The 55,624-nt window shown below is 60.5% G+C and carries 53 protein-coding genes and 1 pseudogene (2 of these 54 only partly in view); 26 read left to right on the forward strand and 28 right to left on the reverse strand.

Annotation, left to right across the window (positions count from 1 at the left end):
• The 3 genes in view from AOA62_RS21745 to AOA62_RS21755 are tightly spaced (at most 2 nt apart) and all read left to right on the forward strand, a layout consistent with a single transcriptional unit that may run on beyond the window.
• Positions 1 to 274, forward strand: partial view of a xanthine dehydrogenase family protein molybdopterin-binding subunit gene (locus AOA62_RS21745; protein ID WP_099549711.1) — the 3' end only. It extends 2,558 nt beyond the left edge of the window; 274 of the gene's 2,832 nt are visible here — the last part of the coding sequence; its start codon lies off the left edge, out of view; it ends in the stop codon at positions 272 to 274.
• Entirely contained in the window at positions 267 to 806 is a 540-nt protein-coding gene (locus AOA62_RS21750) for a (2Fe-2S)-binding protein (RefSeq protein WP_017138848.1), read from the forward strand. Before AOA62_RS21745 ends, AOA62_RS21750 begins: the two co-directional genes overlap by 8 nt.
• Before the next feature lie 2 nt (positions 807 to 808).
• The gene (locus AOA62_RS21755; protein ID WP_099549712.1) at positions 809 to 2,044 is read left to right on the forward strand and encodes a cytochrome c; all 1,236 of its coding nucleotides are present in this window, start codon (positions 809 to 811) and stop codon (positions 2,042 to 2,044) included.
• Between the two features lie 65 nt (positions 2,045 to 2,109).
• Here AOA62_RS21755 and AOA62_RS21760 read toward each other — a convergent pair whose 3' ends face one another.
• Complete coding sequence (locus AOA62_RS21760; RefSeq protein ID WP_099549713.1) at positions 2,110 to 2,391, reverse strand: hypothetical protein; 282 nt, start codon at positions 2,389 to 2,391, stop codon at positions 2,110 to 2,112.
• Between the two features lie 184 nt (positions 2,392 to 2,575).
• Between AOA62_RS21760 and AOA62_RS21765 the strand changes: the two genes are divergently transcribed.
• Complete coding sequence (locus AOA62_RS21765; protein ID WP_017138845.1) at positions 2,576 to 3,034, forward strand: GFA family protein; 459 nt, start codon at positions 2,576 to 2,578, stop codon at positions 3,032 to 3,034.
• A 2-nt stretch (positions 3,035 to 3,036) separates the two neighbouring features.
• On the opposite strand, the gene AOA62_RS21770 is transcribed toward AOA62_RS21765, so the two are convergent.
• On the reverse strand, positions 3,037 to 3,564 hold the full coding sequence (locus tag AOA62_RS21770) for a DinB family protein (protein ID WP_099549714.1): 528 nt from the start codon (positions 3,562 to 3,564) through the stop codon (positions 3,037 to 3,039).
• A 122-nt stretch (positions 3,565 to 3,686) separates the two neighbouring features.
• Here AOA62_RS21770 and AOA62_RS21775 point away from each other — a divergent pair, with 122 nt between their 5' ends.
• Positions 3,687 to 4,403: a tellurite resistance TerB family protein gene (locus tag AOA62_RS21775; RefSeq protein ID WP_099549715.1), complete on the forward strand. Its 717-nt coding sequence runs from the start codon at positions 3,687 to 3,689 to the stop codon at positions 4,401 to 4,403.
• Here the strand turns inward: AOA62_RS21775 and AOA62_RS21780 are convergent.
• The 10 genes from AOA62_RS21780 to AOA62_RS21825 all read right to left on the reverse strand — a co-directional run bounded on the left by AOA62_RS21780 (position 4,400) and on the right by AOA62_RS21825 (position 13,598).
• Positions 4,400 to 5,221 carry a hypothetical protein gene (locus tag AOA62_RS21780; RefSeq protein WP_099549716.1) on the reverse strand — a complete coding sequence of 274 codons (822 nt, stop codon included), beginning with the start codon at positions 5,219 to 5,221 and terminating at the stop codon, positions 4,400 to 4,402. The two genes, AOA62_RS21775 and AOA62_RS21780, sit on opposite strands and share 4 nt — an antisense overlap.
• Positions 5,222 to 5,239: 18 nt before the next feature.
• Complete coding sequence (locus AOA62_RS21785; protein WP_026013827.1) at positions 5,240 to 5,587, reverse strand: DUF2493 domain-containing protein; 348 nt, start codon at positions 5,585 to 5,587, stop codon at positions 5,240 to 5,242.
• A gap of 65 nt (positions 5,588 to 5,652) precedes the next feature.
• Complete coding sequence (gene mgtA / locus AOA62_RS21790) at positions 5,653 to 8,367, reverse strand: magnesium-translocating P-type ATPase (protein WP_099549717.1); 2,715 nt, start codon at positions 8,365 to 8,367, stop codon at positions 5,653 to 5,655.
• Between the two features lie 235 nt (positions 8,368 to 8,602).
• A complete protein-coding gene (locus tag AOA62_RS21795; protein ID WP_099549718.1) occupies positions 8,603 to 8,911 on the reverse strand; it encodes a hypothetical protein in 309 nt (102 codons plus the stop codon).
• Between the two features lie 318 nt (positions 8,912 to 9,229).
• The gene (locus AOA62_RS21800) at positions 9,230 to 9,841 is read right to left on the reverse strand and encodes a LysE family transporter (protein WP_017138838.1); all 612 of its coding nucleotides are present in this window, start codon (positions 9,839 to 9,841) and stop codon (positions 9,230 to 9,232) included.
• Between the two features lie 74 nt (positions 9,842 to 9,915).
• Complete coding sequence (locus tag AOA62_RS21805) at positions 9,916 to 10,707, reverse strand: AraC family transcriptional regulator (RefSeq protein ID WP_017138837.1); 792 nt, start codon at positions 10,705 to 10,707, stop codon at positions 9,916 to 9,918.
• A gap of 48 nt (positions 10,708 to 10,755) precedes the next feature.
• Positions 10,756 to 11,442 carry an arsenical resistance protein ArsH gene (gene arsH, locus AOA62_RS21810; protein WP_099549719.1) on the reverse strand — a complete coding sequence of 229 codons (687 nt, stop codon included), beginning with the start codon at positions 11,440 to 11,442 and terminating at the stop codon, positions 10,756 to 10,758.
• Between the two features lie 12 nt (positions 11,443 to 11,454).
• Entirely contained in the window at positions 11,455 to 11,925 is a 471-nt protein-coding gene (locus AOA62_RS21815) for an arsenate reductase ArsC (RefSeq protein WP_099549720.1), read from the reverse strand.
• 13 nt (positions 11,926 to 11,938) lie between these two features.
• Complete coding sequence (locus tag AOA62_RS21820; protein WP_099549721.1) at positions 11,939 to 13,222, reverse strand: arsenic transporter; 1,284 nt, start codon at positions 13,220 to 13,222, stop codon at positions 11,939 to 11,941.
• A 19-nt stretch (positions 13,223 to 13,241) separates the two neighbouring features.
• The gene (locus AOA62_RS21825) at positions 13,242 to 13,598 is read right to left on the reverse strand and encodes a metalloregulator ArsR/SmtB family transcription factor (RefSeq protein WP_099549722.1); all 357 of its coding nucleotides are present in this window, start codon (positions 13,596 to 13,598) and stop codon (positions 13,242 to 13,244) included.
• Positions 13,599 to 13,777: 179 nt separating this feature from the next.
• Here AOA62_RS21825 and AOA62_RS21830 point away from each other — a divergent pair, with 179 nt between their 5' ends.
• From AOA62_RS21830 to AOA62_RS21840, 3 genes are all read left to right on the forward strand, one after another.
• Complete coding sequence (locus AOA62_RS21830) at positions 13,778 to 13,993, forward strand: hypothetical protein (protein WP_017138831.1); 216 nt, start codon at positions 13,778 to 13,780, stop codon at positions 13,991 to 13,993.
• A gap of 75 nt (positions 13,994 to 14,068) precedes the next feature.
• Positions 14,069 to 14,764, forward strand: coding sequence for an AzlC family ABC transporter permease (locus tag AOA62_RS21835; RefSeq protein WP_017138830.1), 696 nt, complete (start codon positions 14,069 to 14,071; stop codon positions 14,762 to 14,764).
• Complete coding sequence (locus AOA62_RS21840; RefSeq protein WP_017138829.1) at positions 14,761 to 15,072, forward strand: AzlD domain-containing protein; 312 nt, start codon at positions 14,761 to 14,763, stop codon at positions 15,070 to 15,072. Before AOA62_RS21835 ends, AOA62_RS21840 begins: the two co-directional genes overlap by 4 nt.
• A gap of 98 nt (positions 15,073 to 15,170) precedes the next feature.
• Here the strand turns inward: AOA62_RS21840 and AOA62_RS21845 are convergent, their stop codons facing one another.
• The gene (locus AOA62_RS21845; RefSeq protein WP_017138828.1) at positions 15,171 to 15,818 is read right to left on the reverse strand and encodes a TetR/AcrR family transcriptional regulator; all 648 of its coding nucleotides are present in this window, start codon (positions 15,816 to 15,818) and stop codon (positions 15,171 to 15,173) included.
• A gap of 159 nt (positions 15,819 to 15,977) precedes the next feature.
• Here AOA62_RS21845 and ggt point away from each other — a divergent pair, with 159 nt between their 5' ends.
• Positions 15,978 to 17,702, forward strand: coding sequence for a gamma-glutamyltransferase (gene ggt / locus AOA62_RS21850; protein ID WP_099549723.1), 1,725 nt, complete (start codon positions 15,978 to 15,980; stop codon positions 17,700 to 17,702).
• Here the strand turns inward: ggt and AOA62_RS21855 are convergent.
• The 4 genes from AOA62_RS21855 to AOA62_RS21870 all read right to left on the reverse strand — a co-directional run bounded on the left by AOA62_RS21855 (position 17,696) and on the right by AOA62_RS21870 (position 21,729).
• The gene (locus tag AOA62_RS21855) at positions 17,696 to 18,817 is read right to left on the reverse strand and encodes an NAD(P)/FAD-dependent oxidoreductase (protein WP_099549724.1); all 1,122 of its coding nucleotides are present in this window, start codon (positions 18,815 to 18,817) and stop codon (positions 17,696 to 17,698) included. The two genes, ggt and AOA62_RS21855, sit on opposite strands and share 7 nt — an antisense overlap.
• Complete coding sequence (locus AOA62_RS21860; protein WP_099549725.1) at positions 18,814 to 19,359, reverse strand: AAA family ATPase; 546 nt, start codon at positions 19,357 to 19,359, stop codon at positions 18,814 to 18,816. The genes AOA62_RS21855 and AOA62_RS21860 overlap by 4 nt, the downstream gene beginning before the upstream one ends.
• Positions 19,356 to 19,919 (reverse strand): nicotinamide riboside transporter PnuC, encoded by a 564-nt coding sequence (pnuC, locus tag AOA62_RS21865; protein ID WP_017138825.1) that lies wholly within the window; start codon positions 19,917 to 19,919, stop codon positions 19,356 to 19,358. The genes AOA62_RS21860 and pnuC overlap by 4 nt, the downstream gene beginning before the upstream one ends.
• A gap of 175 nt (positions 19,920 to 20,094) precedes the next feature.
• Positions 20,095 to 21,729: a methyl-accepting chemotaxis protein gene (locus tag AOA62_RS21870; protein ID WP_099549726.1), complete on the reverse strand. Its 1,635-nt coding sequence runs from the start codon at positions 21,727 to 21,729 to the stop codon at positions 20,095 to 20,097.
• A gap of 224 nt (positions 21,730 to 21,953) precedes the next feature.
• Between AOA62_RS21870 and AOA62_RS21875 the strand changes: the two genes are divergently transcribed.
• The 3 genes from AOA62_RS21875 (at position 21,954) to AOA62_RS21885 (ending at position 24,572) form a co-directional block, all read left to right on the forward strand.
• Positions 21,954 to 22,784, forward strand: a complete 831-nt coding sequence (locus AOA62_RS21875; RefSeq protein ID WP_099549899.1) for an undecaprenyl-diphosphate phosphatase — start codon at positions 21,954 to 21,956, stop codon at positions 22,782 to 22,784.
• A complete protein-coding gene (locus tag AOA62_RS21880; RefSeq protein ID WP_017138822.1) occupies positions 22,781 to 23,164 on the forward strand; it encodes a DUF1294 domain-containing protein in 384 nt (127 codons plus the stop codon). Before AOA62_RS21875 ends, AOA62_RS21880 begins: the two co-directional genes overlap by 4 nt.
• A gap of 121 nt (positions 23,165 to 23,285) precedes the next feature.
• Entirely contained in the window at positions 23,286 to 24,572 is a 1,287-nt protein-coding gene (locus AOA62_RS21885; protein ID WP_017138821.1) for an amidase, read from the forward strand.
• 4 nt (positions 24,573 to 24,576) lie between these two features.
• Here AOA62_RS21885 and AOA62_RS21890 read toward each other — a convergent pair whose 3' ends face one another.
• The 3 genes from AOA62_RS21890 to AOA62_RS21900 form a co-directional block, all read right to left on the reverse strand.
• A complete protein-coding gene (locus AOA62_RS21890; protein WP_017138820.1) occupies positions 24,577 to 24,930 on the reverse strand; it encodes an MmcQ/YjbR family DNA-binding protein in 354 nt (117 codons plus the stop codon).
• A complete protein-coding gene (locus tag AOA62_RS21895) occupies positions 24,927 to 25,835 on the reverse strand; it encodes a LysR substrate-binding domain-containing protein (RefSeq protein ID WP_017138819.1) in 909 nt (302 codons plus the stop codon). The genes AOA62_RS21890 and AOA62_RS21895 overlap by 4 nt, the downstream gene beginning before the upstream one ends.
• A gap of 113 nt (positions 25,836 to 25,948) precedes the next feature.
• Positions 25,949 to 27,328, reverse strand: a complete 1,380-nt coding sequence (locus AOA62_RS21900; RefSeq protein ID WP_099549727.1) for an NAD-dependent succinate-semialdehyde dehydrogenase — start codon at positions 27,326 to 27,328, stop codon at positions 25,949 to 25,951.
• A 157-nt stretch (positions 27,329 to 27,485) separates the two neighbouring features.
• Between AOA62_RS21900 and AOA62_RS21905 the strand changes: the two genes are divergently transcribed.
• From AOA62_RS21905 to AOA62_RS21915, 3 genes are all read left to right on the forward strand, one after another.
• Entirely contained in the window at positions 27,486 to 28,412 is a 927-nt protein-coding gene (locus AOA62_RS21905) for an AraC family transcriptional regulator (RefSeq protein WP_099549728.1), read from the forward strand.
• Between the two features lie 129 nt (positions 28,413 to 28,541).
• The gene (locus AOA62_RS21910; protein ID WP_017138816.1) at positions 28,542 to 29,153 is read left to right on the forward strand and encodes an FMN-dependent NADH-azoreductase; all 612 of its coding nucleotides are present in this window, start codon (positions 28,542 to 28,544) and stop codon (positions 29,151 to 29,153) included.
• 241 nt (positions 29,154 to 29,394) lie between these two features.
• Entirely contained in the window at positions 29,395 to 30,432 is a 1,038-nt protein-coding gene (locus AOA62_RS21915) for a dienelactone hydrolase (protein ID WP_099549729.1), read from the forward strand.
• Here the strand turns inward: AOA62_RS21915 and AOA62_RS21920 are convergent.
• From AOA62_RS21920 to AOA62_RS21930, 3 genes are all read right to left on the reverse strand, one after another.
• Entirely contained in the window at positions 30,426 to 31,601 is a 1,176-nt protein-coding gene (locus AOA62_RS21920) for an MFS transporter (RefSeq protein ID WP_099549730.1), read from the reverse strand. The two genes, AOA62_RS21915 and AOA62_RS21920, sit on opposite strands and share 7 nt — an antisense overlap.
• A gap of 304 nt (positions 31,602 to 31,905) precedes the next feature.
• On the reverse strand, positions 31,906 to 33,492 hold the full coding sequence (locus AOA62_RS21925; protein WP_074854431.1) for an ABC-F family ATPase: 1,587 nt from the start codon (positions 33,490 to 33,492) through the stop codon (positions 31,906 to 31,908).
• Positions 33,493 to 33,634: 142 nt separating this feature from the next.
• Positions 33,635 to 34,873 (reverse strand): MFS transporter, encoded by a 1,239-nt coding sequence (locus AOA62_RS21930; RefSeq protein WP_099549900.1) that lies wholly within the window; start codon positions 34,871 to 34,873, stop codon positions 33,635 to 33,637.
• A gap of 154 nt (positions 34,874 to 35,027) precedes the next feature.
• Between AOA62_RS21930 and AOA62_RS21935 the strand changes: the two genes are divergently transcribed.
• Positions 35,028 to 35,840 (forward strand): bifunctional 2-polyprenyl-6-hydroxyphenol methylase/3-demethylubiquinol 3-O-methyltransferase UbiG, encoded by an 813-nt coding sequence (locus AOA62_RS21935; protein WP_099549731.1) that lies wholly within the window; start codon positions 35,028 to 35,030, stop codon positions 35,838 to 35,840.
• A gap of 141 nt (positions 35,841 to 35,981) precedes the next feature.
• Here the strand turns inward: AOA62_RS21935 and AOA62_RS21940 are convergent, their stop codons facing one another.
• Positions 35,982 to 36,368, reverse strand: a complete 387-nt coding sequence (locus AOA62_RS21940) for a TIGR03067 domain-containing protein (protein ID WP_017138810.1) — start codon at positions 36,366 to 36,368, stop codon at positions 35,982 to 35,984.
• 363 nt (positions 36,369 to 36,731) lie between these two features.
• On the opposite strand from AOA62_RS21940, the gene lpxO reads away from it, so the two are divergent.
• The 6 genes from lpxO to AOA62_RS21970 all read left to right on the forward strand — a co-directional run bounded on the left by lpxO (position 36,732) and on the right by AOA62_RS21970 (position 43,238).
• Positions 36,732 to 37,631, forward strand: a complete 900-nt coding sequence (gene lpxO, locus AOA62_RS21945) for a lipid A hydroxylase LpxO (RefSeq protein WP_017138809.1) — start codon at positions 36,732 to 36,734, stop codon at positions 37,629 to 37,631.
• A gap of 328 nt (positions 37,632 to 37,959) precedes the next feature.
• Positions 37,960 to 39,954, forward strand: a complete 1,995-nt coding sequence (locus tag AOA62_RS32605; RefSeq protein ID WP_099549732.1) for an aminotransferase class I/II-fold pyridoxal phosphate-dependent enzyme — start codon at positions 37,960 to 37,962, stop codon at positions 39,952 to 39,954.
• A 24-nt stretch (positions 39,955 to 39,978) separates the two neighbouring features.
• On the forward strand, positions 39,979 to 40,833 hold the full coding sequence (locus AOA62_RS21955; RefSeq protein WP_026013821.1) for a transporter substrate-binding domain-containing protein: 855 nt from the start codon (positions 39,979 to 39,981) through the stop codon (positions 40,831 to 40,833).
• Positions 40,833 to 41,537, forward strand: coding sequence for an ABC transporter permease (locus tag AOA62_RS21960; protein WP_099549733.1), 705 nt, complete (start codon positions 40,833 to 40,835; stop codon positions 41,535 to 41,537). Before AOA62_RS21955 ends, AOA62_RS21960 begins: the two co-directional genes overlap by 1 nt.
• 7 nt (positions 41,538 to 41,544) lie before the next feature.
• Positions 41,545 to 42,243 carry an ABC transporter permease gene (locus AOA62_RS21965; protein WP_017138806.1) on the forward strand — a complete coding sequence of 233 codons (699 nt, stop codon included), beginning with the start codon at positions 41,545 to 41,547 and terminating at the stop codon, positions 42,241 to 42,243.
• Positions 42,240 to 43,238, forward strand: coding sequence for a DMT family transporter (locus AOA62_RS21970; RefSeq protein ID WP_099549734.1), 999 nt, complete (start codon positions 42,240 to 42,242; stop codon positions 43,236 to 43,238). Before AOA62_RS21965 ends, AOA62_RS21970 begins: the two co-directional genes overlap by 4 nt.
• Here the strand turns inward: AOA62_RS21970 and AOA62_RS32530 are convergent.
• Positions 43,194 to 43,739 (reverse strand): annotated as a pseudogene (locus AOA62_RS32530) (TetR/AcrR family transcriptional regulator); the annotation flags it as partial. The gene AOA62_RS21970 and the pseudogene AOA62_RS32530 overlap by 45 nt on opposite strands.
• Before the next feature lie 84 nt (positions 43,740 to 43,823).
• On the opposite strand from AOA62_RS32530, the gene AOA62_RS21980 reads away from it, so the two are divergent.
• Both AOA62_RS21980 and AOA62_RS21985 read left to right on the forward strand, forming a co-directional pair.
• Positions 43,824 to 44,822 (forward strand): succinylglutamate desuccinylase/aspartoacylase family protein, encoded by a 999-nt coding sequence (locus AOA62_RS21980; protein ID WP_099549736.1) that lies wholly within the window; start codon positions 43,824 to 43,826, stop codon positions 44,820 to 44,822.
• A 216-nt stretch (positions 44,823 to 45,038) separates the two neighbouring features.
• Entirely contained in the window at positions 45,039 to 45,707 is a 669-nt protein-coding gene (locus tag AOA62_RS21985; protein WP_099549737.1) for a DUF3313 domain-containing protein, read from the forward strand.
• Positions 45,708 to 45,804: 97 nt separating this feature from the next.
• On the opposite strand, the gene AOA62_RS21990 is transcribed toward AOA62_RS21985, so the two are convergent.
• The 3 genes from AOA62_RS21990 to AOA62_RS22000 form a co-directional block, all read right to left on the reverse strand.
• Positions 45,805 to 47,205 carry a DUF1254 domain-containing protein gene (locus tag AOA62_RS21990; protein WP_099549738.1) on the reverse strand — a complete coding sequence of 467 codons (1,401 nt, stop codon included), beginning with the start codon at positions 47,203 to 47,205 and terminating at the stop codon, positions 45,805 to 45,807.
• A gap of 284 nt (positions 47,206 to 47,489) precedes the next feature.
• Positions 47,490 to 47,855: a response regulator gene (locus tag AOA62_RS21995; protein WP_017138798.1), complete on the reverse strand. Its 366-nt coding sequence runs from the start codon at positions 47,853 to 47,855 to the stop codon at positions 47,490 to 47,492.
• Positions 47,856 to 48,067: 212 nt separating this feature from the next.
• Positions 48,068 to 51,583: a hypothetical protein gene (locus AOA62_RS22000; protein ID WP_099549739.1), complete on the reverse strand. Its 3,516-nt coding sequence runs from the start codon at positions 51,581 to 51,583 to the stop codon at positions 48,068 to 48,070.
• 265 nt (positions 51,584 to 51,848) lie between these two features.
• On the opposite strand from AOA62_RS22000, the gene AOA62_RS22005 reads away from it, so the two are divergent.
• Both AOA62_RS22005 and AOA62_RS22010 read left to right on the forward strand, forming a co-directional pair.
• A complete protein-coding gene (locus AOA62_RS22005) occupies positions 51,849 to 55,346 on the forward strand; it encodes a response regulator (RefSeq protein WP_099549740.1) in 3,498 nt (1,165 codons plus the stop codon).
• Positions 55,347 to 55,361: 15 nt separating this feature from the next.
• Positions 55,362 to 55,624, forward strand: the 5' portion of a protein-coding gene (locus tag AOA62_RS22010) for a protein-glutamate O-methyltransferase CheR (RefSeq protein ID WP_026013819.1). The gene runs 553 nt beyond the window's last position; only the first 263 of its 816 coding nucleotides appear in the window; the start codon lies at positions 55,362 to 55,364; the stop codon falls past the right edge of the window.

Genomic DNA, 55,624 nt, shown 5'->3' on the forward strand with positions numbered 1-55,624 from the left:
GGAAGAGATGCCGCTGTACGAAGGCGGGCCGGGCGAGGGGGACTGGAATTTCAACCGTTACCGTTTGCCGATGGCCCGCCACGTTGCGGTGTGGAACCAGACGGCCGAAATCCTGGCGCCGCTGTCGCCGAGCGACCCGTCCAAGGGCATTGCCGAAGTGGTGATGATCCCGATTGTCGGCGCCATCGGTAACGCCGTGGCCCACGCCATCGGCAAACGTGTCCGCGACCTGCCCATCACTTCTGCGCGCATCAAGGAGGCCCTCAATGGCTAACCGTCCGTTTCAACTGACCCTCAACGGTCAATCCGTCGGCCCGGTGGACATCCCTGATGACCTGCCGATGATCGATTACCTGCACGAATACAAAAACCTCACTGGCTCGCGCCTCGGCTGCGGCCAGGGCATTTGCCACGCCTGTGTGGTGATCGTCGACAACCCGGACGGCACCAGCGAAGAAGTGCGCACCTGCATCACGGGGGCACACTATTTCGAAGGCAAAAAAGTCCGCACCATCGAAGGCCACGCAACCCGCGACGATCAGGGTAAAGTCACTGAGCTGAACCCGATCCAGCAGCGTTTTGTCGATGAATTCGCCTTCCAGTGCAGCTACTGCGCGCCGGGTTTCGTCAATGCCGCGACCGTGCTGGTCGAGAAGCTGCAGCGTCAGCCCATCGTCAAAAGCCAGCTGGAAAAAGTCATTGAGGACAGCCTCGGCCACCACATATGCCGCTGCACCGGCTACGTGCGTTACTACAACGCGACCCGCAACGTGCTGACCGATCTCGGCCTGGTCAAGGAGGGTTAAGCATGAAGCAACTACTTTCCCGTCTTGCGCTGGCGGTTGGCCTGGCTACGCCGGTGTTGTTGGCGCACGCGGATGATCAAGTCAAACGCGGCGAATACCTCGCCCGCGCCGCTGACTGCATGGCCTGCCACACCGCACCGGGTGGCGCACCGTTTGCAGGCGGTCTGCCGATCATTTCGCCGTTCGGCACCATCTATGGCACCAACATCACCCCGAGCAAAGAGCACGGCATTGGCCTGTACACCGATGACGAATTCTTCGCCGCGCTCACTGAAGGCAAACGCCGGGACGGCGCGAATCTGTACCCGGCGATGCCGTACACCTCGTACCACTTGATGCCCCGTGCAGATTCGGACGCGATCCATGCGTACCTGAAAACCATCGAGCCTATCGAGCGTGCGGCGCCGGTTACCCGCCTGAGCTTTCCATTCAACGTTCGTCTGGGCCTGATGGGCTGGAACATGCTCTACGGCAAGGATGTAAAACTTGCCCCGACCGAGGGCAAAAGTGAAGCATTCCAGCGTGGCCAATACATGGTCGAGGTGCTCGGCCACTGCGGCGAATGCCACACGCCTCGGGGCTTGCCCGGCGCAATGCAGCAGGATAAACGCCTGACCGGCGGCCTGCTCAATGGCTATCTGGCACCCAGCCTGTTGGCCAATGACCTGGCCGCTCGCGGCTGGAATCATCAGGACCTGAGCACCTTTCTCAAGCACGGCATGAGTGCCCAGGGCACGATGTTCAATGAGATGTTCCCGGTGTTCCACAACAGCACCCAGGGCCTGAGCGATCCGGACCTGGCCGCCATGGCGACTTTCCTGCTGGGCGATCAACCGCCGGTGGCCAAGGTGCTGAGCGAGACGTCGCTGGACGTTATGAGCCCGAGCGCCCAACGCGGCCGCCAGGACTATCTGAACGTCTGCGCCGGTTGCCACGCGCCGAACGGCGAGGGCAAGCCGCACATCGCGGTGGCCATGCGCGGCAACACCACGCTGCGCCTGGAAGACCCGCGCAACCTGCTGCGGGTGATCGAGGACGGCATCGGCGAGCAGCAATTCACCGGGTTCGAGCGCATGCAACCGATGCCGGGCTTTGCCGACAAGCTCAATCACCAACAGCTGACCGACCTGCTCAATTATCTGCGCCAGGGTTGGGGCGGCCAGTCGAGTGAGCTGGCGGTCAGCGACGTGCAGAAGTTGCAGGCCGATGCACCGCCAGCCGAGCACAAGGCGCACTGACATCTAGCATCTGCTGCAGGATCCCGATGGGAACCGGGTTAATCTGTTTTCAACGCCTGAACAGCTCAGACAAATGGCTGCCCACTGAAACCGCGTGGCAGGCGCTGCAGCCCAGGCAAGTCGGTGAGGCGTTGCGTCCAGGCACTGCGCCAGTCAACGGCAGTATGGGTTTTGGCTTTGCGCGCGGAGCGGCGGGCAGCGTTGCGCTGGGTGCGGCGCGCTTCTTTGTAGGCGTCGGTATTGCGGCAGGTGCGGCATTTGACTCGGTTCAGCTCGGTGCTGGACGTGAGGTTGCTGCCGTGATGGCCGCAAGCCAGATGCCCGGCGACCTTGAAGTGAGTGACCATGTAAGCGTCTCCTTCTTATGGGGGTACGCGCGGCCATAAAGCAGCGGCGGCGCGTGGGCAGGGCGCGGGCAAACAACCCCGCACCCTCAGGGTTGTGACCTCGCAGGCGGCGCGGCGTTCGGTTTTATTCCGGGGGCAGTTCACGTTACCCTGCGGTGCCAACAATCATGAAAAGGAGTGAGTGATGAGCGTCGAAACCTTGCCGCTGGAAGGCAGTTGTCGTTGTAACCGGGTGCGTTTCAGTGTGAGTTTGCCGCCGGTAATCACCATGGCGTGCCATTGCAACGGCTGCCAGAAGATGACCGCCAGTGCGTTTTCCCTTAGCGCGTTGATTCCGGCCGCAGGCTTCACCGTGACCCAGGGTTGCCCGGTGATAGGTGGCTTGCACGGCGTGGACCGCCATTATTGCTGCCCGCACTGCATGAGCTGGCTGTTTACGCGCCCCCATGGCATCGATGAGTTCGTCAATGTGCGCGCAACCTTGCTGGATAACGCCCGCGATTACGTGCCGTTCATGGAAACCTGGACCAGCGAAAAACTGCCTTGGGCCGCGACGCCGGCGCTCGAAAGCTTCGCGCAACTGCCCGAGCCGCAGGACTTCCCGCGCTTGATGCAGGCTTACGCCACCTTCAGTGCCCGCTGAGTTCAATCAATCAGGGCCAGCAAGTCGGTATCACCGACGTCCACGCCCGCCTGGGTCAGCAACGTGGTTGCCTGGCCTCGGTGGTGGGTCTGGTGGTTGAAAAAATGCACCAGCAGCGCGAAGAACGGCTTGTGGTTCGCCACGCCGCGCATGTTGTGGTACTGCAAGCGCTGGTCCAGATCGGGCTCGCGCAGGCTGTTGGCCCAGTCGATGATCAGTTGGTCCAGCCAGGTGCGGCGGGCCGCCAGCTCGCGCAGGTTGGCGAAAGCCAGTTGCTTCAAGTCAGAGGGCGTGGCAATCGACGTTAATGGCGCCAGCCGGGCAAAGCCTGCCGGATGCTCGGCAAATCGCTTGAGCCACACCGTGTCCCCCAGCGTCAGGTGATTGAGTGTGCCGAGGATCGAGCCGAAGAACGCCTGCCGGTCCGTGGTCAGCTCTGCGTCGGTAAGCTGGCTGGCGGCGGCATAGACTTTGCGGTTCATCCACTGGTTGTAGTCAGCCATCAACACTATGTGCTCAAGACGGTTCACAAGGTTTCTCCTTCAACGTGGTGAGGCCATCATAAGGCGTGCCCGCTCGGCGGTCTTGGTGTTCCTGCGCAGGCGGGGTATGGTTGTTGAACGCCAATATTACGCTGCGGGAGAGTGACACCATGAATACCGGCAATTTACTGGAACAACTGCTGCGTGCCAGCCAGCAAGGCGGCGGCTCAGGCGGTGCGCAGGGCGGTGGGCTCGGCGGCCTGGGTGGCTTGCTGGGCGGCCTGTTGAACAGCTCCGCCAGCGGCACCAACGCTTCGGCAGGCGGTGGGCTGGGTGGTTTATTAGGTGGCCTGGGCGGATTGTTGGGCGGTGCACCTGCAAGTGGCACCCCCCAAACGCGCTCCGGTGGGATGAACTACGCAGCATTGGCCTCCTTGGGCATGGCGGCTTTCCAGGCGTACCAGGCCTGGCAACGCCAGCAGGCCAGCGCACCGCAGCAAGCCATCCAGACGGTTGACCAGCTTGATGGTCAGGAAGCTGAAGCTCATAGCCATGCGGTGTTACGCGCTCTGATTGCGGCAGCGAAGGCCGACGGCAGTATCGATGACAACGAGAAGCAAATGATCTCAGCCGAGATAGGCCGCCATACCGACGACCCTCAATTGCAGCAGTGGCTCGACGAAGAAGTCGCCAAGCCGCTGAACGCCGCCGATTTTGCCGAATATGCCGGTGACGGGGCGATGGCGGCCGAGGTCTACCTGGCCAGCGTGATGCTGGTCAATGACCAGGCGCCGAAGGAACGCAGCTATCTAGACGAATTGGCGGCGCAGTTGCGACTCGAACCAGAGTTGCAACTACACCTGGAGCAGCAAGCTAAAAAACCTTAAAAACGCACGGTCGCGCCGGTGGTCAACCATTGGTTGTGATCACCGGTGAGGCTCTGCCCGACCACCACATCCACATCCACCAGCTTGCCCACATGGAACCGCGGCCCGGCCTGCCAAGCCTGGTCGCCGCCTTCCTGGCCGTAGCGCTCCCCGATCAGCGTGAGCGCGTCTGCCAACTGGTACTCAAAGCCTGCGCCCCACGTCAGGCGGTGGTTTTGTTCACCGCCATTATAGGCATGGGTCCAGCCGCCATTGAGGCTCAGGCGCAATGCCTGCACCGGTTGCCAGGTCAACGGTACATTAAAGTCCGCGCCGTCGAATGCATGCTGGCGGTCCAGGGCAAAGTGGCTGGTGGCAGACACCGCGATTTGCAGCCCCAACGCCTCCTGCGACCACACTTGGGCCTTTACCTGCGGGCTGATTTGCGTCTCGGCTTCCCCCGCATTGCTGGCGCGCGACAGTGCTGCACTCCATTCCACGGCAGGTAGCGCGCTGAAGGTACACGCCGGGTTAAGCGTCTGGTTATGAATGTTGCCTTGATGCCGGTTGGCGGTGTACCAGGCGTCGACGCTGCACTCGCCCGGATCGTTGATCCCGCCGTCGTCGACCACGTAGGAGCCGCCGGCCGCCTGGGCTTTTGAACACAGCGCGATCAGTAAAATAAGGCCCAGTGTGGTGCCGATAAAGATCAGGTTACGTTGCAGCGCGCGGCGCTTGGCCGGTGGCAGCAACAGCAGGGTGTGGCGAGCGCCGCGATAATGGCGCGCGCGATATTTGGCAAACCCGTCGTGACGTTCAGGGCTGTGTTTTTTGTGCATGATGCACCTCGCTTGAATTCAGCTTTCTACGGTCAGCACCGAAATGCCGCTGGCTTTGGCCTGGCAGACCAGCTCCGAGGTGTCGTCACCACCCGGCAGGGCGATGATCACGTCGGGGCGGCTGTCGGCGAGCATGAAATGGTTGCGCTGGCGTTCCGCCTGCTTGCCGTGGCGTTGCCAATTGGGCGGGTAGCGCACCACGTCGATGCTCATTTCCCGCGCCCATTCCTCGATGTCGCTGCCCAGGAACTGGTTGCCGCCGTGTATCAATACCTGTACCGGGCGCAAGCGGTGGTAGGCGTCCAGCACTTGGCGGGTCTTTTTGGTGTCGGCGTAATGACGACCTGCACAGATCAGGATGCGCATAGTCAGGGTCCTTGTGATGCACGGTGGCGATCGGGCGACCGCCACCGTTTAAACGGCGGGGGTGATCAGTACCACTGCTTGAAGCGGCGGATGTAGATCGTTTTCATCAGTTGGGCCACGCAGCAGTAGGCGAGCAGGGTACCGACCAGCCATGGGAAGTACGCCAGCGGCAGCGGCTCCAGGCCCACCAGGGTGCCCAGCGGCGAGAACGGCACGTAGATCCCCAGGCAGATGACGATGGTGGTCATCATCAACACCGGCCAGGCAGCCGTGCTCTGAAAGAACGGGATCTTGCGGGTGCGCAACATATGCACCACCAGGGTTTGCGAGAGCAGGCCCTCGATAAACCAGCCGGACTGGAACAGGGTTTGCATTTCCACGCTGTTGGCGCTGAACACGTACCACATCAGCGCAAAGGTGGTGATGTCGAAGATCGACGAGGTCGGCCCGATCCAGATCATGAAGCGGCCGATGTTTTTCGCATCCCACTTGCGCGGTTTGGCCAGGTATTCCTTGTCCATCTTGTCCCACGGCAAGGCCAGCTGGGAGATGTCGTACATCAGGTTTTGCAGCAGCAGGTGAATCGCCAGCATCGGCATGAACGGGATGAACGCACTGGCCACCAGCACCGAGAACACGTTGCCGAAGTTGGAGCTGGCGGTCATGTTCAGGTACTTCATGATGTTGCCGAAGGTTTCGCGGCCCTTGAGCACGCCTTCTTCCAGCACCATCAGGCTCTTTTCCAGCAGGATGATATCGGCCGATTCCTTGGCGATATCGGTGCCGCTGTCCACCGAGATACCCACATCGGCATCACGCAGCGCCGGGGCATCGTTGATGCCGTCGCCGAGGAAGCCCACGGTGTGGCCGTTGGCTTGCAAGGCTTTGAGTACGCGGGACTTCTGCAGTGGCGTGAGCTTGGCAAACACTGTGCGTTCTTCGACGCGGCGCAGCAGGGTGGCGTCGTCCATCGCTTCGATTTCCACACCCAGCAGCGGCTGGCCGGGTTCGAGGCCGACCTGTCGGCAGATCTTGCTGGTGACCACAGCGTTGTCGCCGGTCAACACTTTTACCGCTACGCCGATTTGTTGCAGTGCGGCAATCGCCGGGCCTGCGGTTTCCTTGGGTGGATCAAGGAAGGTCAGGAAACCCTGGATCACCAGGTTGCGCTCATCGGCGGTGGTGTACTGCTGGCGCGCCATGGATTTAGGGATATTGCGGGTCGCCACCACCAAGACGCGGAAGCCGTCTTCGTTGTAGTCGTTGGCCAATGCCAACAGTTCTTCACGACGTTGATCATCCAGCGGCACGGCGGTGCCACCTTCGAGCATGTGCGTGGAGATGCTCAACATCTCTTCTACGGCGCCCTTGCACACCAGCAACTGGTCGCCGGCCGTGTCGCGCACCACAATCGACAAGCGACGGCGTACGAAGTCGAACGGCAGTTCATCGACCTTGCTGTAGGCCAGTGGCAACTGGAACTTGGGGTTCTGCTCCGAGAACTGCACCACGGCCTGGTCCATCAGGTTCTTCATGCCGCTCTGGTGGAAGCTGTTGAGCCAGGCCAGGGACAGCACTGCGTCATCACGCTGGCCGAAGGCGTTGACGTGATGCTCAAGGATGATCTTGTCCTGGGTCAGCGTGCCGGTCTTGTCGGTGCACAACACGTCCATCGAACCGAAGTTCTGGATCGCATTGAGGCGCTTGACCACCACTTTGCGCTTGGCCATGGCGGTAGCCCCCTTGGCCAGGTTGGCGCTGACGATCATCGGCAGCATTTCCGGGGTCAGGCCCACGGCCACCGCCAGGGCAAACAGGAAGGCATCGCCCCAGTCACCCTTGGAGAAGCCATTGAGGAAGAACACGATCGGCACCATCACCAGCATGAAGCGGATCAACAGCCAGCTGACGCTGTTCACCCCACGGTCGAAGGCGGTTTGCACGCGGGAGCCGACAATTGCCTTGGCCAGGGAGCCGAAGTAAGTGCGCGGCCCGGTAGCGACCACCACGGCCTTGGCGCGACCGCTGACCACGTTGGTGCCCATGAAGCAGATGTTCGGCAGGTCCAGCAGGTTGCCTTGGTCGGCCGCCAGTGTAGAGGCGGATTTTTGCGTGACATCGCCCAGGGTGTCGTACTTCTCTACCGGCAAGGCTTCGCCGGTCAGCACGGCCTGGCTGATAAACAGGTCGCGGGATTCGATCAGGCGGATATCGGCCGGAATCATGTCGCCGGCAGACAGCTGCACGATGTCACCGGCGACCAGGTCGCGCATCGGCACTTCGCGCAGGATCGGCTGGCTGCCGACTTGCTCGCGGCGCAATACGGTGGCGGTGGTGCGCACCATGGCTTTGAGGGCTTCGGCGGATTTGGCCGAGCGGTGCTCCTGCCAGAAACGCAGCAGGCTGCTGAGCAGCACCATGGTCATGATGATGATGACCTTGGTCAAATCCACTTCTTCACCGGCCTGCAATGGTAACCAGTAGTCAGTGACAAAGCTGATCCCGGCGAGCGTCAGCAGTACATAGATGAACGGGTTGTTCAGTGCCTGCAGGAACTGGACGATGGCGTGAGGCGGCTTGTCGTGGGCCACTTCGTTGTAGCCTTCGCGTTGCAGACGTGCCGAAGCGTCCAGTTCGGTCAGGCCGTCCTGGGTGGCGCGGACGTTGGCCATAGTAGCCGACAGGCCGTTCTGGGCTTCACGGGCGGCACGCATCGACAGTTTGGTGTCGGTGTCGGTGCCATTCTTTTTGTGCAGAGGCGTGTTTTTTACGGCGCTCATTGTCTGTACTCCTGTCGCCAATTCTCGACAAAACATACCCGGTACTTACCTGAATACAGGCGAGCGAAAGCATGCCGAGCCGCGGACTTCGCGATCGGTTTAAATAGGGTGTTCACATAACTTCTACAGCGCCCGCCAAGTGCGCGTTAGTTAACTGGCGCGCAGCGGGCTACTACTGGATGTGTTCATAACGAACTCCAGAATAATTATCAGGAAGTTGCTGTTTCCAGCTGGTTTAAGCGGCGCGATTGCTCAGGTAAAAACCGAGCAACAGGCTGGCTTGAGCCAGGGTGGAAACCTGAGGTCTCTGCGGGTCTTGAGGGTCGGCGTGGTCCCAGTGCTGCAGCAATTGGCCGCTGGCAGGGCAGACACGCCAGTGCGCCAGCGGGGGAGCTGGGCGCAGCTGATCTTTACTGGCTAGGGGAGAGGGTGCAGCAAAGGCCGAGCGGGTAGGTGAAAAGCCAGCGGGCTCGCGGCACAGCTTGGCGCGCAGGGCTGCGGCTAGCGTGCGAATGTCAGGCAAAACAATCAGTTGAAAGGTCATAACACACCTCGGGACCGGACGGGCGACCGGTGAGGCAGTTACGGTGGAGCATCAAGCTCTAGCGCAGCTTACCGGACCTGGAAGGCGAGTCCTGTCATATTCTGGGTTTGGCGCCCGATGCCCGCGTGAACGGTGCTCGGACAGCGACTAGATACTGTGTCCATTGGCTTCTTTTGTGAGGTTTAAAAAAGGCCCCAGTTGTGGGCAGGGGCAATCTACTTAGCTGGTTGCAAAATGTCAACGCAGGATGAGTTAAATTACCCTGTGTTCAGAGTTCATTCAGATAAGAGGCGCAGACAAGTTTCACCTTATATAACTTCATATGCCTTGCGCGGCCAGAACTGCCAGATAAATCAATACCACACCACAGGCGCCATAACTGATGCGTTGCCATAACGCTGAGGCGTTCTTGCGCAGCAGGTTGACCAACGCTGCAATCAGAAAGCAGGACAACACCGAGGCCAGCATAAAGCCTGCAAAAAACATCAGCGTTTGCCCATGGCTGGGCGCAGCCCCGACGATGCCGGACAAGGCGCTGCCCAGCGCGCCCCAATAGACGATGTTTTTCGGGTTAGCCAGTGAAATCGCCGCGCCCACCGCCAGCGCATTTTTCCCGGAGCTGGCGGGCGCGTCGCTCGCCTCGGGCAAGCGCCAGGCATCAATCAAGCTGCGGATACCCAGCCAGGCGAGGTACAGCGCGCAGACCACCGTCAGGGGCACACGCACCGCGTCATGCTGGATCAGCAAGGCAATGCCGGTGAGACCGATCACCGCCCACACCGCATCGCCTACCAGCGAGCCGATCTGCACCAGCAAGGCCGGGGTAAAACCGTGCAGCAAGCCACGGCGCAACGTTTCCGCCAGCACGGCACCGGGCGAGAGGCAAAACACAAAACCGAATACCAGCGCATAAAAGAAGATCGTTAACATGCCCGCGTTCCTTCAAGAAAGTCCAGGCAGTGTGGCGATGGGGAAAGCGTTCGTCTTGAACCAGATTGCGCTGTTCAGCGCTTCAACACGCTTTGATAGCGGCCGGGCGTGATGCCATAGGCGGCGCGAAAATGGCGGTTGAGGTGGCTTTGGTCAGCAAAGCCCAAGTCATGGGCGACTTCGCCGGCCGCCACCCCGTTGCGCAACAGGCTTTTGGCGCGGCGGGTGCGCAGTTGCATCGCCCACTGGCGCGGGCTGAGTCCGGTTTCCTTCTGGAAAGCGCGCAGCAGATGGAATTTGGACAATCCCAGCTCATCGCCGAGGTGGTCCAGGGGCAACCCTTGATGCAAGTGTGCAGCGAGCAATTCCTGGGCTCGGCTGATCATGCTTTTGCCCGTTGCCATGCTGCCAGGCACACGTACACCACTGACGCCGACCACTTCACCCAGTAGCAACACCAACGCCTCTTCATTGAGATCGCGGACCAATGCATCGGTACTCAAGGCGCCTTTCACCGCTACCGCCAGGCGCTGCGCCAGATCAGGTTGAAAGCACAACGAGCGATCGAACTCCAGCTGCGCCAACCCAAGGTCAGCCGCCAGCTGATCGGCTGTGGCATACAGGCTGACAAAGTGCCAAGGCGCGCCTTGCGCCGCGCCGCCACCTTGAATCTGACCGGGGTTGTACAGGGTAATGCTGCCCGGCCCGGCTTCGAATTCGCGGCGGTCCAGCCAGACCTTTTCCTCACCGACCAGGTTGACGCCGATTACACACTCATCATGGCTGTGTCTGGCAAAGGTCAGGCCCGTGCAGGCTGTACTGCTGACTTCGTAGTTGCCCAGCAAGGCGTGGTGCAGAGTGCTCATGATTCAGCTCAGGATGCGGTTGGCACGAGCATACGCCAGCAGGGCTGCTCAAATCGACCGTTGGTTGACACGCTGCGACAGCTCATCGGCGCTTTCCTTACGCTCTGAATAGCGGTCCACCAGGTCCGGGCGATCACGCAGCAAAACGGTGAACTTCACCAACTCTTCCATCACATCCACCACGCGATCGTAAAGCGCCGATGGTTTCATGCGGTCCTGGTCATCGAACTCCATGAACGCCTTGGGCACCGAGGATTGGTTGGGGATCGTGAACATGCGCATCCAGCGCCCCAGCACGCGCAGTTGGTTGACGGTGTTGAACGATTGCGAGCCGCCGGACACCTGCATCACCGCCAGCGTTTTGCCCTGGGTCGGGCGAACGGCACCGAGGGCCAGCGGCACCCAGTCGAGCTGGGCCTTGAACACTGCCGACATCGAACCGTGGCGCTCGGGCGAGCACCACACCTGGCCTTCGGACCATTGCATCAGGTCCAGCAGCTCATGGACTTTAGGGTGATCGATGGGCGCATCGTCGGGCAACGGCAGGCCCGAAGGGTTGAAAATTCGCGTGTCGGCTCCGAAGTGGCGCAACAGCCGCGCGGCTTCTTCCACCAGCAAGCGGCTGAATGAGCGCGGGCGTGTGGAGCCGTAAAGCAGCAGGATGCGCGGCGGGTGGCCAGGCCCGACAGGCAGCGGGCCTGCGAGGGTGCTGTTGAGATTGGGCAGGGTGGTCATTGTGTTCTCCGGTTAAAGCGCTGCGATGCGGGCCAGTTCTGCCTTCAACTCGGCAGGGCTGAGTTGGGCGAAGGGCAAGGCCAGGAACGCCTTGCAACGCCTTTCGATGGTGCTGAGCGTGGCCTTGAAGGCGGCGTCTACACGGGCCTCGTCACCCTGAACATTCGACGGGTCTTCCAACCCCCAGTGCGCCTTCACCGCCGGCCCGAAATACACCGGGCACGCTTCGCCCGCAGCTTTGTCGCACACTGTAATCACCACATCCGGCGGGCTGCCCTCAAAGGCCTCATTGCCCTTGCTGTACAAGCCTTCGGTACTGATGCCCGCTGCCTGCAACGTGCTCAGGCTGCGCGGCAGCACCTGGCCCTTGGGGAAACTGCCGGAGCTGATCGCCTCGAAACCTGCTGGCGCCAGGTGGTTGAACATCGCCTCGGACAAGATGCTGCGGCAGCTGTTGGCGGTACACATGAACAGGACTTTCATAGCGGTATTTCCTTCAGAGACTCAGGCGCAAGGCGAGGGCGGCGAGGGTGATCAACAGCACCGGCAAGGTCAGCACGATGCCGACCTTGAAGTAATAACCCCAAGTGATGGTGATGCCTTTGCGCGCCAGGATATGCAGCCACAGCAAGGTGGCCAGGCTGCCGATCGGAGTGATTTTGGGGCCCAGGTCGCTGCCGATCACGTTGGCGTAGATCATCGCGTCCTTGACCACGCCCACGGCATGGCTGGACTCGATCGACAGCGCGCCGATCAGCACCGTCGGCAGGTTGTTCATCGCCGACGACAACAGCGCCGTCAGCACGCCGGTGCCCATGGCCGCGCCCCACACGCCGTAGGTGGCAAAAGTGTCGAGCCAGGTCGCGAGGTAGGTGGTCAGGCCGGCGTTACGCAGGCCGTAGACCACCAGGTACATACCCAGGGAAAACACCACGATCTGCCACGGCGCTTCTTTCAACACTTTGCGCGTAGAGATCTTGTGGCCCTTGGCGGCGATCACCAGCAGCAATACGGCGCACACGGCGGAAATTGCACTGATGGGAATGCCCAGGGGCTCTAGCGCGAAACAGCCCACCAGCAAGATACCCAGCACCCACCAGCCCGCGCGAAAGGTCGCACGATCATGGATGGCGCTGGCGGGGTCTTCCAGGTCGGCCGGGTCGTAGGCCTGGGGAATATCGCGGCGAAAGAACCACAGCAGGACCCCAAGGGTGGCGGCGACACTGACGAAGTTCACCGGCACCATCACCGCCGCGTACTCGTTGAAGCCGATCTTGAAGTAATCCGCCGAGACGATGTTCACCAGGTTCGACACCACCAGCGGCAAGCTCGCGGTATCTGCGATAAACCCAGCGCCCATGACAAACGCCAGGGTGGCCGCCGGGGAAAAGCGCAAGGCCAGCAGCATCGACATGACGATGGGCGTGAGGATCAACGCGGCGCCGTCGTTGGCAAACAGCGCCGAGACCAGCGCGCCCAGCAACACCATATAGGCAAACAGCCGCCGGCCACGCCCACGGCCCCAGCGCGCCACGTGCAGGGCGGTCCAGGCAAAGAAGCCGGCCTCGTCGAGCAACAGGCTGATGATGATCAGCGCAACGAAGGTGCCGGTGGCGTTCCAGATGATGTGCCACACCACCGGAATATCCGCCAGGCTGATCACCCCGCAGGCCAGGGCCAGAATGGCGCCCATGCTTGCACTCCAGCCGACCCCGAGGCCTTTGGGCTGCCAGATGACCAGAACGATGGTGAAGATAAAAATGCCAATTGCGACAAGCATGAATAAACGCTCCGATGGCTCAGCAGCAGGTGCTGGCCCGTTGTGGTCGGTCACCCATGGCATCAAGACGCTGCGCGTCGTGGTGCAACCAGGGTTGGTTGGCTTGCAAGGTAGTGTCCAGCACTTGCGTGACCCAGGCGGGCAGTGCCGGGTTGATGCGGTAGTAGATCCATTGGCCCTGACGACGATCCAGCAGCAGCCCGCAATTGCGCAGTTGCGCCAGGTGCCGGGAGATCTTTGGCTGGCTGTCGTCCAGAGCATGGATCAGTTCGCACACGCAAAGTTCGCCTTCGCGCAGGATCAATAACGTCAAGCGGGCGCGAGTCGCGTCAGCCAGGCATTTGAACAGGGTGGGCGGTGAGAAGGGGGCCGACATGATCAGGGTCTTCTTTGTATATGGTTATTCGAATATACGAATAACCATATATGTAGGTCAATTCCTGAATTCGATTGATGTGGATCAAACCCCGCTCAATCCACCACAAGTGACTGAAATTAAAATGAAACACGAATGTCCTAAAGTGCCTGCCCATTGCTGATGAAGGATGAACCCGCGTGACCCGTGCCACTCGCAACCTGCGCAAGACCCTCGATTCCGTCGCGGACAATAACGAAACCGCGGCGTTTGACCTGATGCGCGCCGTCGAAAAGCTCGGCGATGAAGTGCTGCGCCAACGCCTGCTCAACACCATTCACCGGCTCAATCAGGACGCCCATGAATTGCGTGAGGCGCGCGACTCGGTGGAGCAGGTATCGGTCAAGCTCGCCTGAGTGAGCAAGATCGTTCAAGACAACCCGCTTTAAACGCTGGCATGCTTGTCGACTGTCTGTCGATGAGCCGTCTCCATGCCCACTGCCTTACCGCATTACGCCTTCGCCCGCGGCGCTATCGCCGTTATCCCGTTATCCCTGGCCTGTGCGCCGTGGGGGCTGCTCGCCGGCTCCATGGCCATTGATGCGCAATTTACCCCGCTGCAGGCCCAAGGCTTGTCCGCCATCGTGTTTGCCGGTGCCGCGCAGCTGGTGGCCATCGGCATGGTCAAGAGCGGCGCCAGCCTGATCTCGATCGTGCTGACCACGCTGCTGCTGACTTCCCAACATTTGCTCTACGGCATGCACATGCGCCCGACACTCTCGTCACTCAACGCCCGCTGGCGCATGAGCCTGGGCTTTCTGCTGACCGATGAGTTCTTCGCGCTGGTCAACCACTATGACCGCGAGACGTTCAATCGCTGGTATGCGCTGGGGGTGGGCCTGACGTTCTACATCGCCTGGAACCTCTTCACCCTGGCTGGCATCGTGCTTGGCAAAAGCATTCCCGGGCTTGACCAGTTGGGGTTGGAGTTTTCGATTGCCGCCACCTTTATCGCGTTGATCACTCCCGTGGTGCGTGATGTGCCGACGGTTGTGTGCGTGGCGGTGTCGTTGCTGTTTTCGGTGTGGTTGAGCTTTTTGCACTGGGAGTCGGCGGTGGTGGTGTCCGGGGTGTTGGGCATGAGTGCGGGGTTTGCCTGCAAGCGGCTGGGGGTAGGGCAGAAGTGATCTACATCATGATTGTGGCCATGGGGTTGGTGGTTTTTCTTAACCGATACCTGTTTATCGAGCCGCGCCTGCCGGTACGGCTTAATCGGGGGGCGCGGGAGTTCCTGGGGTTTGCGGTGCCGGGCATGCTGACGGCGATCTGCGGGCCGATTATTTTTCTCGCTGATCACACGCTGAATTTGAGCCCCACGAATCCTTACTTGCTGGCGGGAGTCTGCGCGGTGGCCTTGATGTTTTGGACGCGTAGCGTGTTGATTACGGTGCTGTTGAGCATGGGATTGTTTTATTTGTTTCGGTGGTGCTTTTGAGAGGGGCTATGGGTGTATATCCGTTGCTGCGGTGACGGATATGTACACCAAAAGACCGCCATCGCAGGCAAGCCAGCTCCCACAGGATGAGCCGGTTGCTACAGTGGAATCGGCGTTACACCACGCAGCACCAAGTCACTGATAAACCCCAGCCAATCCTGCTGATGCTCCTTATCCCCCAAGTCTTCACCCAGGAACGAACTGAGCGTGTGGCGGTTGGAGTTGTAGAAGTAGCACAGCGAGGCAATCATCAAATACACGTGCTTGAGGTCGATGTCCTGGCGAAACACACCTTGGGCCTGGCCGGCTTCGATGATCGGGCGCAACACGCCAACCGCTTCGCCCGACAACCTGCGCATCTCGCCGGACTGCTGGGCATGCTTGCCCTGGTGCAGATTCTCGATGCTCAGGATCGCTACGAACTCGGGGTGCTTGACGTAGTAGCTCCAGATAAATGCCACCCGTTCACGCAAGGCTTGCACGGGGTCTCCCAGGTCCAGCTTGAGTTTGCTTTCGGCTTTATTGAACTGTTCATAGACATGTTCCAGCACACAGACGAACAGGTGTTCCTTGCTGCCGAAATAGTAATAAAGCATGCGGTCATTGGAGTCGGCGGCCTTGGAAATAGTGTCGACGCGCCCACCGGAATAGCCGTCGCGAGTGAACACCTTGACTGCCGCCTGCAAGATACGCGCACGTGTCTGGTCGGCCTGTTGCGTTCGAATTCCGGTCTTCTTGATCGCCATCACAAAGCGCCTTGCCGCCAGTCTGGGCGCGAAATATAGCATGGGCTTTTTCGTGCCCGTTCTATGACCGACAAGTTCTGTAATAAAAACGCCATTGCGCTGGGGATTGGATCCTAGTCGGGCTATTTTGGTGCACCTCAATAAATAGAGTAGCCATGGATGAAATACCAACCCTTCAGCCGTACCCTGATTGCCACTGCGCTGGTGTTGACGGTCAACGGCGTGCAAGCCGCGTCACAGGCCCCGGTGGCCGGTGAAAACGGCATGGTGGTGACCGCCCAGCATTTGGCCACTCATGTTGGCGTGGATGTACTCAAGGCCGGCGGCAACGCGGTGGATGCGGCGGTTGCCGTGGGCTATGCGCTGGCCGTGGTGTACCCGGCAGCGGGCAACCTCGGTGGCGGCGGCTTTATGACCGTGCAGCTGGCAGATGGGCGCAAGACCTTCCTGGACTTCCGTGAAAAAGCCCCGCTGGCGGCCACTGCCGACATGTACCTGGACAAAGACGGCAAGGTGATCGACGGCCTCAGCGCCAAGGGCCACTTGGCCGTCGGCGTACCCGGCACCGTGTCCGGCATGGAAACCGCGCTGAACAAATACGGCACCCTCAAGCGCGCCCAAGTGATTGCCCCGGCGATCAAACTGGCCGAAAACGGCTTTGAACTGGAGCAGGGCGATATCGACCTGCTGCACACCGCCACCGGCGAGTTCGAAAAAGACAAAGACCTGCGCGGGATCTTCCTGCACAACGGCCAACCGATGCAGGTCGGCCAGAAACTGGTGCAGAAAGACCTGGCCAAGACCCTCAAGGAAATCTCCGCCAAGGGCACCGACGGCTTTTATAAAGGCTGGGTGGCCAAGGCGCTGGTGGATTCCAGCCAGGCCGGCAAGGGCATCATCACCCAGGCCGACCTCGACAAATACAAGACTCGCGAGCTGGCGCCCATCGAGTGCGACTACCGTGGCTACCACGTGGTCTCGGCACCGCCGCCAAGCTCCGGCGGTGTGGTGATCTGCCAGATCATGAACATCCTCGAAGGTTACCCGATGGCCGACCTCGGCTATCACTCGGCCCAAGGCCTGCACTACCAGATCGAAGCGATGCGTCACGCTTACGTGGACCGTAACAGCTACCTGGGTGACCCGGATTTCGTCAAGAACCCTATCGCGCACCTGTTGGACAAGGACTACGCCGCCAAGCTGCGTGCCGCCATTGAGCCGCAGAAGGCGGGTGATTCCCAGGCGATCAAGCCGGGTGTGTCGCCCCATGAAGGCAACAACACCACGCACTATTCGATCGTCGACAAGTGGGGTAACGCGGTGTCCGTGACCTACACCCTCAACGACTGGTTCGGTGCCGGCGTGATGGCGAGCAAGACCGGGGTGATCCTCAACGATGAAATGGACGACTTCACCGTCAAGGTCGGTGTGCCGAACATGTACGGGCTGGTGCAGGGCGAAGCCAACGCCATCGCACCGGGCAAGGCGCCGCTGTCGTCGATGAGCCCGACCATCGTCACCAAGGATGGCAAGACGGTGATGGTGGTCGGTACGCCGGGCGGCAGCCGGATCATCACCGCGACCTTGCTGACCATCCTCAATGTCATCGACTACAAGATGAACATCCAGGAAGCCGTGGACGCGCCACGCTTCCACCAGCAGTGGATGCCTGAAACCACCAACCTGGAAACCTTCGCGGTAAGCCCTGACACCCAGAAGATTCTGGAAAGCTGGGGCCACAAGTTTGCCGGCCCCCAGGATGCCAACCACTTGGCGGCGATCCTGGTGGGTGCGCCTTCGCTGGGTGGCAAGCCGGTGGGCAACAACCGTTTCTACGGGGCTAACGACCCACGCCGCAATACCGGGTTGTCGCTCGGTTACTGAGGTGTGAGGTGTTGATTCAGGAAGGCCAGGGACAGCGCCAGGCTGTCATGGGATAACTGGATGGCGGCGCCCTCGGCGCTGCCCTGGGCTGCCGGTATCACCCGTTCGAACATGTGGTTTTCATACGCCTGCACTGCGGCTGAGCAGCCAGGCGTGTGGAGCAGCTGCTGGGCCAGTTCGGCCGCATCGAGCATCGCGGCATTCACGCCTTCGCCGCCAAACGGCGACATCAGGTGCGCCGCATCCCCAATCAACGTCAACCCCTGGCGGTGGACCCAGCGATGGCCCACCGGCAGGGCGTGGATGTGCCTGGCCAGGACGGTTGCATTTGCCGCTTCAAACAGCGCCAGAATGTCCGGGTGCCAGCCTGCAAACTGAGCCTTGAGTGCAGGCAGGCTGAGGTGGTCGGCTGCCCACTCGGTGGGCACGCGAAAAATCGCATACCCGCGCAGATGCGCATGGGCGTTGCGCTGCACGATGATCGCTTTGGCGCCGCCCAGCACTTGCAGGCTGCCGCGCCCCACCAGCGTGGCAATGTGCGGGTGTTGGCGGTCGACATCATCGATGCCGAATTCGATAAACGTCAGCCCGCTGTACTGCGGCAGGTAGGGCGAGAGCAATGGGCGCAGTTTGGACCAGGCGCCATCGGCACCGACCACCAGGTCGAAGGGGCCGTGGGTGATCTCGCCTTGATGCAGTGTCCAGCGTGCAACACCGGCCGGGCGGATGTCATTGATGTTCACACCCCATTTCACACAGCCTTCAGGCAGCGAATCCAGCAGGATCTGGCGCAATTGGGTGCGGTCGACTTCCGGGCGCTCGCCGTCATCGGGGTTGGGGGCTTCGAACAGCAGATGGCCGTGCTGATCCATCAGGCGCGCACCTTGGTCTTCATAGCGCGCGATACGCCGGAAGGCGTCTTCCAGCCCGGCCTGCTGCAGCGCCAGTTGGCCGGATTCGACATGCAGATCCAGGGTGCCGCCCTGGGGGCGTTCCAGAGGCCCGCGTTCGCGTTCGAATACGCAGGCGGCCACGCCGTGGCGGTGGAGGATACGCGCCAAGGTCAAACCGCCGGGGCCGGCGCCGACAATGGCGATACGCAGTGAGATGGTCATGCAAGATGTCCTCGGCACGGCTGGGCAAGCAGTTGCTCGACCGCCTCAAAGGCTATGGCGCGGCGTGCTTCCCAGTCGCCACGAATCACCAGGGCGGGTTGCTGATGCTGTTCGATCCAGTCCAGGCTGCCCTGGAAAAACACCCGGCGATCCGCCAGTTCCGGCTGGCAGCGCTGGCCGTCGGCGCTCCATTCCACGTCCTCGGGGGACAGCAACAGGTGCAGGTCGTAATGGCGGGCCAGCAACTCATCATCCAGCCACGCCGGGTAATCACCGAACAGGGTCTGGCTCCAGAGTTTGTTGGTCAGCAGGTGGGTGTCGAGGATCAGCAGGCGAGGCTGCTCGGCGCGCGCAGCGTCTTCCCAGGCCAGTTGGCCACGGGCGATGGCCGGGATGTCCGCCAGGGTAGTGTCGCGCTGGTAATGGTCGATGAAGTAGCGCACGTATTCACCCACCATCAGCCCACCGAAACGGGCGTGCAGTTGCGCGGCCAGCCAGCTTTTGCCGCTGGATTCGGGGCCGGCCAGTACCACCACTTTCATGCGTGCAACGCCGGGTCGGCGCGCCATTCACGCCAGCCTTGTACGGCGATCGCGGTGAACAGTGCATACAGCGCGGCGGTAAGGTAGAGGCCTTTGTAGAGGAACAGGCCGACGAAGATCACGTCCACGGCGATCCACAGCGGCCAGCATTGCACGCGTTTTTGCGCCATCCACATTTGCGCCACCAGGCTGAAACCGGTGAGTGCGGCGTCGAGCCAGGGTTGCGCGGCATCGGTCCAGTGGGCCATGGCGGCGCCGAGCAGGCCACTGAACACGGCACCGACGGTGAGGCTGACCATGATCGCGGACCAGCCCAGGCTGGTGACCTGGCGACCCTGCGCGACCTCACCGGCGCGGGTCCACTGCCACCAGCCGTAGAGTTGCAGGGCGGCGTAGACCACTTGCAGGAGCATGTCGGAATAGAGTTTTACGTCGAAGAACACCCAGGTGTAGAGCAGCACCATTACCAGGCCGATGGGCCAGCACCATGGGTTTTGCTTGACCGTCAGCCAGACAGCGATCACCCCCAGGGCGGCGGCGAACAATTCAAGCCCGGACATGGCGGTTCCTTGGGAGAGTGGGTGAGGGCGGTGATTGTAACCAAGATGGTGGGGCGGAGGAATGCTCGTTCCCACGCTCTGCGTGGGAATGCATCCCCAGACGCTCCGCGTCAGGCCTGGACGCAGAGCGTCCGTGGCGGCGTTCCCACGCGGAGCGTGGGAACGAGCATGAGTGCTAGATCTTGAACTGGCGCAACAACCCTCCAAGCTGCTCACTCAACCCACGCAAATGCGCGCTCGCCACACTGGACTGCTCCGCCGCCAGCGCCGTGCTGTGGGACAAACCCGCCGCCTGGGTGACGTTCTGGTTGATATCCTCCACCACGTGCGCCTGTTGCAAGGTCGCGCTGGCGATCGAGGCATTCAGCCCATTGAGGTTGCGCAACGCCTGGCCAATGGCGGTGAGGCTCGCACCTGCCTGGCCAGCTTGTTCAATGGTCAGTTGCGAGGCACTGTGGCTGTCGCTGATCACTTTGACCGCCGCTTCCGAATGCCCTTGCAGGCGCTCAATCATCACCTGGATTTCGGCGGTGGATTTCTGCGTGCGCTGGGCCAACAGCCGCACTTCATCGGCGACCACGGCAAACCCGCGACCCTGTTCACCGGCACGCGCCGCCTCGATGGCGGCGTTGAGGGCCAACAAGTTGGTCTGGTCGGCAATCGAACGGATCACTTCCAGCACACCACCAATCTGTGTACTTTCGCTGGACAGCGTGCGGATCACCTCCACGGCCTGGCTGATGGTGCTGGAGAGCTGGTCGATCTGTTGCAGGCTGCCGTCGATATTCACCTGGCCCTGCTGCGCCTGGGCCTGGGCGTCGCGCATTTCGCTGGCGGCATGCTCGGCATTTTTTGCCACGTCCTGCACGCCATAGGTCACTTCGTTGATCGCGGTAGCCACCAGCTCCATCTGCTGGGATTGTTGCTGGCTACGGTCGTGGGCCTGGCTGGCATTGGTGCCCAGTTCCGTGGAAGATTGGCCCAGCGCGTTGGCACACTCCTGTAATTGGCCGACCACCTGGCGCAGCTTGGCGGTAAAGCTATTGAAGTGCTGCGACAATTGAGTGACCTCGTCGCGCCCGTGGGTGTCGAGGGTGCGGGTCAGGTCGCTTTCGCCGCTGGCAATATTGCCCATGGCATTCACTGCCGCCTGCAATGGATGCACAATGCTGCGCGCGATCAGGATCACCAACAGCGCCATCAGCAGCGCAATGCCCAGGCCGATCAACGAGGCTTTCCACACCTGGCCGGTGAATTCGGCCTGCACATCGTCCACGTACACGCCCGAGCCGATAATCCAGCCCCACGGCTCGAACAGTTGGATATACGAGGTTTTCTCCACCGGCGCGTCGGCGCCCGGTTTAGGCCAGCGATAGTTGACGATGCCGGCGCCCTTGGCCTTGGCCAGGAGCACAAATTCATTGAACACCGCAAAACCGTCCGGGTCGCGGATGGCCGAGAGGTTCTGGCCGTCGAGCTTGGGGTTGGCCGCGTGCATGATCATCACGGGCGTCAGGTCGTTGATCCAGAAGTAATCATCGTGGTCGTAGCGCAAGCCACGGACTGCACTGAGGGCTTGCTGTTGCGCGGCCTCGCGGGTGAGAACGCCGGTTTTTTCAAGGTTCTGGTAGTAAGCCAGCACGCCGCTGGCGGTTTGCACCACGTGCTGGGTCTGCTGGCGTTTGGCCTGGTAGAGGTCGCCATGGATCTGCTTGAGCATCAGCAACCCGAGGGTCAGCAGCATCAACACGGCGACTATCAGGATCAGCCAAAGACGGCGGCTGATCGACATGCTGCGCAAACTGTTCATCGTCCTGTCACTCCGTGCTTTTTATAATTGTGTGCTGCATCGACAATTCCAGCTTGTCTGATAGGCTTTCGGCCTGTAATCGAAAAACCTGAGTACTCCCTGATTTTTCACGAAATTTTTGCGCACGGCTGGTGAAAATCCGCAGCGCATCACGATTGCACGTGGTCAGTGAACATTAAAAAGACAGACAAGGCATGCCGCAGCGCATGACCTTTGGGGGATACATGGATTTTTGGACCGCCATACAGGCATTGATTCTTGGCGTGGTGGAGGGGCTGACCGAGTTCCTGCCGATCTCCAGCACCGGGCACCAGATTATCGTCGCCGACTTGATCGGCTTCGGCGGAGAACGCTTTGAAGCGTTCAACATCATTATTCAACTGGGCGCGATCCTCGCAGTGGTCTGGGAGTTTCGGCGCAAGATCCTCGACGTGGTGATCGGCTTGCCGACCCAGCGCAACGCCCAGCGCTTTACCGTCAACCTGATCATCGCAGTGCTGCCGGCGGTGGGGTTGGGGGGGATTTTTGCCGACCTGATCAAGCATTACCTGTTTAACCCGATCACGGTGGCCACCGCGCTGGTGGTGGGCGGGGTGATCATGCTGTGGGCCGAGCGCCGCCAACATGCAGTGCACGCTGAAACGGTGGATGAGATCACCTGGAAAGACGCGCTCAAGGTCGGTGTGGCCCAGTGCCTGGCCATGATTCCGGGCACTTCGCGCTCCGGCGCGACCATTATCGGCGGCCTGTTGTTCGGCCTGTCGCGCAAGACCGCCACCGAGTTCTCATTCTTCCTGGCCATGCCGACCATGGTCGGCGCTGCCGTGTATTCGGGCTACAAGTACCGTCACCTGTTCCAGCCCGATGACTTGCCGGTGTTTGCCATCGGCTTTGTCACCTCGTTCATCTTCGCGATGATTGCGGTCAAGGCGTTGCTCAAGTTCATCGCCAGCCACAGTTACGCGGCGTTTGCCTGGTATCGGATTGCGTTTGGCCTGGTGATCCTGGCGACCTGGCAGTTTGGCTGGATCGACTGGACGGCGGTCAAGCCATGAGCATTCAACACCCGCGCTTGAAGGCGTTCATCTTTGTTTTGCTATGCGCCGCGCCGCTGACTGGCGCGGCACTGTTGTGGCATCGCGGCGAGACGCTGATCCCGCTGGCCGCCTATGGCGTGGTCAGCGTGGTGGCGTTTTTCCTGTACTGGGGCGACAAACGCAAGGCCCAAGCCGAAGGCCCGCGCGTGCGCGAAAATATCCTGCATGCCGTGGAGCTGGCGGGCGGTTGGCCGGGGGCGCTGATTGCCCAGCAGGTGTTTCGCCACAAGACGCGCAAGGTGTCGTATCAGGTGCTGTTCTGGGTGATTGTGTTGCTGCACCAAGTGTTCTGGCTGGACCAGCTGTTCCTGGGCGGCACGCTGCTCTCGGTTTTATAGTGTTGAGGTGTCTGGGATATTTCCTACGCGATTGCGGGAGGCAGCTTACCCAGACGGCCCTGTAAACCGGCAGCAGGCTCGCGTTATGCTTCGGGCACTTGAGCGCACGGGGCCCACACGAATGTCTTTTTCAGATTCATTGCTCCATCATTCGGCAACTGAGCTTGCAGCGCTGATTCAACAGCGCAAGTTTACTTCCACCGCCATCGTCAGCTTTTACCTTGCGCGTATCGAGGCGCTCAACCCCTCGGTCAACGCGCTGGTGCAGGTCTGTGCCGATACGGCGTTGGCCGATGCTTGGGCGGTTGATCGTGCTATCGCCCAAGGCGAGTATGGCGGCGTGTTGCAGGGCGTTCCCTTCACGGTCAAAGATGTTTTCGATACCCGTGGGGTAGTGTCGGCAGCGGGTCTGGTTGATCGGGCTCATTATTGTCCTCAGCACGATGCTGTTGCAGTGACGCGCATGAAAGCGGCCGGCGCCATTCTTTTGGGTAAAAGCAACTGCCCGCCGGGCGGTGGCGGTGGAGTGACCGATAACCCGGTCTACGGCGCTACCCGTAACCCCCATGCGCTGTCCCATGGCCCCGGCGGCAGCAGCGGTGGCGAAGCTGCTGCGGTGGCTGCCGGCCTTTCGCCGCTGGGACTGGGCAGCGATTCCGGTGGCAGCCTGCGCATACCGGCGCATTTTTGCGGAGTCAGTACCTTGAAGCCCACCACGGGCCGGGTCCCCAACACCGGGGTTTTCGATCACCCTGGTGGGTTGAGTGATAGCCGCAGCCAGATCGGCCCGATGGCCCGGCATGTCGAAGACCTGGACCTGGTGTTCCGGGTGATCGCCGGTGAGGATGGGCACGATTGTGGGGTGATTCCAATGCCGCTGCCGGATATGCCTCCACAGGCACTGAATGGTTTGCGCGTCGCCTGGTACAGCGAGGGCGGCATCGAACCGGTAGACACGTGTACCCAGGTCACGCTGCAGGTGGCTGCCGACCTGCTGGCAGGTGCGGGCGCCGTGGTCCGTCAGGCGTTCCCTTCGGCATTGCGTAATGCTCGCGATATTACCGAGCGCTACTGGGCAATGGGCAAAGGCTCCGGGGCACAGGCGATACAGTTGCTCTCGGATTGGGATCAGTTTCGCAGTGCCATGCTGGGGTTCATGGCGGACTACGACATTATCCTGTGCCCGGTTGACGCGGCCCCGGCGCCGCTGCTGGGCACCGCCCGGCCAGGGTTGTTCAGCCATACGCTGCCATACAGCCTGGCCGGCTGGCCCTGTGTGGTGGTGCGCGCCGGTACTGCTGACTCGGGTTTGCCGGTGGGTGTACAGATCGTTGCACGGGCCTGGCACGAGCATTTGGCGCTGGGGGCGGCGATGGCCATTGAGCGCGCACTGCCGTTTGCGCGTTGAACCATCAATCCAGCTTCAGTCCCACCTGCGCGCGCTTGGGCAATTTGCTTACCACCAACTGGTGCGAGCGCTGCAACAGGCCACGCAGTTCCTCGGCGCCCAGCGGGTAGGGCGTGTTCATGATCACCCACTGCGCCCGCGCCAGGTACGGCGCGGGGTGGATGCCAGGGCGGTCCACATGGCCGAGGAACAGCTCCTTGTCGACCTTGAACGCCAGCGAGTCACCGCGCAGGTTCTGCAGGGCGAACATCTTGTTGCCGGCAATCGAGAACACGCGCACGCCGCCCCACTTGTAGTCTTCCCGCGCGCCGGGCAGGCCCAGGCAGAATGCCGCGACTTGTGCTTCGCTCATCTTCATAGCAAACGGTCTCCGCAACCCTTGAAGGCTTCTTCCAGATAGTCGATCCAGGCCCGAATCGCCGGTAACACGCCACGGCGGTGCGGGTAGACCGCCTGCAACCAGCCGCCCGGCGAAGACCATTGCGGCAGCAACTGCACCAATTGGCCGCTGGCCAGCTCCTCTTCGCAATACATCATTGGCAGCAGGGTAAAGCCCAGGCCCTGCAAGGCGCAGGCTTTGCGCACGATAAAGTCGTCGATGCCCAGGCGCGCTTCCATGGATAAGTTTTCGGTATTGCCTTGCGGGTCGATCAACCGCAAGTGCACCAGGCGATCGGCCTCAAGCGCAGCGAGTACCGGCAATTGCTTGAGATCGTCCGGGGTGTTGATTTGGCGGCCTTGCAGGAACTGCGGGCTGGCCACCAAGACTGTCTGGGCCTGGCGCAGGCGCTTGGTCACCAGCAACGGGTCTTCATCGCCCAACTCGCGCACGCGCAGGGCCACATCGATACCTTCGGCCACCAGGTCGACGCGTCGGTTGACCAGTGTCATCTCCAGCTGCACCAGTGGGTGAGCGGCGAGAAAGCCGGCAACGATGCCTGGCAACATGTGCTGCGCCATGCCCACCGGACAACTCACGCGCAGGCGCCCGCGGGGTTCGCTGGACATGCTGGCCACGGCCTCGTCGGCCATTTCCGCTTCCAGCAGCATCGCCTGGCAATGGCGCAGGTAGCGCTCGCCGACGGCAGTGAGGGTCAATTGCCGCGTGGTGCGTTGCAACAGGCGGGCGCCAAGGCGTTCTTCCAGTTCGGCGATGCGCCGCGACAGCCGTGACTTGGGAATCCCCAGCAGCCGGCCGGCCGCCGCAAAGCCGCCGGCTTCGACGACTTTGGCGAAGTAGTAGAGGTCGTTGAGGTCTTGCATGGTCAACCTATTGTCCTGTCAGTGGGACGAACTATCCGCGTGTGGCGTGCGCAAATCCAGCCTAAAGAAAAGCCAGCACCTTGCAGGCACTGGCTTTTGGAGGGTGAGAGGGCTTAGAACTGCGCCCCCGCCATCAACACATACTTCACGTGCACGTACTCCTCGATCCCGTAATAGCTGCCTTCACGCCCATAGCCGGACTGCTTGATGCCACCAAACGGGACCGACGCCGTGCCCACAGAACCCGAGTTGAGGATCACCATGCCGGCCTCCAGTTGACGTGACAGGCGCAACGACCGGCCCAGCGCGCTGGTGTAGGCATAGGCCACCAGGCCGAATTCGGTCTGGTTGGCGCGGGCGATGACTTCTTCTTCGTCCTTGAACGAGTAGACGGCGAACACGGGGCCGAAGATCTCCTCGGTCGCCAGCGGTGAATCGTCCTGCAAGCCGGTCAATACGGTCGGTTCATAGAACAGCCCGCCCTTGGCGTGGGGTTTGCCGCCCATCAGCACGTTGGCGCCCGCTGCCTTGGCGTCCTCGACCAGACGCACGACTTTGTCAAAACCCAGTTGATTGACCAGTGGCCCGACCACAAAGCCTTCGCGCAGGCCCTGGTCCACTTCGATGTTGGCGACGGCAGCCTTCATGCGTTCGATAAAGTCTTCGAGAATGCTGTGCTGCACAAAGATCCGGTTCGGCGAGATGCACACCTGGCCCGAGTTGCGCAGTTTGGCGCCGACCAGTCCTTTTACCGCTTCATCCAGATTGGCGTCCTCAAACACAATAAACGGCGCATTGCCGCCCAGCTCCAGGGTCATCTTCTTGATAGTCGCCGCGCACTGCGCTGCGAGCAATTTGCCCACACCGGTGGAGCCGGTGAACGAGATCTTGCGGATACGTGGGTCGCCAGTGAGGATCAGGCCGATCTCCTTGGGATCACCCACCACCACTTCAAGCACACCGGCTTCGATACCGGCCTTGCGTGCGTAGTCCAGCAGCTTGAGGGCAGTGAGCGGTGTGTCTTCGGCGGGCTTGATCACCATGGTGCAGCCGGCGGCCAGGGCCGTGGCGACTTTGCGGGTGATCATCATGAACGGGAAGTTCCACGGCGTAATGGCCGCTACGGGGCCGATGGCTTCTTTGGTCACCATGACATTGGCATGGCGGTCGTGGGTGGGAATGGTGTCGCCGTAGACGCGTTTGGCCTCTTCGGCGTACCACTCGATAAAGCCCAGGCCGTAGTCGATTTCACCTCGGGCTTCGCTCAGGCACTTGCCGTTTTCGCGGCACAGCAGTTCGGCGAAGGCCTCCTTGTCCGCCTTAACGCTGTCGTGCCAGCGGCGCAGAATGTCGCTGCGCTCCTTGGCGAGTTTGCCGGACCATTCGGGGAAGGCGGCGCAGGTGCGGTCAACGGCGGCCTTGACCTGGGCTGAGGTGTGCTTGGCCACACGGCCGATTTCTTCGCCGGTGGCAGGGTTGTAGACGATAAGCATGGGCAAGCTCCGAAGGCTGAAAGTGCTGTTTCAGGCTACGGAACACTGCGGTTTGAGCGAATATCCATTCCAATGTGCCGATTGCCTATTCCTATGAGTGCATAGCCATATCGGTGTTTGCGCAGTACCGTGCTGTTTTCGCCAGGAGCCATGCGCCATGGGCCGCACCCACAAAATCATCGAGCTGATGGGGCGCTTGGCGCCTGTCGAAGGCTATAACCTGAGCGCTCTGGAGGATGTGCGTTTCCTGCGCTCAAATCGGCCGCTGCACCGGGTGTCGGTGCTGTACGACCCCGGCATCGTGATCGTCTGCCAGGGGCGCAAGCGCGGTTACCTGGGTGAAGAGATTTACCTGTACGACGCCCAGCATTACCTGGTGGTGTCGGTGCCGGTGCCGTTCACCATGGAAACCGAGGCCAGCGAAGCAGAGCCGATGCTGGCGGTGTACTTGCGCCTGGATTTCACCCTCGCCGCCGAATTGATGTTGGCGCTGGATGCGTTTCCCGAATTGCTCGAAGCCAAGCCGCGCGGCATGTATTCCTCGCCCATGGACGACAAACTCAGTGAGTCGCTGCTGCGGTTTCTCGAAGCCATGAGTGCGCCGATGGAGGCACAGGTTCTCGGCCCCGCGCTGATGCGCGAGATCTACTACCGCATCCTCACAGGCGAGCAGGGCGGTTCGATGCGCGCCGCGCTTAACCGCCAAGGCCAGTTCGGCAAGGTGGCACGCGCAATCCGCAAGATTCATGGGGACTACCACCAGCACCTGGACGTGGAAGCGTTGGCGCGCGAGGCGATGATGAGCGTGCCGAGTTTTCATGCGCACTTTCGCACGGTCACCGACACCTCGCCGATGCAATACCTCAAGTCCACGCGCCTGCACCAGGCGCGTTTGCTGATGCTGCGCAACGACATCACTGCCGCCACGGCGTGTGCTCAGGTGGGCTATGAAAGCGCCTCGCAGTTCAGCCGAGAGTTCAAGCGCTTGTTCGGGCGTACGCCCCAGGAGGAGATTCAGTGGATGAAACGCACCTATGCGCTGCCAGCGCCCTCGTCGACGTCTATTTATGTGTCGTCGCACTGAGTTGGCGAGCTGATTGTCCTGCTGGCAGGACGAACAATCACATTTGTGCCGTCTAATCGACTATTGGGTTCATGTGTAGGATTAACTTCATTCGATCGCCCAGCCGCGATCCTCACTTGGAGAACCCGCATGAAACTGTTGCATATCGATTCCAGCATCCTCGGCGACAACTCGGCTTCGCGTCAGCTCAGCGCTGGTGTGGTCAAGGCCTGGCAAGCGGCTGAGCCAGGTGTGGAAGTGACCTATCGTGACTTGGCTGCCGAAGGCATCAGCCACTTTTCCGGCCTGACCCTGGGCGCCCTGGGCACCGCTGCCGAATTGCGCGACGCCGTACAAAAACACGAGGCCGAACTGAGCGCTACGTCCCTGGCTGAATTCATCGCCGCCGACGCTGTAGTCATCGGTGCGCCGATGTACAACTTCTCGGTGCCGTCCCAGCTCAAGGCCTGGATCGACCGTATTGCCGTGGCCGGCCAAACCTTCCGTTACACCGAAGCCGGCCCTGAAGGCCTGTGCGGCGGCAAGAAGCTGATCATTGTTTCCACCGCTGGCGGTCTGCATGCGGGCCAGGCGAGCAATGTGGGGCACGAGGATTACTTGAAACTGGTGTTTGGCTTCCTCGGCATCACTGATATCGAATTTGTCCGCGCCCAAGGCCTGGCGTACGGTGAAGAAGTTCGCAGCAAGGCCTTGAGCGACGCCAACGTAGTGATCAACGAACAATTGTTCGCCGCCGCGTAAGGCTTGTGTAAAGTTCGCCTCTGTTCGGTTCCAATCTGAACCGGGGCGCCTAAACTCTGTATTCTGATCGCCTGAACGCGACCGGAGTACGGAGTTTTTTCGTTTACCCGCTGTCATTACTTTGGCCCAGGTTATGCACGCATGGGTTTATCACCCGGAGCGAGTGCCTTGGCCCATGGACTTTTCAAACCGACATGCCGCGGGTGTTGAACGTGGTCGCGCAGCAAAGGTGGACATCCCCATGATGCGTCTTTGTGCTGTTTTGGTTCTTTCCCTGCTCGGTGGCCTGATTTCAGTGCACGCCGCCCCGGCGCCGCACCCGCATTGGAGTGTGGGCTTTCATCGCATGAGTTTTCTCGACCCGCTGGATCAGCAGCCGATGAATGCCATCGCGTTTTACCCGTCTACCGACGATGAACATTCCACGCAGTTGGGTCCCTACCACGTGGCCGCCACCCAGGACTCCAAAGTCGCTATCGGGCGTTTCCCGATGCTGATGCTGTCCCACGGCAACACCGGTACACCGCTGGCGCTGCACGACCTGGCCACTTCCCTGGCGCGCAAGGGGTTTGTAGTGGTAGCCGTGCTGCATCCTGGCGACAACTACAAGGATCACAGCCGCCTGGGCACGGTGAGCAACTTGTACGGGCGGCCGATTCAGATTTCCGCAGCCATTACCGCGACCCTGGGCGACACGATGCTGTCGCCGTTCGTCAATGTCGACCAGGTGGGGGTCATCGGTTATTCCGCCGGCGGCGAAACCGCGCTGATCCTGGCCGGTGCCAAGCCGGATTTCGACCGCCTGCGCCGCTACTGCCAGGAGCGCCCGGAAGACCGCGACGCCTGCACCACCAAAGGTGAGCTGGTGGTCGACCGTGAAGACCTGCAGCCGCAAGCCGACCCACGTATTCATGCCTTGATGCTGATGGCGCCGCTGAGCCTGATGTTCGGCCGCCACACCCTGGCCGATGTGCATGTGCCGGTGCTGCTCTACAGCGGCGACGGCGACAAGCTGGTGGCCGTGGACAAGAACGCCGCCGCCCTGGCGCGCAAACTGCCGCAACCGCCGGATTTCAAACTATTGGCCGGGGCCGGGCACTTTGTGTTCATGGCGCCGTGTGACAGTGACCAACTGCTGGCCATGCCAGCGATTTGCACGGATGCCGACGGTGTCGACCGCGAAGGCATCCACCGTGACCTGATCTCGGAAGCGGGGCGCTTCTTCATGCACACCCTGGGTCAGTCGACCCGCGCCGGTTTGCAGACCGCTGATCAATAAGCGCGGCGCTTGAGCTGTACGGTCAGGCACAGGGCCGTGACCGACAGCAGCGCGGCGCAGAAGAAGATCCAGCCATAGCCGAGGTTCAGTGCCACGGCGCCCATCAATGGCCCGGCAATCGCCAGGGCCAGATCAAAAAACACCGCATACGCACTCAGCCCCGCGCCCCGGCTGCTGTTGGGCACTTGCTTGATGGCTTCTACGCCGAGCGCCGGGTACACCAGCGACAAACCGAAGCCGGTCAGCCCGGCGCCGATCAGCGCCACACCGGTGGAGGGCGCCAGCCACAACAGGGTCAGGCCGACGGTCTCGATGGTCATGCAGGCAATCGCCGCGCTGAACCCGCCGAAGCGGCTGATGGCGGAGATAAACACCAGGCGCGACAAGATAAAACACACGCCAAACACCGTCAGGCAGTACGCCGCACCGACCCAGCCACGGTTGAGGTAATACAGGGTGATAAAGGTGGTCAGCGTGCCGTAGCCGATAGACGCCAGGCACAGGCTGGCGCCAAACGGCGCGATGCGCCCGAACACCGACCAGAATGGCAGCCGCTCGCCACGCACCACCGGCACCGACGGTTTATTGCGGATCAACACCAGGCCCAAGGCGGCCAACACGGACAGCGCGACGCCCAGGCTGGTGTAGCCATAGTCGGCGACCATCACCACGCCCAGCGGCGCGCCAATCGCGATGGCGCCGTAGGACGCGATACCGTTCCAGGAGATCGAGCGCGCCGTGTGTTCGGCACCGACCGCGCCCATGCACCAGCTGATGGTGCCAACGCCGATCAGGCCTTGGGCCACGCCGAGCAACAGCCTGCCGACGATCAACACCCCAAGGCTCACGGCGGGGGTGCTTTCAAGCAAGGTTGCGAAAAATGTCAGCACGCCACTGACCAGGATGCCGGCCAAACCCAACACAATGGCGCGTTTGGTGCCGACGTTATCCGACATGCGCCCAGCCATCGGGCGGCTGAGCAGGGTGGCCAGGTATTGCGAGCCGATGGTGACCCCGGCGACTACGGCGCTGAAGCCCAGTTGTTCATGCACATAGCCTGGGATCACCGCAATTGGCAGGCCGATGCAGATAAACGCGATAAAGGTGTAGAAGACAATGGAGACGATCTGCAGGGTGATCGACAGGGAGCTGGGGGCGGCGGCAGGCATGGTCACTCATTCGCGGGCGGGCGGTGAGGGCATGATGGCAAGGGCGTGGGGGAAAAGGAAGCTGGCTAACGGGTTTTGCTGAGTAGGCCCGTCATCATAAGCCGCTCTATTGTAGTGAACAGGCTCGATGTGGCGAGCAGGCTTGCCCTGCGCTGGGCTGCGCAGCGGCCCTAAAACCAAACACCGCGTTTTGCCTGGCAGAACGCGGTGTTTTTTATTGGGGCTGCTTCGCAGCCCAGCGCAGGGCAAGCCTGCTCGCCACAGCAAGCGGGTTCGCCACAACAAGCCGGCTAGCCGCGGGTGCTTAGAACACCACGCCTTGGCTGCGCAGGTAGTCGTCATAGGTGCCGCTGAAGTCGATCACGCCGGTGGCGCTCAACTCGATGATGCGGGTGGCCAGGGACGATACGAACTCACGGTCGTGGCTGACGAAGATCAGCGTGCCCGGGTAGTTTTCCAGCGCCAGGTTCAGCGCTTCGATGGATTCCATGTCCAAGTGGTTGGTGGGTTCGTCCATGATCAGCACGTTCGGCTTTTGCAGGATCAGCTTGCCGAACAGCATGCGGCCTTGCTCACCACCGGAAATCACCTTCACCGACTTCTGGATCTCGTCGTTGGAGAACAGCATGCGGCCCAGGGTGCCACGGATCATCTGCTCGCCTTGGGTCCACTGGCCCATCCAGTCGAACAGGGTCACGTCGTCTTCGAAGTCATGGGCGTGGTCCTGGGCGTAGTAGCCCAGCTCTGCGGCGTCGGTCCACTTGATGCTGCCGGCGTCCGGGGTCAGTTCGTTGACCAGGGTGCGCAGCAGGGTGGTCTTGCCGATACCGTTCGGGCCGATGATCGCCACGCGCTCGCCGGCTTCAACCTGGAAGCTGAAGTCCTTGAACAGAGGCTTGCCGTCGAAGCCCTTGGCCATTTTTTCGACCATCACAGCCTGGCGGTGCAGCTTCTTGTTCTGCTCGAAACGGATGAACGGGCTCACACGGCTCGACGGCTTGACCTCGGCCAGCTGGATCTTGTCGATCGCCTTGGCGCGGGACGTGGCTTGCTTGGCTTTCGAGGCGTTGGCCGAGAAGCGGCTGACGAAGGATTGCAGTTCGGAGATCTGCGCCTTCTTCTTGGCGTTGTCCGACAGCAGCTGCTCGCGGGACTGGGTCGCCACGGTCATGTACTCGTCGTAGTTGCCCGGGAACAGGCGCAGCTCGCCGTAGTCCAGGTCAGCCATGTGGGTGCACACGCTGTTCAGGAAGTGACGGTCGTGAGAGATGATGATCATCAGGCTGGAACGCTGGGTCAGGATGTTTTCCAGCCAGCGGATGGTGTTGATGTCCAAGTGGTTGGTCGGTTCGTCGAGCAACAGCACTTCAGGGTCGGAGAACAGCGCCTGGGCCAGCAATACGCGCAGTTTCCAGCCTGGCGAGACTTCGCTCATCGGGCCAAAGTGCTGCTCCAGCGGAATACCCAGGCCCAGCAGCAGTTCACCGGCGCGGGATTCGGCGGTGTAGCCGTCCATTTCGGCGAATTCGGTTTCGAGCTCGGCAACGGCCATGCCGTCTTCTTCGCTCATTTCCGGCAGCGAGTAGATGCGGTCACGCTCAGCCTTGACCCGCCACAGCTCTTCGTGGCCCATGATCACGGTGTCGAGTACGGTGAATTCTTCGTAGGCGAACTGGTCCTGGCGCAGTTTACCCAGGCGCACGTTTGGCTCCAGCATGACCTGGCCGCCGGACGGCTCGAGGTCGCCGCCGAGGATTTTCATGAAGGTCGACTTGCCGCAACCGTTGGCACCGATCAAACCATAACGGTTGCCGGCGCCGAATTTGACCGAGACGTTCTCGAAGAGCGGCTTGGCGCCGAACTGCATGGTGATGTTAGCTGTGGAGATCAATTACTTTACCTATCAATGAGTTGCGAGCGTGGCGGCAGGAGCCTTCAGGCATGCGTCAACAGCGACATCAAGGCGCGAAACCCGGTCGCTGAGCAGAAAATTTTGGCTGTGTGTTGGAATTTGGCGCGCATTGTCGCATATGTCAGGCGACAGTTGTATGGCAGGCGAACGATGGTTTCTCCAAGGTCTCCGGCATCGCCAGCCATAACAGCGCCAAGGCCACGGCCGCCACGCCTGCCAGGGTCAGGAATGCCGCGTTGTAGCCGGCCTGTTGCACCACGAAACCGGCCAGGCTGCTACTCAACGCCGCACCCAGGCCAAACACCGTGGACAGCGCGCCAAGGCTCACATTAAAACGCCCGGTGCCCTGGGTCAGGTCCTTGACGATCACCGGGAACAGCGCGCCAAAGATCCCCGCGCCGATGCCGTCGAGCATCTGTACCGCCACCAGCCAGTACGGATCACTGGACAAGGTGTAGAGCACGCCGCGCAGTGGCAGGATCAGGAAACCTGCGAGCAGCAGCGGTTTGCGACCCCACACATCGGCCTTGAACCCCACCAGCCAGGCCATCGGCACCATCACCAACTGCGCGGCGACGATGCACGCCGAGGTCAGCGGCGTAGCCATTTGCAAGTTGATCTGCGCAAGCTTCTGGCTGACCAACGGCAGCATCGCCGCATTGGCCAGGTGGAAGAGGGCGCAGCAGATGGCGAATACCAGCAGCGGCCGGTTGGCCAGCAGGACTTTCACACCGGACGGTTGTTCGTGATCGCTGTGGTGGGCCGGGTCAAAGCCCCTGGCGACTTCATGGTCAATCGCCTTGGCCGACACACAGCTCACGGCCACGATACTGGCCAGCGCCATAAAGGCCATCAAGTAAAACACCACCACCGGGCCGTACAGGTACGCCAGGCCGCCGGCCAGCAGCGCTGCCACAGCATTGCCGGCGTGGTTGAAGGTTTCGTTGCGCCCCGTTCGGCGGGTGAAGGCGCGTGGCCCGGTAATTCCGAGGGAAATGGCCGATATGGCCGGTGCAAACACCGAGGCGGCCACGGCACTGGCGGCCTGGGTCAAGGCCACCCAACTGAAGGCGCTGACAAATGGCAGCATCAGGCAACTGATGGTCACCAGGATGGCAGCCGCCGCAATCACCGCGCGCTTGCTGCGTGTGCGGTCGATCAGCGCGCCCGCCGGGCCTTGGGTGACCAGTGCGGCGATGCCCGCCAGGGTCATGACCACGCCGATGCTGGCCGGGTCCCATTTGTGCACGGCCAGCAGGTAAATCGCCAGGTAAGGCCCGAGGCCGTCGCGCACATCGGCCAGGAAAAAATTGAGGCTGTCCAGGGACAAGGTATTACGCAAGTCAGAGTGATTGGCCACGGCGTTGTCTTCGCAAAGGGTGTTCAGGGGCTGGACACTCATTGGGCTAGTGACCCGTGGGCTTGAACAGAAGTTTCGCTGCCGCTGAGGGTTTCATCTGACGGGCGTTTGGATTATTTTCCGTAGCCCGCTGAAATGACTCCCTGGAGACGCAATGGACATGCCCTCAGCCCAACAGGCAATCGCCGATAATAAGGCCGCCTGGGACGCCTCTGCCGCGCTGCACAAAGATACTGCGACCTGGAATACCTTGCTGCAATCAGTCGTTGAGCCGGCTTTTTCCTGCCTCGACCCCACCATCACCGCGTTGTTGCAAACCGTTGGCGTTGCCGGCAAGTCGGTGGTGCAAGTCGGCTGTAACAACGGGCGTGAAAGCCTGTCGCTGTTTGGCCTGGGCGCGCGTGAGGTGGTGGGTGTCGATCAATCGACAGCCTTTCTGGCGCAAGCTCGGGAGTTGGCTGAGATTTCCCCGCATAACCCGCAATTCATCGAAGCCGATATCCATCACCTGCCTGAGCGTTTGCTTGGCCGGTTCGATATTGCCTTGGTGACCATTGGCGTACTCGGCTGGATGCCGGATGTGGCGCTGTTCATGCAGCACGTGGCCAGTACCCTCAAGCCCGGCGGCACCCTGGTGATCTACGAGACTCACCCTTTCCTGGAAGTCTTCGACCCTCAGGCCAGCAACCCGTTTTTGCCCGACAGCTCGTATTTTCAACGCGATCCGTTCGTGTTGCAGGCGTCAATTGTGTATGAAGGGCTGACAGAGGTGCCTGGGCCGACGTCCTACTGGTATGTGCATACCCTGGGCAGCGTCGTCACCGCGGCGATTGCGGCGCACTTGCAGATCGAGCATCTGCAGGAGTATCCGCACTCCAACCGCGAGGAGCTGTATGACCAGTACGAGCACCAGTCGGCCCAATTGCCGTTGTGTTTCACCCTGACGGCCATCAAGCGCGCTGTTTGAGCGGGTTTTTCGCGCACAAAAAAAGGCCCGCGACAGAAGAGGCGGGCCAAGTGATTCACTGGAGTAGGTGGCCTTACGCTAAAGGCCAGGAAGTAAACACCGTGTGAAAAGCATGTCGGCGTTTCGGATGGCATGCGGTTTTCAGGTGCGGCGCACGAAGGCGCGCATGGTTTGCCCTGGCCCGGTGCTGAAGACCGTTGGGCGGGGCATGCCTTCATCCGCTGCGATAAACACAAAATTATCGCCTTCGAGGCGATAACTGGCGGGTAACGCTTTGCCGGCGTCATCGCCCATGGAATCTACCCAGGTAATACGTTTGGGCGTGGTGCTGCTGTCCAGGGAAAACCGGCCAGCCAGCAATACGTTGCCAGCGACGGTTCGGACTTCGAACTGATCACCCTCAATCGTGGTAATGGCGCCTGGCGCGCTGTGTGCGTCCGCAGGGTTGAGTACGCCGCTGTCTTCCAGGGAAGTCTGCTCCCAGGCGCCCTGAAGCGCGGTGAAGTCCGGGTCTGGTTGAAGTTTCATGCAAGTTCCTTTTGCTGGAGATTGATTGGCGCGATGATAACTGAAAGGGGATTGAACCTGGTTGGATGCCGAGTTTTTTGTGGGTTGCCAGCGCAACCGCCTGCGCTGTAAATAGCCTCACTCTGGGCTTGCATCCAGGCAGGCGCACGTGAGTCCTACGCGTTGCGTAGACAGCTTTTCACAATTCTTAGTTAACCTTTGGTTACAAACTGTGGCTAAATAAAGGTCTAAGGCGTGGTTTAGGAAGTGACTCGTCCGGCCAGCCGCCACTATGTAATCGTGATTTCAGGTGCTGCTTATTTATCCTCGGCCGTTGTGGGCATGCAGGAGCAGCCTGTTCTCTTCTAACTTGTGACGAATCCCTTGAAACTCATCATTGTTGTTCTCTACGTTGCCTCCATTGCGTATGTTCACCTGCGTGGCAGAGTGCGACACAAGCTGGGTCGCCAGCTTAGCGATCACTCGACGTTCCTTGCGCCGATCAACTGTTTCCTCTACTTGTTTTCCAGGCAGCCAAGCCGTCCGTTTCTGTCGCCCAGCGACTTTCCGGACCTGAGCCCGCTGCAGGAGCACTGGGAGGAAATCCGCCAGGAAGGTCAGAACCTGATGCGCGCGGGCGAGATCAAGCGCTCGGACCAATACAATGACGTGGGTTTCAACTCGTTTTTCAAGTCGGGCTGGAAGCGCTTTTACCTTAAGTGGTACGGCGACAGTCACCCTTCGGCGATGAAGCTGTGCCCGCGTACCACTGAGCTGGTGCAAGGCATTGGCTCGATCAAGGCGGCGATGTTTGCCGAGCTGCCGCCGGGCTCCAAGCTGGTGCGCCACCGTGACCCGTATGCAGGCTCTTATCGTTACCACCTGGGCTTGGACACGCCGAACGATCCGGGTTGCTACATCAATGTGGATGGCGAGAGTTACTACTGGCGGGACGGTGAGCCGGTGATGTTTGACGAGACTTACATTCACTACGCGGAAAACACTACGCAGCAGAACCGCATCATTCTGTTCTGTGACATTGAGCGCCCGATGAAGTACCGCTGGGCGGCGGCGTTTAACCGTTGGTTCAGTCGTAATGTAATGGCGGCTGCGGGTTCGCCTAATGATGAGGGTGACAAGACCGGTGGTTTGAACCGCGCGTTTACGCGGTTGTACAAGATTCGTTTGCGTGGCAAGGAACTGAAAAAGCGTAATCGTGCGCGGTATTACCTGGAAAAATGGGCGATTTTCGCTGGGTTGGCGCTGATTTTTATCCTGATCTGATCTGATCTGATCTGCCTGCTGCTCCAAGTGTGGGAGCTGGCTCGACAAGCCAGCCTCCACATTTGATCGCGTGCAGCTCTGCTGTTGCCAAGGTGAACCGCCGTCAGGGCGCAACCCTTAGCCGCCGTTACCCCAATAACGGGTATGCACTCATCCGCCACACTCAAACTCCCCCCGCAAATGTTATTCACGACCTGTTCACTCGATAAACGACACCCCCTCAAACATACCCATTGAACGACTGTTCAGTTTGCACTATGTTGACCGCATCCACCCGTTTGCACACAACCGGGTTCGCGCTTTTTCTTCTTGAACGAGAGGCTCTGGCATGCGGTTTTCCCCCTTCGTCGAACGAATTGCAGGGCAGGGCGTCGCCGCCTGGGACATCCACCACGCCGCGTTCCAGGCTGCCAGCCAGGGCGAAGACATCATCATCCTCAGCGTCGGCGACCCCGATTTCGCCACGCCGGCCTTCATCACCGAAGCCGCAGTCAGCGCATTGCACAGCGGTGACACGCACTACACCGAAATCCCCGGCCGCGCCGCCCTGCGCGAGGCTGTGGCGGCGCGCTACAGCAAGACCCTGGCACGCTCACTAAACGCCGACAACGTGATCATCGTGCCCGGCGCACAGAACGCGTTGTTCATCAGTTCCCTGTGCCTGCTGCAAGCCGGTGATGAAGTGCTGGTGCTCGACCCGATGTACGTCACCTACGAAGCCACGCTCAAAGCCAGTGGCGCCACCCTGGTGCGCGTACCGTGCTCGCCGGAGTCCGGGTTTCGCCTGGATGCACAACGCCTGGCTGCCGCCATCACCCCGCGCAGCCGCGCCATCTTCTTCTCCAACCCCAATAACCCCACCGGCGTGGTGCTCAACCCGCAGGAACTGCAAGCGATAGCCGACCTGGCTACCGCCCACGACCTGTGGGTGGTGGTGGATGAGGTCTACGAAAGCCTGGTGTTTGACGGCCAATACCACAGCCTCGCCGCGTTACCCGGCATGGCCGAGCGCTGCATCGTGATTGGCAGCCTGTCCAAATCCCACGCCATGACCGGCTGGCGAACCGGCTGGCTGATCGCCTCACCGGAAATGATCAGCCACGCCGAAACCCTGGTGCTGAGCATGCTCTATGGCTTGCCGGGTTTTGTGATGGAAGCCGCCACAGCAGCCGTGCTGGCCCATGACGAAGTGACGGTGGGCATGCGCGACATCTACCGGCGCCGCCGTGACTTGGTCGTGGCCGGCCTGAGTGCGTGCCCCGGCATCAAGGTACAGGCGCCGCAAGCCGGGATGTTTGTGCTGGTAGACGTGCGCGGCACGGGTTTGGGCTCATTGGATTTTGCCTGGCGCCTGTTCCGCGAGGCGGGTGTTTCGGTGCTGGATGCCGCGGCGTTTGGCGAGCCGGCGCAAGGGTTTGTGCGGCTGTCGTTCACCTTGGGCGAAGCACGCCTGGCCGAAGCCTGCCAGCGTATCGCCAGGTTCGTCGCCAAGCTTGCCGGCGAGCCGCGTGTGGCGCCGACGCCTGAGATCGACGTGCTGCCGCCTGTCGAAGCGCGCAAGATGATTGAGGTGATCGACCTGCACAAGCGCTTCGGCAATATCGAAGTGCTCAAAGGCATCTCGCTCACGGCCAACGAAGGTGAGGTGATTTCGCTGATCGGCGCCAGCGGCTCAGGCAAAAGCACCTTGCTGCGCTGCATCAACATGCTTGAAGTGCCCGACCAGGGCAGCATCCATGTCGACGGTGAAAGCATCAAGCTCAACTACGGCATGCCCGGCGCGCCGCTGGTCGCCGATGCCAAGCAATTGGTGCGCATCCGCTCGACCCTGGGCATGGTGTTCCAGAACTTCAACCTGTGGCCGCACCGCACCGTCCTCGAAAACCTTATCGAAGCGCCCACCCAGGTGCTGCGCGAAAGCCGTGCCGAGGCCATCGAGCGCGCCGAAGCCTTGCTCGACCGCGTTGGCCTGGCCGCCAAACGCAATGAATTCCCGGCGTTCCTGTCCGGCGGCCAACAGCAGCGTGTGGCGATTGCCCGCGCGTTGGCGATGCGCCCCAAAGTCATGCTGTTCGACGAACCCACCTCAGCCCTCGACCCCGAACTGGTGGGCGAAGTGCTGCGTGTGATCCGCTCCCTGGCCGAAGAAGGCCGCACCATGATCCTGGTCACCCATGAAATGGCCTTCGCCCGGGATGTGTCCTCCAAAGTGGCTTTTCTGCACCAAGGCTTGATCGAAGAAACCGGCACGCCGGACGCGGTGTTCCTCGACCCACGCAGTGAGCGTTGCCGACAGTTCGTCAACGCGCATCAAACTCGCTAACTCCAAAAAAAGACGGGGCAAATCATGAAATGCAAACGCATGGCAACGTGGTTGGGCAGTGCAGTGTTGATGTTGACCGCAGGTTTTACCCTGGCGGCAGAAAAACCCATCGTGTTCGCGGTGGCGGCCGAACCCTATCCGCCGTTCACCGTAAAAGGCGGTAACGGCCAGTGGTCGGGCTTTGAAGTGGACCTGATCCACAAGCTGTGTGAAGGCATGAAAGCCGAATGTCAGATCAAGGAAGTGGCGTGGGACGGCATCATTCCGTCGTTGCTGGCGAAGAAAATCGACGTGATTTTCTCCTCGATGTCGGTCACCGATGAACGTGAAAAACAGATCGCCTTCAGCCGCGCCTATTACGATTCACTGCTGGGCGTGGCAGGCCCCAAAGGCGCTACGGTGGACATCACCCCCGAAGGCCTCAAGGGCAAGTTGATCGGCGTGCAGATCTCCACGGTCAGCGCCAACTACCTGAAGAAGTACTACGAGAACATTGCTGACCTCAAGTACTACGACACCCAGGAATCGGCCAACGCCGACCTGATCGCCGGGCGTATCGACTACATGATGGCCGACGACACCGCCATCGCCATGATGGTCAAGACCCCGGAGGCCAGCGGCCTGGCGCATATCGCCAGCGTGCCCTATGACCCGATCATCGGGCGTGGCGTCGGCGCTGGTTTGCGCAAGGAAGACACAGCGCTCAAGGCACGCCTGGACAAAGCCATCGGCGAACTGCTGGTGAGCAAGGACTATGACGACTTGTCCCAGCACTATTTCGGCCTGTCGGTCAGCCCGTGCAAGCGCGGTGACACGCCGGCCTTTGTGAGCAAGACCTGTGACAGCCCCTATCAGCAAATCGCCCAGAAGACCGAATAATGCTCGATCTCCTCAGCTTTGGTGACCAAGGATGGGGCAACGCACTGCTCAAAGGGTTATGGATGACCCTGCAAATCTCCGTTGGCGCGTTTGCCGTGGGCTTGCTGATCGGCCTGGTGGTGGCCTGCGCCAAGCTCAGCGCGCCGCGCCCGATTGCGCTGCTGATGCGCGGTTACACCACGGTGTTTCGCGCGGTGCCGGAACTGCTGCTGATCCTGCTGCTGTATTACGCAGGCTCCATGGGCCTCAACGCGTTGATGCTGTGGCTGGGTTTTGCCCAGGTCAACATCAGCGGGCCGTTGGTGGCGATCCTGGTATTGGGGCTGGTACAGGGCGCCTATGCGTCAGAGATTTTCCGTGCGGCGATCCTGGCGATTCCCCACGGCCAGATCGAAGCGGCGCGGGCCTTCGGCTTGAGCGGCTTTGGCCTGTTTCGCCGGGTGACCTTGCCGATCATGGCTCCGTATGCGCTGGCGGGGATGTCCAACCTGTGGATCAACTTGATCAAGGACAGTGCCTTGATCAGCGTGGTCGGTACCAATGAGCTGCTGTACACCGCCAAGCAGGCGGCGGGTTCCACCCGTCATTACTTGCTGTTCTACCTCACGGCCGCCGCCTTGTATTACCTGGTGACGCTGGCTTCCAACTACCTGTCCGGACGCCTGGAACGACGTATTCGTCGCTGGATGCCGGTTGTCGAGTGAGGCGCGCATGCCTGAGTGGATAAGTTACTACGCCGGGCTGATCGCCAAGGGCTTGCAGACCACCTTGTCATTGCTGTTGATCAGCGCGGTGCTGGGTTTTGCCCTCGCGGTGCTGGTGGCTCTGGCGCGGTTATCACGGCGCAAATGGCTGGCGCGCGGTGCGCTGGCCTACACCAGTGTGCTGCGCGGTACGCCGCTGCTGATCCAGATCTACATTTTCTACTACGGCCTGGGCAGCCTGTTTGCCCAGTTCCCGATGATCCGCGGCAGTTTTTTGTGGCCGTTCCTGCGTGACGGCTACTGGTACATCGTGTTCGCCCTGGTGTTGTCGGTGGGCGCCTACGTCGGTGAAGTGATTCGCGGTGGCCTGCTGGCGGTGCCCAAGGGCGAGATGGAAGCCGCTTCGGCATTTGGCATGACCCCGCGCCAGGCCCTGCTGCGGGTGCGCTTGCCACGGGCAATGCGCCTGTTGTTGCCGACCTTGGCCGGTGAGACGGTGATGCTGCTCAAATCCACCGCGCTGGCATCGACCATTGCCGTGGTCGACCTGCTGGGCGCGGCTAACGTCGTACGTGCGCAGACCTTGCAGATCTATCAACCCTTATTGTTGGTGGCCGGTGTTTACCTGTGCCTGACCTTCCTCATCGAGGGCGTCTACGCCATCGCCGAACGGCGCGGCACGCCGCTGCGCAGGTCGGCGGGATGAAACAGGACGGCGCGCTGCAAGGGATAGCCCTGTGCTCATTGGCCTACGCGTTTCTGGCGTTGCAGGACGCGGTGATCAAATGGCTGGTGGCCGATTATTCGGTGTTCAGCATTCTGTTCTGGCGCAGCCTGGTGGTGGTCGGTGCGTGCGTGATCGCCGGGCGCATGGGCTTGTTGCGTCGGGCGTGGAGCTCGGTGAGCCGCAAGCTGCTGATCATTCGTGGGCTGCTCTCGCTGCTGGCGTGGTTGCTGTATTACACCGCCGCCAAGGACCTGACCCTGGCGGAAATGACCACCTTGTATTTCTCCGCGCCGGTCATGGTCACGCTGCTGGCCGCGCTGATCCTCAAGGAGCGCGCCAGCCGTGGGCAATGGGTGGCGCTGATCATCGGGTTTGTGGGCGTGGTGATCGCCTGTCGCCCCAGCAACATGCTCGATCCAGTGCCTATCGCGCTGACCCTGGCGGCCGCGTTGTGCTGGGCGTTCACCTATATCCAGCTGCGCCAGGTCGACCCGGCAACCTCGGTGCTGGAGCAGATGCTGATCACCAATGTGGTGTTCGTGGTTTGTATGGCGCTGACCTTGCCCTGGACCCACACGCCAGCGCCGACCCCGGCCTGGTTGGGGATGCTGGCCGCAGGTCTGGTCGGCGGCATAGGTCAGTTCCTGTTGTTTGCGAGTTTCCGCCGGGCCACGGCGACCTTGCTGGCGCCGTTCGAATACACCGGGTTGATCTGGGCGTTTTTGCTCTCGAGCCTGATCTGGGGCACGTCAATGGATGTGTCGCTGATCATCGGTGCCGTGTTGATCGCGGTCAGCGGCACCCTGGCCATGCTCAGCGCCCGCCACTCGGAATCACAAGATGTGGTCGGCGCCGAATGCTCCGTAACGCAACCCCTGTACCCAGCAACGACAGATGTGCAGCCCGTTGGCGGGGCTGAAAGTACCGGGGTTCAGACACCCCTCGAGCCAGAGCCCGTCGAGCATCGCCGATAGGCCAATGGCGGCCAGGTGGCTGTCGTGGATCAGCAGGTTTTCGCTGCGGGCCAGGTCGTCCAGCAGCTGTTGGATCAGCGCCAGGTAGGCGCGGTAGCTGTTTTCGTGGGACTGGTTTACGTGGGGCGAGTGGCGGATCAGGCTCCAGAACACCACCCACACGCCGAGCAGGTCGGGGTCCATCACCCGTGGCGAAAACGACGCGCTAAGAAACGCGTCCAGGCGCGCAGCGGCGCCTTCGGCCAGCTCGACTTGCGCCCATAACGCGCTGGTCAGCTCATTGGCGAGCTTGTGGTAAGTCTCGGCGATCAACGCGTCGATGCTGCCGAAATGGTGGTTGAGCAAACCCACCGAAACGCCGGCTTCGGCGGCAATGCGGCGCACGGAAATCCCGGCGTGGCCGTCACGGGCCAGGCAGGTAAGGGTCGCGGCAACCAATAAGTCGCGGCGTTCATCGGGGTCGGCGCGGCGCAGTTTGGGAGGGTCGATGGTCACGGGCATGCCTTTGATAAAAGACCAGGGTGCTCAGGTTAATTGAACGTGTGTTCAATCTCTAGCGATTAAATGATCAGAGGAAGGCAAGGCATGGCAAAAGACCTTTCGTGGCAGGTGCCAGGCGATGCCGGCAACACACTGCACATCGGCGCCTGGCGCTTTGAAGGCGACGGCAGTGGCCCCAAGGTGCACCTGCAAGCGGGTGTACACGCCGATGAAATCGCCGGAATGCTGGTGCTGCACCAACTGCTGCCGCGCTTGCAGGCGTGTCAGGCCCAGGGCCGCCTGCGCGGCAGTGTGACCGTGGTGCCCCAGGCCAACCCCTTTGGCATTGGCCAGTTTCGCCAGGGCAAATTGCTCGGGCGTTTTCATGAGGCCACCGGGCAGAATTTCAACCGTGCGTTCGATCATTCCCTGGCCATGGAACGCCCGGCGAGCAACCTGGCGCATTGGCAAAAAAGTTTAGTGCAGTTGGCGTCCGACGCCGACCTGGTGCTGGACCTGCATACCGACGATGAGGCCTTGCCGTACCTTTACGTTCATCGCAGTTTCTGGCCTGAACAAGGCTTGGCATTGGCGGCCGCGTTGCAGGTCGAGGTGGTGATTGTCTGGGATGAAGGCGGTGACGGCTCTTTTGAAGAAACCATCATCAACCATGGCGCGCCGCGCTTGGCCGCGACTGTCGAATTGCGCGGGCAGGCCGATGTCAGCGATGCGCTCGCGCAACAAGACGCCGACGGGCTGTGGGCGTGGCTGTGCATCAATGGCGTGATTGATGAAGTCGCCACGATCAGCGAATGGCAGGGCGAAGTGGTGGACATGGGCTGCATGGAAACCGTCCTCGCGCCCTGCGCCGGAGTGCTGGTGTTTGAAAAAAGCCTGGGTGACCTGGTTGAGGAGGGCGAGCGTTTCGCGCGCATTATAGGCTGCCCTGGCGACCCGTCTTCGGAAGTGTTTTTGCAGGCAGCGCAAACCGGCCGCATGGTGACACGCCACCGTGAGCGCCGGGTGGCCCAGGGGGCGGTGGTGGCCAAATTCACCGGCACACGGTTGTCGGACAGCTACAGCGGCGGTGTGCTGGACCCTTAGATCTCCAGACCTACACATAACCCTTGTGGGCGCGGGCTTGCTCGCGAAAGCGGAGTATCTAGAGAAGGACGTGTAGACTGACCCACCGCATTCGCGAGCAAACCCGCTCCCACAATTTACCCTCGTAATCGGCAATCAGGTCGCCTTCGATCAATGGATAAGTGGGCTATACCTACAGTTCAGGGCCATCGACGATGACTGCCAGGGAGTTCAATGATGAAATCAAGGCTAATGATCAGCACGCTGTGCGTTGCTATCGCAATGCTCGGCTGTGCCAGCAAGGTAACGCAACCGGACGAATATTCAGGCTTTCTCGCGGATTACAGCCACCTCAAAGAGGCGAAGTCGCCTTCAGGGGCCGAGGTGATGCGCTGGGTTGATCCCGAGCTGAGTCTGAATAACTTCACGGCGGTGTTCATCGAACCGACGCAGTTTTACCCCAAGCCCCAAGCTACTGCGAAAATTCCCGACAGCACCCTCAACGGCATCAACACCTATTACAACCAGGCGCTCAAGCGTGAGCTGGCCAAATCGCTGCCGCTGGCCAACGCGCCAGGCCCAGGTGTGATCGTGGTGCGCGCGGCCATTACCGCCGTCAGCAGCAAGACCGAAAGTCTCAAGCCCTACGAGTATGTCCCTGTGGCGCTGGTGGCTGCTGCAGTGAGCACCGGCACCGGCATTCGTGACCAGGAAACCACCCTGGGCACTGAGGCGCAGTTCCTCGACGGTGGCAGCGGCAAAGTAATTGCCCAGGTGGTGCGCAAAGGCACCGGCAAGCCGTTGTCCAACGACTCGCAGGTGATGAAGGCCGATGACGTAAAAAGCGTGATTGACGGCTGGGCGTCGGACTTGCATCAGTCCTTTGTGAAGCTCAAAAAGCCCTGACTACTAACTGTGGCAAGGGCGCAAGCACCCTTGTCGGCCTGATGTCTTCAGGCGCGTGCCCGCCCTTGCGCACGGGCACGCTGCTTTCACCCGAGCATTATTTAAGCGGGGTCAGTGGCGGCAGCTTCCATTGGCCATTCCCCACCTCAGGCTTGGGCAGGTAAATCCGCAGTACGGCGTAAAACGGACCGGGCGGGGCCGGCAACCAGTTGCTCTGTTCAGCCTTTGGCGGCTCGTGATGCTGCAAGGCCAAGGTCAGGCCTCCGTCGGCGTCCAGTTTGAGGTTGGGCAGCATCGCTGAGTTGATCAGGTAGCGCTTCTTGAGGTTGGGCGCCAGCAGCTTGGTTTTGGCGTCGTACATGGTCAGCGACCAGAACGCTTCGGCCGGTGGCAGTTGGTCCTTGGCAAAGTGCACGGTGTAGCTGTGGCGTGCGCCGTTGGCCGGTTTGCCTTCGCTGTCGACGAAGTAGCTCATGTAGATGGCTTCGTCGGTGGAGTTGCCGAAAATCCCCATGTTTGCGCCGGCATAGCGGTACAAGTAGTTGTTTTTCAGGCGGTCACGGCTGCCGAACAGGTCGCTGCTGGTGACTTGGTGAGTGTCGATTTTGTCTTTCTTGAACGCGGCGAACTCAGCGCGGCCATCGGCAATCCCATCCTCCAGGGCTTTGCGCTGTTCAGCGGTCAGGTCCTTGACCTTGAAGGGCGCGCCGGGGGCGATACCGATCCTGGCAAAGCGCGTCATCAGGTCTTTCTCGCTGTCCTGAGGCGCGGCAAAGGCCAGCATGAAGTTGAGGTAGCGAAACAGCTGCGGGCCTTCGGTCATGGTTGCCATGGGTTTGGGCCATTCGATCTTCGCTACTTTGGCCGGCGCAGGCTGTTTCACGTAGGCACTCAGCGGCTGCACTTTGTAGCCATTCTGGATCTGCTTGACCTTGTTCAAGTCCTTTTCATCAAACAGCTGCGTGCGGTACAGCGCATAGGCAATGTTGCTTTCGCTGTAGATCACGCGATCGACGTCGACAGGTTGCTGACCTTTCCAGTCCGGCCCGGCGATCATGTAGTGGCCACCATTGTTGCCGGTGCTGCGGGTGCCCAGGTAGGCGATGTTCTGGGTGTATAGATCGATCAACTGCACCGAGTAGTAACGGTTGTCTTCAATCTTGGGCAGGGTTAGCACCAACGGCTCTTTGCGCAGGTCCATCCACACGAAAGAGTAGGGTGTGTCCGAGTTCGGGGTGACGAATGCGGTGTCCCTGGGTGTGAACACCTGGGCGGTGTTGCCGATATGATTGAACGGTGCCTTGTAGTTGGCACCGCCTTTATCAACGGCCTGGGTGTAGAGCGTCTTGTACATCTCCACTACCGGGTAGCCATACAGGTAGGCTTCCTTGGCAATGGCCCGGGCTTCAGTCGGGGTCGCCGTGAAATCGGCCCAGGCGCCGGTGCTCATGAGTATCGAGAGGCTCGCCAACAGCAGGCGCGTCGGTTTTCCAATCATGTTGTTGCGTCCTTCCTGAGTGCTTTTTAGAGGGCGTGGGATCAAAGCCCAGAGTTTCCTGTTTTATTGGCCGAACGTCACGTTAATCCCTGCAAACAACGTGAACTGAGTGACTCCGTCGGCCTTGCGTGCCACTGTCCATGGCGGTTCGACAAAAGCGCCAAGGATATGACTGCCGGCTTTCCAGGCCGTGCCCGTGCCCAGTCGATGGGAATGTAGTGGATGTGGGGGTGTTCACGGTTTTGAGTGCCGCAGTTGTGGGCATTGCCTGTGAGGCAGTGCCCTCAAGCGGCAGGCAACATCGATTTGACCTTGTCACGCAGTTGATCAATGGAGAACGGCTTGGCAATTACCTGCATACCTGCGGGTACGTCGATGTTTTCGGCATAGCCGCTGGCGAACAGGATCGGCAGGCTAGGGCGAAGCACGCGTACTTGGGTGGCCAGATCCTTGCCGCTCATGCCTGGCAGGCCCATATCGGTCATCATCAGGTCGATATGCTGATCGGCATCTTCAGCCATCTTGAGGGCCTGTTCGGCATCGGCAGCCTCAAACACCGAGAACTCCAACTCTTCGAGTACATCGACGATCAGCATGCGCACGATGGCGTCGTCTTCGACTACAAGGATGGTGGAGGGGGCAGCGCACATAGGGGGAATTCCTGAAAAATGGAAGGGCAGGTGTCTGTCGGTTGTAAGACCGTCCTCTACTGAGTCACGGCCATCTCGGCAAGTTCCATTGGTGGGGCATTGTGAAGGGAAAGGGGGCAAATGTCGCGTGGCATGCAGGCGGTGTGCTGAGCGGGCAATGCGTCAATGACACGCTACAAGCGGGCCATTGACACCAGGGGGTCAAGCGAAAGTCAAAGTGTGGTGTTAAACAGGGCATACGGTTTGTTGTAGGGCACCGTCATAACAAAGTCTCCATCACTGAATTCGCTGATGTGGTACTCCGGCACACCTTTGGTCACCGCCACTGGATCAAGGGTGCCCGCCGTCTTCCCGCTGTTCAAGGAGACTTCCAAGCCTTTTCGCATTGAGGCTTCATTTGGAAAAGTTGCAAGACCGAAGTTTGGATTAAAGAAAAACCATTCCTTCTGGTTGTTTTTATCGAGCGTGACGCCCGCCAGAAGCCCATGGTTCTGGGTGCTGATCTTCAGGAGCGTGGGAGGGCTTGCGGTACTTAAACGCGCAGCAACGTCGGTATACGGCACTTGGCTGACGCGTTGAATACCGTGAAACTGTTCGCGTAGCACCTGATGCATTTCGTTCAGCTCTTTGCGAAAGGCCCGAACCTTGGTGTCCTTAGCATTCCTGGCGGCTTTGAAAAAGTTATTGATGAAGGCGTCCCTGCGGTTGTTAAGAATGGCCAGCGCCATCGTATTCACCAGGGCTGCACACTCACCATTGGACGCCAGGTCAGTTTGGCTGAGATAGAAGTTCTGCGGCATGATGTAGGCCTTGCCACCTTCGGCCAGTACTTCCGTTTCAAACGTCTTGAAGCTCTCAAGACTCTGGATCGCCATGCGCTTTTCTATCTCTTTGGCCAATGTGCCGATGGCTTCGGGATTCCCGGCCTTGCTGACGGCCAAGCTTTTTATCTGCGAGACCCTCATGCTCGAGTGATAGCCCGGGATATCGTCGACAACCCCGGAAAGACCTCGAGCGTAAGCAACTGGGTTGCTTTGTTGCGCTGCCTGTAAGGCTTGCCTGAACTGATCTCCAGTTGCCTTTGGTACGGGAGCGACATAAGTGGCCAGCCAATCTATGAAGTTGTTGTTTATTTCACCATTGGCCGCGACGGTTACAGGTTTGAAATCGGTGAGCCCGGTACCATACGGTTGTTGCGTGCCAGGGTTATAGCTATACCACTTGCCCTTTTGAAACACCGCCGCCTCTTCAACAACCCGCCCTGCACGTTTGAAGGTCCCCGTCGCCACTATGCCGTGGGTATTACTGGCTGCCTTGAGCGCGCTGATAGCATCGGCACCTTTGGACAACAGGTAATTGCCGCCTTTACCTAATAGCTTGAGGCCTCCAACCGCCAAATCACCCAAACCACTCACGGGGTTGAGCAGGCCGAGCGTGGAGGCGCCGATAATCTGGACGGCCTTTAACCCCTTGGCGCCCGTGGAAAGAGCCGAGCCGCCTATCTTGATCAATTTTCCTGCGGTGGCGGCACCGGCACTCAGGAACCCGAAGATATCCAGTGTCAGGTCGAATATTCCATCGCCATAGTTGCCGTTCTGAAAGTTGATGACAGCTGATCTGAAAGGAATCAGATTTAACAGGAAATTACTCAGTGGTTTTGGCCCGCCCTGCAATGTATCCAGGGTAGTCTGGCCGCGCGCCAGTTCTTTTATCGCGGGGTCGTCGAGTTCAAGGTGTTCGGCAAATACTGTGCCTATGCGATGGGAGCGCTCGCTATTGAAGCTATCCAAGGGGCCGTCCTTTACCGGTTGCTCCGTGCTCAGACGACTGTCTGCCCCCTCGAGCTTGACCTGATTGACGGTAAATACCCTGTTGGCAATCATTGGCTTGGGTTGCGTGATCCTGGACAGCGGCACCCCTTCAATCGTGCCGCGGTTCAGGTCGATTTCGTAGGTGGTTATCTGACCTTCCAGCTCAACCTTGACCAACAGTTCCGGTTGATTTTTATCTGGCGTGCTGCCCCAGAAGCCGGTCGACAGCCTGGATGTGCGCTCATAAAAAAACTCGAGCTTCCCGAAATCGAATTTTTCTCGGTCCTCTAAGAGAAGTTGGGAGATCATGTGCTGAACGGTCGTAGCGACCGCGTCCTTTTTATCAGCGATTGCGCGTGCAAATTGCTGATCGAACGCCTCCTGGACGCCAAACCTTGGGTTACTGTTCAAGGCTTCCAATGGGATACGCGGGTCAGTTGACATAAAGGGGCGCGGATTCGGCATGTCCATCATGGCGATGTCCAATAGCGAATGCATGCCGCCCAGCCCGACTTGACCAGGCTCCCCGCGATACGGGTCTGTACCGAGCACCTTCAAGTCGAAAAGCGCTCCGAGGTCGCCAAATCGCTCGATGAGCTTGGTCCGCGCAATACCTTCTCGCGTGGGTAGTGCTTTGTCCAATGTCTGGCTGGCAACCAACCGCTTGCTGACTTGTCTGTTGAATTCATCCTTGAGGGTATTGAGTCGTTCGGGGCTATAGCTGTCCTCTGCATTTGCAACGAATACACCGTTGGCGACTCCCCAATCCACCAGTGCGCGGGTCTGAGCGTGCGCATTCGCAGCCGATGGTGCACATTTTTGTGCATCGCACATGACCTCGGCAAAGGTCATATTGGCGACGGTACCTGGCCGCTCGGCTTCGATAGCCGCGGCCGCAACCGTCAGGTTGAACCACGCCACGCTGCCGATTTTTACACTGTCGGGAATATCTTTAATCAGAAACTGCGGCGCTACCCTGGACAGCAACAGATGGGTAGCGAGTTTGACCGTGCTGGAATTGGCGCGGCCATTTTTCTCAAGATGACGGCTCAAACACGCGGTAACCTCTGAGGGTCGCTGCCCCCAGTGATCAGGGGCATGCAAAGGCCATTCGGCGATTTTGTTGCGCTCAGGTGCCCTGAGTGACTCCGGGTCGAGCCCCAGGTGAATCGCCGCTAATACGTAGTCGTAGAGGCTGTTGTCCGTGGCCGCGCCCTGCAGGTGGGCCTGCAAAGCCAGGCCGAGTGCTCGGGCCTTAGGCGAGTCGAGCAGCTTTTGTATCGTCACGGTCGGGTCTTGCAAGTCGCTTTGGCTGACTGAACTGCCGCTCAGCAGATAGGTCAGTACGCCATTGCCATGGGGTGGCAACGGCAAACCTGGCAAACCTGTTGTGTCGGATTTGAGGAAGGCGCGAATGCTGTGCTGGTCCGCCTTCGCCATGGGCATTGGCCAGGTGAGAGCGCCACCGAAATCACCCAGGGGGTGCTGTAAGGCCTTTTGCTCCAGTTTCTGCGCGAGTGCCGCCATCTCATCGACCGTGCGCGGCAGTTCAAAACCCAAGTGCGTGATCACTGTCGCCAGGGTTTGCGCTGTCGGCTGCACGTGGGCGTACGCCGAGTCTTTATGGGGCGTCAGACGACTATTGTTCAACCCGAATGAGACATTGTCCGGGGTAACGGGCTTGCCATACGTCCGGGTATCAATGCCGCGCAGTTGCTCGGCCAGGTTGCGCAGGTTCTGCTGGTCTGCCAGTTGTGTGCGCAAGGTGGCGGGGGCAGGTGTTTGAACCACGCGTGGGGAATCTGAGGCGGTCGTAGTGAACGTGTGTGAAGCGTCTTGCGCAACCGGCGCGGGAGCTTCGACGACAAAGGCGCTGGGGTTGTCTGCAAGTGTGCGGGTAGGGGCGGTTATGCTCATTGGGGGTACCTTGGGGGGCAAAAAAGACGCCTTCCAAAAGATCTTCCGTGTTCGTGAGGCGCTGTCCTGAGTGCCGCAACCCTTCACCTACGTTCCGCCGCATCTGTATGCACGTATGTAAGGGGTCTGATGAAACCGGCCCGAATTGGCGTGTAACTCACTCGCAGCCTGTAGGCCAGCGCTTCAAAACAACGCACAAACATAGCCTTGCCCCCTGATATTCGGGCAAACTCCCCCTTTTTCCGCACTTGGCCAAGGCATGCCCATGACTCCCGCGTCGTCCGTCGATGAAAAGAGCTTCCGTACCCTGTTGAGCCGAAACGTCGCGTTACCCTTGGGCGTCGGCGTGCTCAGCGCGGTGTTTTTCGTCTGCCTGATCACTTATTTGCTGTCGGTTATCCAGTGGGTGGAGCACACCGACCGGGTTATCAATAACCTCAATGAGTCATCCAAACTGACGGTGGACCTGGAAACCGGCCTGCGTGGCTTTCTGATCACTGGCGACGAGCATTTCCTCGACCCTTACGAAGTGGCCAAGCCCCGCATCATTGGTGACCTGCGCAACCTGCAGGAGCTGGTGGCGGACAACCCACAGCAGGTCGACCGCCTCAAGCGTCTGGAGTCGATGCAATACGAGTGGAACAAGTACGCCCAATCGATGATCGACTTGCAGCGCAGCAGTGGCGATTACCGCGGGGCGGTGCAGGCCGGCCGCGGCAAGAGCCTGACCGACGCGATTCGCAACGAATACACGGATGCGGTGGCGATGGAGCAAGCGTTCCGTGTCACGCGCAATGCCGATGTCACCCGCACCACGATCATCAGCGTGACCTTGTACCTGGCCTTCGTGCTTGGACTGAGCGGTTTTCTGGCCTACATCGGTAGAAAGAATTTACTCGCATTGTCAGAGAGTTACAGCGCAAACCTCGCGTCACAACAGAAGATCGCCCGGCGCCTGGAGCAACAGGCCTGGCTGCGTAACGGCCAGACCGAACTGGCCGAACAGGTGCTCGGCCAACTGACGCTGAACATGCTTGGGCGCAATATCCTGCAGTTTTTCGCCCAATACATGGGCTCGGCGGTAGCGGCGCTGTATGTGCGCGAAGAGCACGGCGGCCTCAAGCGCGTGGCCACCTATGGGTTTTCCCGCGAGCAGGAGCAAAAAGAGCAGGCGATCTACAGCGACGAAGGCATCGTCGGGCAGGCCGCCCAGCTTGATCGCCTGATTCGCCTGGATGATGTGCCGGTGGATTACTTCAAGGTCAGTTCCGGCCTGGGCGAAGGTTCGACCCGCAGCGTACTGGTGGTACCGACCAGCGACGATGATCGCGTCAACGGCGTGATCGAACTCGGCTTCCTGCGCCCGTTGGATGATCGTGACGTCGAGCTGCTGGAGCTGATTGCCGGCAATATCGGCACCTCCATCGAAGCGGCGCGCTATCGCCAACGCCTGCAGGAAGTGCTCGCCGAAACCCAGCAGCTCAACGAAGAGCTGCAAGTGCAGCAGGAAGAACTCAAAACCGCCAACGAAGAGCTCGAAGAACAGTCACGTATCCTCAAGGAGTCCCAGGCCCATCTGGAAACCCAGCAGGCTGAGCTTGAGCAGACCAACGAGCAACTGGCCGAACAGACCCAGACTCTGGCCGAACAGCGCGACGCCATGGATCGCAAGAACGTCGAGTTGAACAAGGCTCAACTGGAACTGGAAGACCGTGCCGACGAGCTGCAGCGCTCCAGCAAGTACAAGTCCGAATTCCTCGCCAACATGTCCCACGAGCTGCGCACGCCGCTCAACAGCTCGTTGATTCTGGCCAAATTGCTCGCCGAGAACCCGCAGGAAAACCTCAGCACCGAGCAGGTCAAGTTTGCCGAGTCGATCTATTCGGCGGGCAACGACCTGTTGAACCTGATCAACGATATTCTGGACATTTCCAAGGTCGAAGCCGGCAAGCTGGAAATGCGCCCGGAAAACTCCAGCGTGGCGCGCCTGGTCGATGGCCTGCGCGGGATGTTCGAGCCGCTGGCGGCTGACCGCAAGCTGGGCTTCCAGGTGGACATTCAAGCGGATGCGCCGCTGATGCTGTTCACCGACCGCCAGCGCCTGGAGCAGATCCTCAAGAACCTGCTGTCCAACGCGGTCAAGTTTACCGAGCAGGGTGATGTCAGCCTGTCGGTATCCCGTGCAGCAGGGGAGGGCGTAGCCTTTACCGTGCGCGACTCGGGCATTGGCATCGCGCCAGACCAGCAGGAAAGTATCTTCGAAGCCTTCCGCCAGGCCGATGGCACCACCAACCGCCGTTACGGCGGCACCGGGCTGGGCCTGTCGATCTCCCGTGATCTGGCGACCTTGCTCGGCGGCTATATCAGCGTGACCAGCGAACCGGGCAAGGGCAGCGTATTCACCCTGGTACTGCCGGAGCAATATGTAGAGCGCGAGGAAGGTGCCGCGCCGATCGAGCCGCCGCGCCAAGTGGTGGCGGCACCTGCACCCAAGCCCATCGCGATCTCACCGCTGCCGGTGGCCGATGCCAAGCAGATTCCGCGCTTTGCCGACGACCGCGACAAGGCACCGTTCACTACCCGCTGCATCCTGGTTGTGGAAGATGAACCCAATTTCGCCCGCATCCTTTACGACCTGGCCCACGAACTGGGCTACAACTGCCTGGTCGCCCACGGCGCAGACGAAGGCTACAGTCTGGCCGAGGAGTACATCCCGGACGCGATTCTGCTGGACATGCGCCTGCCCGACCATTCCGGGCTGACCGTGTTGCAACGCCTCAAGGAGCACGCCAATACCCGCCACATTCCCGTGCATGTGATCTCCGTTGAAGACCGCGTCGAAGCCGCCATGCACATGGGCGCCATCGGTTATGCGGTGAAGCCGACCACCCGCGAAGAGCTCAAGGACGTGTTTGCGCGCCTGGAAGCCAAGCTGACCCAGAAGGTCAAGCGCGTGTTGCTGGTGGAGGACGATGACCTGCAGCGCGACAGCATTGCCCGCCTGATCGGCGACGATGACATCGAAATCACCGACGTCGGCTACGCGCAGGCCGCCTTGGACCTGCTGCGCACTAACGTCTACGACTGCATGATCATCGACCTCAAGCTGCCGGACATGCTCGGCAATGAGCTGCTCAAGCGCATGGCCACCGAGGATATCTGCTCGTTCCCGCCGGTGATCGTGTACACCGGGCGTAACCTGACCCGCGATGAAGAAGCCGAGCTGCGCAAGTATTCGCGCTCGATCATCATCAAAGGCGCGCGCTCACCTGAACGCTTGCTGGACGAAGTGACACTGTTTCTGCACAAAGTCGAATCCCAGCTGTCCCATGACCGCCAGAAGATGCTCAAGACCGCCCGCAGCCGCGACAAGGTCTTCGAGGGGCGCAAGATCCTGCTGGTCGACGACGATGTGCGCAACATCTTCGCCCTGACCAGTGCCCTGGAGCACAAAGGCGCGGTGGTGGTGATCGGGCGTAACGGTCATGAAGCCATCGACAAACTCAATGAAGTCGAGGACATCGACCTGGTGCTGATGGACGTAATGATGCCGGAGATGGACGGTTACGAGGCGACTGCCTTGATCCGCCAGGACCCACGCTGGAAGAAACTGCCGATTATTGCAGTGACGGCCAAAGCCATGAAGGATGATCAGGAGCGCTGCCTCGCGGCGGGCTCCAACGATTACCTGGCCAAGCCGATTGACCTGGACCGGCTGTTCTCGCTGATTCGCGTATGGCTGCCGAAGATGGAACGCATTTAAGTGGAGCAAGTTTTCTTGGAAAAAAGCAGCGACATTGAGCTGCGCCTGCTGATTGAGGCGATTTACCTCAAGTACAGCTACGACTTTCGCGACTATTCCGGCGCGTCCGTCAAGCGCCGCGTGGCCCACGCACTGCGCCAGTTCGATTGCGCGACCATTTCTGCGCTGCAGGAGCGGGTGTTGCATGATCCGACGGCGTTCATGCAGTTGCTGCAGTTTCTGACGATCCCGGTGAGCGAGATGTTTCGCGACCCGTCGCACTTTCTGGCGATTCGCCG

Origin of the sequence: Pseudomonas sp. 2995-3 (assembly GCF_002742565.1) — a bacterium.
Lineage (GTDB): Bacteria > Pseudomonadota > Gammaproteobacteria > Pseudomonadales > Pseudomonadaceae > Aquipseudomonas > Aquipseudomonas edaphica.

What these genes read in the sequence shown, in the direction of transcription:
- AOA62_RS21750 (WP_017138848.1), top strand. Translation starts at nt 267, where the DNA reads ATGGCTAACCGTCCGTTTCAACTGACCCTCAACGGTCAATCCGTCGGC.
- AOA62_RS21755 (WP_099549712.1), top strand. Translation starts at nt 809, where the DNA reads ATGAAGCAACTACTTTCCCGTCTTGCGCTGGCGGTTGGCCTGGCTACG.
- AOA62_RS21760 (WP_099549713.1), bottom strand. Translation starts at nt 2,391, where the DNA reads ATGGTCACTCACTTCAAGGTCGCCGGGCATCTGGCTTGCGGCCATCAC.
- AOA62_RS21765 (WP_017138845.1), top strand. Translation starts at nt 2,576, where the DNA reads ATGAGCGTCGAAACCTTGCCGCTGGAAGGCAGTTGTCGTTGTAACCGG.
- AOA62_RS21775 (WP_099549715.1), top strand. Translation starts at nt 3,687, where the DNA reads ATGAATACCGGCAATTTACTGGAACAACTGCTGCGTGCCAGCCAGCAA.
- AOA62_RS21780 (WP_099549716.1), bottom strand. Translation starts at nt 5,221, where the DNA reads ATGCACAAAAAACACAGCCCTGAACGTCACGACGGGTTTGCCAAATAT.
- AOA62_RS21785 (WP_026013827.1), bottom strand. Translation starts at nt 5,587, where the DNA reads ATGCGCATCCTGATCTGTGCAGGTCGTCATTACGCCGACACCAAAAAG.
- mgtA (WP_099549717.1), bottom strand. Translation starts at nt 8,367, where the DNA reads ATGAGCGCCGTAAAAAACACGCCTCTGCACAAAAAGAATGGCACCGAC.
- AOA62_RS21795 (WP_099549718.1), bottom strand. Translation starts at nt 8,911, where the DNA reads ATGACCTTTCAACTGATTGTTTTGCCTGACATTCGCACGCTAGCCGCA.
- AOA62_RS21800 (WP_017138838.1), bottom strand. Translation starts at nt 9,841, where the DNA reads ATGTTAACGATCTTCTTTTATGCGCTGGTATTCGGTTTTGTGTTTTGC.
- AOA62_RS21805 (WP_017138837.1), bottom strand. Translation starts at nt 10,707, where the DNA reads ATGAGCACTCTGCACCACGCCTTGCTGGGCAACTACGAAGTCAGCAGT.
- arsH (WP_099549719.1), bottom strand. Translation starts at nt 11,442, where the DNA reads ATGACCACCCTGCCCAATCTCAACAGCACCCTCGCAGGCCCGCTGCCT.
- AOA62_RS21815 (WP_099549720.1), bottom strand. Translation starts at nt 11,925, where the DNA reads ATGAAAGTCCTGTTCATGTGTACCGCCAACAGCTGCCGCAGCATCTTG.
- AOA62_RS21820 (WP_099549721.1), bottom strand. Translation starts at nt 13,222, where the DNA reads ATGCTTGTCGCAATTGGCATTTTTATCTTCACCATCGTTCTGGTCATC.
- AOA62_RS21825 (WP_099549722.1), bottom strand. Translation starts at nt 13,598, where the DNA reads ATGTCGGCCCCCTTCTCACCGCCCACCCTGTTCAAATGCCTGGCTGAC.
- AOA62_RS21835 (WP_017138830.1), top strand. Translation starts at nt 14,069, where the DNA reads ATGCCCACTGCCTTACCGCATTACGCCTTCGCCCGCGGCGCTATCGCC.
- AOA62_RS21845 (WP_017138828.1), bottom strand. Translation starts at nt 15,818, where the DNA reads ATGGCGATCAAGAAGACCGGAATTCGAACGCAACAGGCCGACCAGACA.
- ggt (WP_099549723.1), top strand. Translation starts at nt 15,978, where the DNA reads ATGAAATACCAACCCTTCAGCCGTACCCTGATTGCCACTGCGCTGGTG.
- AOA62_RS21855 (WP_099549724.1), bottom strand. Translation starts at nt 18,817, where the DNA reads ATGACCATCTCACTGCGTATCGCCATTGTCGGCGCCGGCCCCGGCGGT.
- AOA62_RS21860 (WP_099549725.1), bottom strand. Translation starts at nt 19,359, where the DNA reads ATGAAAGTGGTGGTACTGGCCGGCCCCGAATCCAGCGGCAAAAGCTGG.
- pnuC (WP_017138825.1), bottom strand. Translation starts at nt 19,919, where the DNA reads ATGTCCGGGCTTGAATTGTTCGCCGCCGCCCTGGGGGTGATCGCTGTC.
- AOA62_RS21870 (WP_099549726.1), bottom strand. Translation starts at nt 21,729, where the DNA reads ATGAACAGTTTGCGCAGCATGTCGATCAGCCGCCGTCTTTGGCTGATC.
- AOA62_RS21875 (WP_099549899.1), top strand. Translation starts at nt 21,954, where the DNA reads ATGGATTTTTGGACCGCCATACAGGCATTGATTCTTGGCGTGGTGGAG.
- AOA62_RS21880 (WP_017138822.1), top strand. Translation starts at nt 22,781, where the DNA reads ATGAGCATTCAACACCCGCGCTTGAAGGCGTTCATCTTTGTTTTGCTA.
- AOA62_RS21885 (WP_017138821.1), top strand. Translation starts at nt 23,286, where the DNA reads ATGTCTTTTTCAGATTCATTGCTCCATCATTCGGCAACTGAGCTTGCA.
- AOA62_RS21890 (WP_017138820.1), bottom strand. Translation starts at nt 24,930, where the DNA reads ATGAAGATGAGCGAAGCACAAGTCGCGGCATTCTGCCTGGGCCTGCCC.
- AOA62_RS21895 (WP_017138819.1), bottom strand. Translation starts at nt 25,835, where the DNA reads ATGCAAGACCTCAACGACCTCTACTACTTCGCCAAAGTCGTCGAAGCC.
- AOA62_RS21900 (WP_099549727.1), bottom strand. Translation starts at nt 27,328, where the DNA reads ATGCTTATCGTCTACAACCCTGCCACCGGCGAAGAAATCGGCCGTGTG.
- AOA62_RS21905 (WP_099549728.1), top strand. Translation starts at nt 27,486, where the DNA reads ATGGGCCGCACCCACAAAATCATCGAGCTGATGGGGCGCTTGGCGCCT.
- AOA62_RS21910 (WP_017138816.1), top strand. Translation starts at nt 28,542, where the DNA reads ATGAAACTGTTGCATATCGATTCCAGCATCCTCGGCGACAACTCGGCT.
- AOA62_RS21915 (WP_099549729.1), top strand. Translation starts at nt 29,395, where the DNA reads ATGATGCGTCTTTGTGCTGTTTTGGTTCTTTCCCTGCTCGGTGGCCTG.
- AOA62_RS21920 (WP_099549730.1), bottom strand. Translation starts at nt 31,601, where the DNA reads ATGCCTGCCGCCGCCCCCAGCTCCCTGTCGATCACCCTGCAGATCGTC.
- AOA62_RS21935 (WP_099549731.1), top strand. Translation starts at nt 35,028, where the DNA reads ATGGACATGCCCTCAGCCCAACAGGCAATCGCCGATAATAAGGCCGCC.
- AOA62_RS21940 (WP_017138810.1), bottom strand. Translation starts at nt 36,368, where the DNA reads ATGAAACTTCAACCAGACCCGGACTTCACCGCGCTTCAGGGCGCCTGG.
- AOA62_RS32605 (WP_099549732.1), top strand. Translation starts at nt 37,960, where the DNA reads ATGCGGTTTTCCCCCTTCGTCGAACGAATTGCAGGGCAGGGCGTCGCC.
- AOA62_RS21955 (WP_026013821.1), top strand. Translation starts at nt 39,979, where the DNA reads ATGAAATGCAAACGCATGGCAACGTGGTTGGGCAGTGCAGTGTTGATG.
- AOA62_RS21960 (WP_099549733.1), top strand. Translation starts at nt 40,833, where the DNA reads ATGCTCGATCTCCTCAGCTTTGGTGACCAAGGATGGGGCAACGCACTG.
- AOA62_RS21965 (WP_017138806.1), top strand. Translation starts at nt 41,545, where the DNA reads ATGCCTGAGTGGATAAGTTACTACGCCGGGCTGATCGCCAAGGGCTTG.
- AOA62_RS21970 (WP_099549734.1), top strand. Translation starts at nt 42,240, where the DNA reads ATGAAACAGGACGGCGCGCTGCAAGGGATAGCCCTGTGCTCATTGGCC.
- AOA62_RS21980 (WP_099549736.1), top strand. Translation starts at nt 43,824, where the DNA reads ATGGCAAAAGACCTTTCGTGGCAGGTGCCAGGCGATGCCGGCAACACA.
- AOA62_RS21985 (WP_099549737.1), top strand. Translation starts at nt 45,039, where the DNA reads ATGAAATCAAGGCTAATGATCAGCACGCTGTGCGTTGCTATCGCAATG.
- AOA62_RS21990 (WP_099549738.1), bottom strand. Translation starts at nt 47,205, where the DNA reads ATGATTGGAAAACCGACGCGCCTGCTGTTGGCGAGCCTCTCGATACTC.
- AOA62_RS21995 (WP_017138798.1), bottom strand. Translation starts at nt 47,855, where the DNA reads ATGTGCGCTGCCCCCTCCACCATCCTTGTAGTCGAAGACGACGCCATC.
- AOA62_RS22000 (WP_099549739.1), bottom strand. Translation starts at nt 51,583, where the DNA reads ATGAGCATAACCGCCCCTACCCGCACACTTGCAGACAACCCCAGCGCC.
- AOA62_RS22005 (WP_099549740.1), top strand. Translation starts at nt 51,849, where the DNA reads ATGACTCCCGCGTCGTCCGTCGATGAAAAGAGCTTCCGTACCCTGTTG.